Here is a 41,372-nt window from a genome sequence, read left to right on the forward strand (position 1 = left end):
GGGTCGCGGGGTTAGGCTGGGGCAAGGGCTTGGTCGGTGTTCTTCTCTGGAGAAAGACCCACAGAGCCCGCCCCCCCCCCCCTCCCCTCTTTCGCCCCTTCCCCCCCCGCCCCCCCTTCCCTCCCCCCCCCGGGCGGGTGGACGATGTCGTGCGGCCGACGCGGGGCCGGAACAACGTCGAAGACGCAGGCCACCGTCGCCATGCGCTTGCGGTTGGGCTTCTCGCCCGGGGCCAGGCGGCCACGTCGCCCGGCCGCCGCACTCTTGGCCGCGGCCCGGCGGGTGGCCTCGCGCAGGGCCTCGGGGCGCATCACCACGCCCTTGCCGTCGACCTGGATGATCAGCGGCATCTCACGGGTGCACGGGGTAGGAATCTTCGCCGTGTAGTAGGCGGCAATATCGACCGCGGAGGCGACTACCAGTTCTTTGAGGCGGCGCTTGCCCAGCACCTTCCCGCACCGTCGCTCGATCGCAGCGGTGGCCTGGTCGAACGAGCCTCTGACGGCTTCCAGGACCGCGAGCCGGGCCAGTCCTCGTGAGTGGCGGCCGGCGGGCAGCGACAACGCTTCGTCCGCCGGATGCACGTTGGCAACACCCCGGTTGCGATAGGCGATCCGGGTCACGCGGACCGGCCCGAACACGCAGGTCAGCAGGCGACGGTGGCCCCGCTCCCGCCAGGGTCGAGGCTGTCCTTCCGGACCGAGTACCAACGGCCGCCCTCCGTCCGTTCGCAGCGTGGCCTCCTCCTTCCTCGCTCGCTGATCGAGGTGGTTCTGCATCAGCTGCCGCAGCAGTTCGCGTCCCAACTGTTCGAGCTGCACTTCCAGTTCGTCGTGAGACATGTTTCCCGCCGGGCCGTCGGCCAGCGTCGAGATGAGGCTGAGGCGTTCGAAGGCATCACGGGAGGCGGCGTACGGATCAGGCTCGGGTAAGGCGTCGTACGGTTCCATCGAGGGCTCTTCTTCGGGAGTGATTCGTTCTGGTTGGCACCTACGAATCCAGAAGAAGAGCCCCTTGGTCACTGGGAGTTGGTCCGGTCGCGTCCCGGACCTTGTCGGGCGAGGGTGAACTGTCCCGGCGCGTCCTCGTCCAGCCAGCCCCGCTCTACCAGTCGCTTCAGTTTTCCCCGGGTCCCCTCGATCTTCCCGGTTGTCGTCGGCAGACCGATCCACGGCACGATCTGCTTGGCCTGCACCGGTCCCGGCGCATCAGAGATGACCTCCCCGATGTCCCGGTACACATCCGGCAACACCGCCACGACCAGGCCCTCACGCCACGGCGGCACCATCATCACCCCCAACGCCATGAGGCGCCGATGTCTCGCTCGCCTCCGGAGTGTCCGGCTCAGCATCGGTCTCCGCGGCCGACAGCTCCGCCAGCACCTGCGCGACGGTCTCCCGCGTGATCTCCAGTCGCGACAGATCCTCCCGGGCCTTCTCCAGCCGGAGGGCCAACTCCGCCGCCTCGGCCTGGAGTTCCTCAACCCTCTGCCGAGCTGCGACCTCTCTCGCCTTCAGTTCCTGCGGCAAAGACACCATGGCGCCCCACCTCCACTCCACCACGGTAGAAGCAAGCCGCCGCCCCCGACATTGCAGATGAGCGTCTTCCCAGCTCGACCCGCCCAGAGGGCAACTACACCCGATCGATCGTTCGGATGGGGTAACCAAGACAATGGGCAAGCTGCAATCAGTGACTCCCCGAGATCGAAGCAGGGTGCTGAGCCTATGGCCGAAACGCCGTCCACGATGCAGATGCTCTCCTTTGCGGCTTGGCGGGACGGTGCTCCGCATGTGGGGCACGCTACCGAACGGCACTACGTCACCCTGGCGGAGCTGCTGGTCCGGCTGGGGAGTTACGGGCTCGCGCTCACCTGGCGAGCCCGGGTCTTCGACGATCACCCACACCCGAGCTTTGCTGAGCTGGTCAGGGCTTCAGCTGGCGACGGAATCCCCACGCTTGAGCTGTTGGCCATGGACGCGCCCTACCTGCAGGCGATCGACGGGGACTTCGAAGGGTATGCGGGCAGCGAGCTCATACTGACCCTGAGGGAGTTCGACAGTTCAAGCTGGGATGTCCGCACAGCAGACGAGTGGGTGCTCAGTGAGATCCGACGACACTACCCGGACGCCAAGCCAATGACTTCGGACGAATGGGATGCAACGAACTGAGCTCTGAGTAGGGAGCCTTCACTTCAGAGGATCCGCACCCAACTCCGTATGACCTCCCGCACCGTCAAGCTCTTGGCCGACGCAGCCACCCCGGAGGACCTGTTCCACGGGCAGTGGCAGGGCCGGCCATCCAAACTCGACGCCTTCAAGCCCTACCTGGATGACCGCTGGAACCACGGCTGCACGAACGCCTGGACGGTGTGGGAGGAGATCGTGCCGCTTGGCTATCAGGGCAGCTACCAGCGGGTTCGCGCCTATTTCCGGGAGAAGCGGCTCTCGCCGGGCCCCGTCACGGCTCGGCCACCGTCACCCCGGGTCGTCGCCGGATGGATCCTCCGTCGGCCGGAAACCCTCACCGAGACGGAGCACCTTCGGCTCAAGGCCGTCCTGGTCCACTGCCCTGAAATGAACGCCCTCACAGGCCACGTCCGCTCCTTCGGTCAGATGCTCACCGAGCGCCAGGGCGAACGGCTGCCGCAGTGGCTCGATACCGTCCGGCGAGACAACCTTCCCGGCCTCCACACACTCGCCGCAGGCATCGACCGTGACCACGATGCAGTCATCGCCGGCCTCACCCTGCCCTGGAGCTCTGGGGTCGTCGAAGGCCACGTCAACCGGATCAAGATGCTCAAACGCCAGATGTTCGGCCGGGCCGGCTTTCATCTCCTCCGCAAGCGCGTCCTGCTCTACTCGTGAAGCACAGGTCAGACCACATCATCAAGGAGCCCGAAGCCTTCCGGGAACCCTTCCAGGAACTCCCGCCGAGCGGGGTCAGACTCGGCTTCGGCCATCGTCCCGAGCAAATGGGTCAATTCGCTCCGCTGGTCGCTCGACAGCTTGCTGACCAGGTGGGCGACACCCTCCCGACCGCGTCGTCTGGATCCATCTGCTCGTCTTCACTGCCCTCGATGAACCACAGGACATCGACCAAAGCCTCGGCCAGGGCGTGGGACAGAGACGAGTACACGGGCATCAAGGCGGACTCCCAGCAGGTCACGGCAGCAGAGTCCGGCCATCCCACCACACACCACTGACATCACACTCAGTCAGCTCTTCACGGAAAGTGGGCCAGAGCCGGTTCTCGTGAACAAAGCCAACCCGCCAAGCCCAACAGGCGGCACGCAGGCCGATGTCCCCCTTAAGAGGTCTTCTCATCCGGTGCCGAAGGGACAGGAGCTCAGCTCGGTGGGTTCAGATAGTCAGGGGCAGCGAGTGCCGTCAACGGGCGGCGTAGGGCGGTTCAGCCGCCAGACCACGCCGATCCCGCTGCCCGAGGGAGCTGCGGGCGGCGTTACCTGTTCACGCCGGACTTCGGTGAAGCCCAACCGGCGCGGTATGCCGGCGCTGGAGGTGTTGGCCAGGTCGTGCGCGATTTCCAGGTACTCCACGTCCGACAGGGCAAACATCTCGGTGACCATGGCCGCTGCCGCTCTCGTGGCGATGCCCTGGCCGGTGGCGGCAGGGTGCAGCCAGTACCCCATGCGCCGGCCCTGAGGTTCGGCCCCGCGGTAGGTCTGGCACATGCCCATGAGAGTGCCGCCCTTGGCGATGGCGTAGTTGTACACGTCACCGCTAGCCCACTTCGACGCGGACTTCGCGAGGAAGTCCCGGGTGCTCTCCTCGCTGTGCCGGGCGACCCACGGCTCCCAGGGACGCAGATGGTCCACAGACTCCTCGATCAACGTGAATGCCCGAGCGAAGTCACTCTGCCCCCGCCAGCCCCGCAGGACGAAGTCTCCACACTCGATGATCCGCCTCGGCCGCTCCACGACAGCCATGATTGTCCGCACAACAGCCCCCCGCAACGGGATACACAAGAACCGGCAACGGGATACAGAAGAACCGGTGGGCCGTCTACCCGGCAACACGGCGGCAGCAGAGCGGCAGCGACGGCACCGAAGACCAGGAAATGTCCGGCCCTGCGCTCGCAGCGGCGGTACAGGCGGCGGCACCCGGCCAGCCACGCCACCATGCGCTCCACCGTCCAAAAGTGACGGCCCAGCCGCTGGGAGAGCTCCATGCCCCTGCGGGCAATGCGCGGGCCGATGTTCCCCGAACACAGCCACCGTCGCACACGGTCGCAGTCATAGCCCTTACCGGCACGCAGCCTGACCAGTCGGCGCCGACACGGCCCGCGGCGCGCCAGCAAGAAAATCACAGGCCGCAAGCACCACATCGGAGTGGACACCCTCGGCCTGCTGCTGGCCGTCTGGGTCACCGCTGCGAGCGTCTCCGACAACACCGGTGGCATCCACGTCCTGTCACCAGGCACGACCACACCGTGGCCCGCTGCACCGTCGAACGCCTCATGCGAGAGCTCGGGATCACCGGCGCGGTCCGCGGCAAGCGGGTGATCACCACGATCCCCGACGCGAGCGCGGAACGGGCCCCGGATCTCGTAGACCGCGACTTCGTCGCCCCGGCGCCGAACCGCTGCTGGGTCGCCGACTTCACCCAGGTCGCCACGTTCGCCGGCGTCGTCTACGTCGCCTTCGTCGTGGACACCTTCTCCCGCCGTATCGTCGGCTGGTCAGCGGCCACTTCGAAGGAGACAAGGCTCGTCCTGGACGCCCTGGAGATGGCCCTGTGGCAGCGCGACCGGGACCAACACCCCTACCAGCCTGGCGAGTTGATACATCATTCCGATGCCGGTTCGCAGTACACCTCGTTCGCGCTCGCCGAGCACCTCGACCGGGCAGGAATCGCCGCGTCGATCGGATCGGTCGGTGACGCGTACGACAACGCCCTGATGGAGTCCACGATCGGCCTGTTCAAGCAATGCCGCGGAGTTAACGACTGCCCGGCCAAGTCAAGTTGATCCAATGAGCACGGGACCTCTGCTACAGCAGTGACGCCGACCAAGGTCTTCATTCCGAGCGGAGGTCCCGTTGGCGGGCCAGTGTGCCACTTCGACGTTCTCGCGTGCCGTCACTGTCGCTTCTGGTGTCTTTGCCCCAGGCCACTTGGGCGAGTTGACGCAGTACCTTCCTTTCGAACTCGTCGATGATGTGCTGGAGCAGACCCGTACGGTGCAACGGCGGCTGCGCCGCCTTCCCTCGCGGGTCGGGGTGTACTTCGTGCTGGCGCTGACGCTGTTTCCCGAGGTGGGATACCTGCGGGTCTGGGGGAAACTCGTCGCCGGACTACGGGCGTTGGGGCTGTGGAGGCCGTCGGAGAAGGCACTACGAGAGGTGCGGCGCCGACTGGGCCCCGCACCGTTCAAAATGCTCTTCGAGACGATCGCCGGCCCTCTGGCCCGGCCGACCACGCCGGGCGTGCGTTACCGGCGCTGGCGTACGGTGGCCTTCGACGGATGCAGCTCGCTCGAGACCCCGGACATGCCCCGTACTCGCCTGGCACTGGGAAAGACCCGGCGGCATCGGGGAGTTGAGGGATACCCCCATGTCCGGCTGATGGCTCTGTGCGAGACAGGAACCCGTGGCCTGCTGGGCGCAGTGTTCGGCCCCACGAGCACGGGCGAGCCCGGTTACGCACGCCGACTGCTCTCGCTCCTGGACGAGTCCATGCTGCTGCTGGCCGATCGCGCCTTCTCCGGCGATGAGTTCCTGAACGCCGTCGCCGACACGGGCGCTGAGCTGCTGATTCGCGCGACCTACCGACGTCGGCCAGCTGTACTGGCGACGTTGCCGGACGGGTCGTACCTCACCCGCCTGCAAGACCGGACCTTCCGCATCATCGAAGCCGACGTCACTGCCACATGCTCCGATGGCCGCCGCGTCAGCGACCGATACCGCCTGGTGACGACCCTGCTGGACCACCGCACCGACCCTGCGGACCGCCTGGTTGGCCTCTACCACGAACGCTGGGAGACGGAAGTGGCCTTCCTCGCTCTGAAGGACACCCTGTTCGCCGGCAGTGTCCTGCGCTCCACCGACCCCGCCGGGCTGGAGCAGGAACTATGGGCCCTCCTCACCGTCTACCAGAGCCTGCGACGGGCGATGACGGACGCCGTCGAGTCCCGTCCCGGAACCGATCCCGATCGGGCAAGCTTCACCGTCGCCCTCCACACCGCCGCCGAACAGGTGATCGCGGCGGAAAACATCACCGGCCCCTTCAACGGGTCGGGGGCGATTACCGGGGCCGTCCTGGCCCGCCTGCTTCCCGTACGCCGGAGCCGGACCAGTGCCCGCGTGGTCAAGTGCCCGATGTCGCAGTACTCCACGAAACCGTCCGAGACGCGTCCGAAGACCAGCCGGCGGATCGTCCAGTTCACTGTCGACGTCCGTTCCGCTTGCCCCGCACCATCGGCCTCCCAGGAAACAACTTCTGACGACAGCGCCCTCGGCTTCCGCGAGCGCACCCTCCGGCTCCTGCGCACCGAGCCGGATCGGGCCTGGCGCACCGTGGAGATCAGCCGAGCACTGGGAATCACAGCGACCGCGAAGTACCGCAGCCTGTGCACGCAGATCAACCGGTGGGCCGAGCAGTCCATGCTGATCAAGGAGAGCAAGGGAAGATACCGACTCGCCCCGGAATGGCTGGCCTCCACAGAGGCACGCAGATCAACTTGACTTGGCCGGGCAGTCGTTAACTCCGCGGCATTGCCTGTTCAAGACCGAGTTGATCAAACCCCGCCGCCCCTGGAAGACACTCTCCGAGGTCGAGCTGGCCAACGCCGAGTGGGTCGACTGGTACTGCCACCGCCGACTGCACGGTGAGATCGGGCACATCCCACCCGTCGAATACGAGACCAATCACTACCGCGCAACCACGAAACCCCAGGTCACAGTCACGACCTAGAGTCTCGATCAAACCCGGAACGGTTCATCGCGGCTCCTTGCCGCTAACGACGGGGTGGACATGTCGTCCGCGAGAGTCGGCTTGAGCCTGGCTCGGCTGCTGCTGGGCAACTTCGATCCAGCCGTGCACGGGCTGCCTTCGGAACCGAGGGTGCGGCTCTGGCGGTTGGCGGCTCGATCTCGACCCGGGGCAGCGTTGACGTTGCCGTGCACCCGAGCCAGTAGAGATGGCCGACTGGGGCTGGTCAGGCCGGCTTCACTGCGCGGAGGGCCCGGATCTCGATGTCGAGCAGCTTGGCGTGGTCGGGCATCGGCACCTCCTGCTCGTTGTCAGTGGAGAAGGTCAGCGTGACGACGATGTTGTCGCGGGCGGCCACGACCGTGAAAGTGGAGCTTGAGCCGTCACGGGTCTCGGCAGCGAAGCCGCCGTCATTAGCCAGCTCCTGCGGCTGGGAGACCTTGGAGCCCTTTTGCTGCTCGGCGCGGTTCTTGTCGGTTCTGACCTGCTGGTGCGCACGCCGGGAGCCGTTCGCGTCGGCGTCGGTCTGGTACCTGTCGTACTGCAGAGTGACGCTTCCAAAGTTGCCGATGCCACCGAGCACCGCGTACTGCCAGCGGCACACGCTGCTGTTCTGCTGGCCCCTAAGATCGGCGTGGGCGTCTTGGGGCGTGGCCAAAGGATTGATCGACAAGCTCGTCGCCGTGTCCTTGTTCAACGTGCTGCATGCTCCCGGCACGTGGGCAACGTCGTTACCGCGGGTCCAAGGGTGGTCGATCCCGGTCAGCAGGGTGAGGGCGATCAACGTCACCGCTATGGCGTTGCGCAGCGGCAACAGGGTCCGGCCGTAGTGAACCGGCGCGGGCGAGCCACGCCTCAGAGTCCACTGCCGTACGGTCTCCACGTCATCGTCGAAGCCGACCGGGCGGAAGGGCCGCAGCCGTTTCGGCGCGGGCAAGACGACGCGCCGCGTGACCGCTGTGTCCGCGCGGTGCGCGGCGACCATTGTTCCGAAGAGCGTCGTCCGGCATTCGATAGCCAGGATCGATGGCCATGGGACGCGTGTGTTGCGCCATCCGCGTATCCGCAGCCCGTCGGCTTCCAGGACGGTTTCCCCGAGCAGGCAGGTGGCCATTCCCGCCACGGCTGCGGCTAGCAGGCAGCCGCCGGTGAACCCCAGCGACAACAGGTCGTACCGCCACGCCCCCCACAGCGCCGCTGCCCCGGCCGCCGCGGCCGGCACCATCGCGGCCGCCTGTCGGCGGGCAGCCGGGAGGCGGACCGGGTCGGGGGCGGACGAAGCGGCGACCGGTGGGCGCGGGCCGGGGCGGCGCAGTGCGATGACCATGCGGCCACGGGCCCCGTAGACCCACCGGCACGGTGTCTGCTGTCCGGGCTGGGCGAGTTGCACCGCGTCGAAGAGGAACTGGTACAGCTCATCAAGGGTGATCTCGCCGTCCCCGTCGAGGTCGGCGGCACCACTGTCCAGGCCCCGGATCAGCTCGCCGGTGAAGACCGACGGCTTCGGATCCGCTTCGGCGACCTCGCCTGCCTCGAAGGCGTACTCACGGGCTGTGGAGGCAGTGATAAGGGTCAGTCCGCGGCCGCCGAAAAACTCCTGCACATGCACCCGCTGCTCGCCCATCGGCACCATCCGGTGCGCGAAGGCACCGCTGTAACAGCAGTCGAGGATCAGCACGATACGCCTGGCACGGCAGCTACCCAACACGTTCTTCAGAACAGTCGCGGACAGCGCGGTGCCGGCGAGGTCGTCGAGGTCGGTGTCCGATCCTGCGAGGAAGAGCTCGTCGCCCTCCTTGATGCCATGCCCGGTGTAGTAGAGCAGCAGGACGTCGTCCCGGTCCCTCCCGCCGAAGAATTCCTCGGCGCTGGAGCGCAGGTCCTTCGCGGTTGGGTTGTCGGCGCTGGTGATGGCGAACTGGCCGATCTCCGGATCGGCCAGCACCCGCGACAGCTCGCCGACGTCGTGCGCCGGTGAGCGCAGCCGGTCCAGCCGGGAGTCGGTAAAAGTGTGGCTGCCCAAGACGAGCGCGAAGCGGGCCATGCCCGTTACTCCGTGGTCCGGCGCTGGATGAAGGACTCCGCCAGCTCGCGGGTCAACTCGGGCGACATGCCCTCGATCTCCACGCTGTCCTCCCCGAGCCGCACCACGACCTTGCGGTGCCGGTCCCGCTGGGCCCACAGCCGCACCACGTCCACGACCGTACGCAGCCCGCGTGGCGCCCCCAGTACCGTCACTGCCAACGCGCCAAGTTCGAGGCCAAGTCCCTTCGACCCAGCGGGTCCCGCGCCCGTGTGCACCTCACGCACCGCGACCCCGGGGACCTCCTCCAGTACCCGCCGCAGGGACAGCGCGGCATCATCGACATCTTCCGGATCACCGGCGCCCACCAGCTCCACCTGCACCAGCAACACCCATCCCTCGTCCAGCACGCGACTCCCCCATTCGCGTCAACGGACCGACAATGAAGGCCCGACTCAATCTTCCCGACAGTACGCCCGAACCCCAACCCCTCGGTGATACCCATTACAAGACAGGTCACTTACCGAACCACCCGTGCCTTCGACCAAGTCGAGCTCTCGACCTGGCTACCTCCAGCAGTGAAGCGCTCCGGGATCGGTGGAGGCTGGTATGCCCCGGTTCTTATGGAGTCGGGTTGCTGGACAATGGACGATCCAGCAGCCTTCGGAGGCCGTGACGCCCCACAGCTATCCGCCCGAGTTCCGCCGTAAGGTCCTCGATCTGGTCGCATCCAGGAGGAAGGTGGCCGAGGTCGCCCGGCTCCTGGGTATCAGCGACCAGACGATCTATGTCTGACGTCGCCAACATCTCATCGATACGGGTCAGTTGCCCGGCACGACCAGCAGCGACCAGTCCGAGCTGGGGGCGGCCCGCAAGCGCATCGCCGAGCTGGCGGCCGAGCTGGCCATCCACCGGCAGCGCAGGCACTCCGCGCTGGGCATGCTCAGCCCGGTGGAGTACGAACTCCGCACCCCGCCAGTAGCCTGAACCCAAGCAACTCGACTCCGCCCGACTCGGGACAGTCCAGAGCCTCCATCAGACCCGGAGCGCTTCAATCTGCATGGCAGCTCCTACTCGATTGCGGTGCTTGAATGGACCGTCGTTCTCGGTCTGGCAAGGAGAAGCGCTGTGCCCCTGGTGTCTGTCGTGATGCCCGTGTACAACTCGGCAGCCACCCTCGGCGCAGCCGTCCGATCGGTGCTCACGCAGACCCACAGCGACCTGGAGCTGCTGGTCACCGACGACCAGTCCTCCGATGGCTCCATGGACCTGCTCCGCGAGTTCGCCGAGCAGGACGAGCGCGTCCTACCGGAGCCGGCACCCGAACGGGGCGGTGCGGGCCGGGCCCGCAACCTCGCGATCGAGCGGGCCCGCGGGGACTACATCGCCTTTCTCGACAGCGACGACATGTGGCTTCCGGAGAAGACCGAGAGGCAGCTCGCCTTCGCTGCGGAGGCCACTGCGCCTTTGACGTTCACCTCGTACTTCAAGATGGACGCCGACTACGACGGCGAGAGCACCGACTGGGTCCCGAACGGGCGGGTGGTCCGAGCGCGGGAACACGTCGACTACCGCGCGATGCTGGTCCAAGACCACATCGGTGCTCTCACCGCCATGTATGACCGCAATGTCCTGGGCGCGAGGCTGATGCCGGAGATGCGTAAGCGCCAGGACTACGCCCTCTGGCTGTCGATCATGCGGGACGGCGCTGACGCCCGGGGCCTGGCTGAGCCGCTTGCGGTGTACAGGGCCCACCAGCCGGGATCGCTGTCCTCCAACAAGCTGTCGCTCGTGCAATACAACTGGGCCCTGTACCGCGAGCACGAGCATCTGTCGGTCCCGCGGGCGACGCGGGCGCTGGCCGGCGCTGTGTGGCAGTCGCTGCGCAACTCGCGCATCTAGCTCCGTGCACGGGCCCGGGGAGCCCGGTGCGCGACCGTTTCCGGGGGTGCCCGACAGGGCCCCGCCCCGTGGCCGTGCCGGGTGCTCGGGGGCTGGACCCGGGGGCGGGACTCGGTGGGTCACCGGTGCCGTCGGCCGGCTACGCGACCGAGGCGGCGCCGGCCGGCGCGCGCAGGAACAACTGGAGGAGCAGCCGTCGGTCGGCGACCGGGACGGTCTCCTGACCGCTGTGGAGCGCTTCCCGACCGTGCAGGAAGCGGCGCTGGTTCACGATGAGGTAGTCCCCGGGCTGGAGCATGAAGGAGACCTGACCCCGGACGAGCTCCTCGGCGAGCTCCCTGGCGGCGTCGGCGTGCGCCTGGCCGAGCTGGGACCTCTCCAGCATCTTGGCGGTGAACCGGACGAACCCCTCGCCCGGGTCGGAGCCGTCCAAGATCGGAAACGGCTTGTACTCCTCGCCCACGCCGAACAGTTCGAAAAAGGTCCCGTAGTGGTAGGCCGACTCGGCCAGCAGGGCGCGACTGTCCTCCGACAGCCGCGCCACCGCAGCGTGGGCGTCGGAGAGGATGCTGGGGCCGCCGCCGAGCGGGGCGGGGCGAACGCACAGGAGCGTGGTGTAGTCCGGGGGCAGGGTCCCGTTCACCAGGTCCATGTGGAACGCGTTGTACCCGATGCCGCTGGACTTGCCGGGGTCCTTGTCGACCTTGACCCCGATGTCCTTCCAGAGGGGCCACCGCGTGAAGGGCGAGAAGGGGACCGCCACCTCGGCCGCGAAGCCCGTCACCAGCCGCAGGCACCGGTCCTCGTCGGTCCCCAGCGCCTTGGCGAGGTTCCCCAGGCGCAGCACGGCGTATCCGCCGCCCTCCCCGGTCAGCGCGTGGCGCAGGGTCGCGGCGGTTTCCTCGAACCGCGGGGTGGCCGTCAGCTCGGTCCGGTACTCCTCCGTGGTGGACTGTGCCAGGAACGAACCGTCCAGTTCCCGGGGCGGGAGAGCACGGTCGATCAGAGCGGCTTCGAGTTCGCTCGGGATGTCGATGAACACGCGGAGCTTCCTTCTCTCTTGGGGCTCTCGGGGTGTCGTTCGGGTGCTGCTGCTGTCGTCCGGGGAGGACCTCGGCTCTACCGCGGACTTCCCTCACCAAGGCGTCGACCAGTAACAGGCCGCGGCCACCGGGATCGTGGGCGGCGGGCAGGAAAGAAGTCCCTTCTTGGGTGGGCGCACTGGGCGCGCGGGAGCGCGACGGCGCGTCGCTTTGTGTGCGGGAGGTGTCCGGGTGTGTGTCGAACGCTTCCGGGGATGAACGAGTACAGCCCAACTGCCTTTCGCGGAACAGGCGTTGGATGTTGTCCCGGGGTTGTCCCAGGCGCGCACTCGCTACCCTCGGGGTAGCTGTCGATGATGGGGTTGATTCCGTGGACGAACCGATCCGGCATCCCCTCACGTACGCGCGGTTCCTGCGCGGCTGGTCTCAAAGTGAACTGGTGGCCCGGATGCACAGGGCCGCGCGGATGCGCCCGGAGGGGCTGCGGTGCGGCGCGGACAAGGCTGCCGTCAGCCGGTGGGAGCACGGCCGGAAGAAACCCGATGCCGAATCGCAGCTCCTCATCGCTGACGCGTTCGACGTGCCGGTCTCCGACCTTGAGCGCTATCCGTGGCCTCACTGGCTGCCCGGCCGCGAGGAGCCGGCGCCGCTCGGGTCGGCGTATACCGTCCACGCCCTTCGAGATGCACAGAGAGCCGTGATGGACCGCGAACGCCGAACCTTCCTGACCTACAGTGCGCTCGCCCTGGCGGGGCTCGCCTCGCAGTGGGCCGCGCTGGAACCCGACCGCCTCACAGCTGCCGCCGACGGCACTCATGTTGATGAGGAGTTGACGAGCTGGCTGGAGGAGACCGGCACGAAGCTATCGGCACTGCCGACGGAGAAGCGCCAGTACATGATCGAGCTGGCCGAAGCGCACCTGGACACGGTCACCGACCTGCTGGAGGGCGGCCGCTTCAGCGAACCGACGGGACACCGGCTGCATCTGCTGGCATCGTCGCTGGCGAGTACGTGCGGCTGGTACCGGTTCGACCAGGGCCAGCACTACGCCGCCGGGAAACTGTGGAACGCGGCTCTGTCCAATGCACACACCGCCCGGGACCGGGATCAAGGGGCGGGGGTCTTGTCGGACTTCGCGTATCAGGCGATCTGGCTCGGGAAGCCGGAGTCGGCCGTCGAGCCGCTGAGCCAGGCCCTCATCCACACCCGGCATCCCATGGCGCGGTCCGCGCTCCATCTGCGCCGGGCCCGCGCACACGCGGCGATGGGAAACGCCGGCGCATGCCACCAGGATCTGAGGGCGGCCGAGGCGACGCTGCTGACGGATACGCGGGACCCGGCGCCGTCCTGGTGCCGGTGGATGAGCAAGGCCGTTATGCGGTCTGTCAACCTGTCTCAACCCGGAAGTGTCTCAACACCGCACTGCTGCCTGGTCGCATGACGGAGCACCGCGGGCGTAGCGCAGATGTCATGGGACGACAAGGATGGCGGCACCAACGCCTTCCGCCCGCCAGCCAAGCAGGACAGCATCACCGAGGAGGAGGACGTGATAACGGGTGCGGCGTTACGTTTCATCAATGAACTGTTCCGGTGTTTAGCGGGTCAATCGGCACAGCTGGGCGTAGACGAACTGGCAATACTCATCCAAACGATCGTCGCGGGGCGGGGCATCGAGAAGCTCGACAGCACGCTGGCTCTGGAGCTTCTCTAGCCCTTCAGCGATGAGAAAGAGGCGGACGTTGGCAGTGGGCGCTGAACGATATATCGAGGGGGCGGGCCGAGCCCGGCACCCCCTTGGTCATGCTGGTCCGGCCTCGGACTCGTAGGACCGTATGTTCAGCCTCCGCAGAGTCCGCGCCGCCTCCAGGCGGGAGTCGTTGTCCAGGGTGGTGTCGGCGGCGAGGGCGGCCAGTCGGGCTGCACCGGCCTCCCTGTCCACCCCGGCCAGAGCCTTGGCCGCCTCCAACCGGGATCCGTAGACCACGGTGGTGTCGGCGGCGAGGTCGGCCAGTCGGGCTGCACCGGCCTCCCTGTCCACCCCGGCCAGAGCCTTGGCCGCCTCCAACCGGAAACCGTCGCCCACGGGGGCGCCGATGCGGAAACGCCTGCTGCCCACGGGCACGGGAGAACCTCCGCGCAAGACCACGAGGTCGGCCAGTCGGGCTGCAGCGGCCTCCCTGTCCACCCCGGCCAGAGCCTTGGCCGCCTCCAAGCGGAGTAAGCCGCTCAGGATGGTGTCGGCGGCGAGGTCGGCCAGTCGGGCTGCAGCGGCCTCCCTGTCCACCTCCGCCAGAGCCTTGGCCGCCTCCAACCGGGGCAAGCCGCTCAGGGTGATGTCGGCGGCGAGGTCGGCCAGTCGGGCTGCAGCGGCCTCCCCCCTGTGCACCTCCGCCAGAGCCTTGGCCGCCTCCACCTTGGAAGCTCCACCCAGGATTCGCACGAGGGCGGCCAGTCGGGCTGCACCGGCCTCCCTGTCCGCCCTGGCCAGAGCCTTGGCCGCCTCCACCCGGGATCGTTGGCTCAGGGTGGTGTCGGCGGTGAGGTCGGCCAGTCGGGCCGCGCTGGCGTCTGGGTCAACGATTTTTGGAGTCTTGGCGAATACTTTCGCCATCAGCCAACGGATACCTTTTGGGTCACGCCCGTCCTGGATATGGATGTCGTATCCGTCCGTCAGGTACTCGGGGTAGTCCTCAGCGATTGAAGCCAACACCAAGTCCTTGCCGTTGTCCGGCCACCGGCGCGCGGGAAAAGTGGCGAGTTTCGTCTTTCGCTCTTCGAAGGCGTCCGGCGCCATGGCGCGCAACAGGTCGTCCAAGTAGTCCGGGCCGAACCGACCGCGGCCCTCCCGCATTACGATGACGTGGACGAGCGGCTGGTTGAGTCGGATTGTTTGGATGGGCCGACGCCCGTTGGGGACCTGTGGAGCACCATCCAACGGGTAATCGCAACGCGGGCAGTGCACGCCCTCGACATAGTGCTTGCGGCAGAAATAGCCACCGCACCCGCTACACCGGCCGCCGCGCGGGTTGGCCACCGTCACCGTCGTCTCGGTCATGAACTGCCCGGCGCTGATCCATGACCCGCTGCATTCCGATGCCTCGCATGAACAGAACACGGAGTCCAGCCGACGGTCGGCAAGGAGGTCGGGCGTCAGTTGTTCCTGCTGGCCGTTGCGCATGCCAAGGTAGATCAGCTCTGCTGCCGTTCGGTGGAGATCCGGTGAGTCCGGGTAGACGCTGAGTGCGGTCAGCAGGCAGTCCAGCGCGGCAGGATGGTGGCCCTTCAGCGCCAATGCCCGTGCATTGTCAATGAGTTTGCTGGTCCAGGGTGTCATCGTTCTCTCTCAGGAGCCGCTGTGGATGAACGGCGCCCACAGGTCGGGGCGGTCTGGACGTTCGGCACGCAGTTCTCGGGTGAGGCGGTGCAGGGCGACCGGGGCGGCGTCGGCCGACGGGGAGTCTGGAAGGAGCCGGTAGAAGCGGTGGGCCACGGTGGCGGCGGTCGAGTCCACGACCGGCCAGAGCGTGCCGATGACGTGGCGGTAGCCAGCCAGCTGGAACGCGGATGCGAGGTGGATGGCCTCGTCGGGGTGGTACGGGGCGCCCCAGGCGGTCGAACAGGCCGACAGGTAGGCCAGTTCCGCTGAGGCCAGGTGCAGGCCGCTGATCCAGGACACCGGCAATGTTGCATCGTGCAACACCAGGCCACTGGCGGACGGCTCAGTGGGCTCGTCGGTGGCGTGGCAGGCGAAGTGGGCCCAGGTCGCGTCCGGCAGGGCCGCCAGCACATTCGCCACGGTGGCCTCATCGTCGCTGAGCAGCGACGTGCCGGGTGGGCAGATGCGCGCGTCGAGGGCCTCGGCGGCGGTGTGGGGCAGTGTGTCTCCCACGGCGACGGTCAGCTGGTGGCGAGAAGGCGGCGTGGGCCGTTGGCGGCTGTGGCGCAAGGCACGGATGGTAGGCACGTACGAGGAGATGACGCGGTCGGCCACCGCTGGGCCGTCGGCCAATCCAGCCGCGTGCAGCGGAAGTTGGCTCAGTGCTCCGGTCGGCACCCACCACAGCCGGGGCCAGGAGTCATTCGGTGTCGCGGTGTGTCCCAGCGCGTCCAATACCGGCGCGGCCACCTCCTCCCACAGCCAGGCGAGAATGTCGGCCACCACTCCGCGTCTGGCCAAGGATCCTGCGAACGTGTCCGGGTCGGCGTCGGCGAGCCTCCTGAGGTGGCGGTCGAGATCACGTGACCGTAGCCCCAGTCCGATTGAGCTGATGCCGTTGGCTCGCACCAAAATCGCGTCACTTCGCCACCGAGCGATGTTGACGATCACGACTGCGCCGTCTGCTGCGGCCTGCTGGAGGTCGGGCAGCCGAGGGGCTGCCAGGAAGTCGCCGAATCCGTCCTGCTGTCGGATGCGGTCCAGCAGGTGGTCCCATCGGGCAGCCGCCTCACGGCGTTGGGTGACGTCCGGCGCATTGAGTTGGGCGCGGAGTTCGTGGAACGCGGCGGCCAGCTCGGGCGCAGCAGAAGTCAGCTCGGTCAGGTCGGTGCGGGTGTCCAGGTCGGCCGACAGCAGGATGCCTCGGCCCAGTTCGGCGACCTCCAGTGCGCCGCCGGCGTCCGCCACTTCGAGCTGCGCTGCAATGGCCTCGCTGATCAATCCCGCATGCCCGCTCCCCCGCCGTTCCTGGTCCACCCGGCTCAGATCGCGAGGCATGACACTCCGCAGCGCGAGCACCGCCGTGCGGAACAGACGAGCCGCCGCGTGGGTTTCGCCCGCATGCATCAGCACGGTCGCCACCGCATGCGCGGTTCTCACCTGGTCCAGGGGCGGTGCCGCGCTGAGGTCGGCCGTATATTCGACCAACCGTGCGACCGCATCGGGATCAGGGGGCTCAGAGTCGGAGGTGTACCGCACGTCGTATACGTGGGCGAGATTGTTGAGATACCCCACCCGGGCGGGGTGATCGGCCGTCGTTGCCGCCACGGCCCGCTCGCAACAGTCGATGGCGGCCGACAGGTCGGTCGGCTCGTCGTACTGCTCGAAGCGGGCGCAGTAGCTCGTCCCGAGGGCCGACAGGTACAGGTTCCGTTTCGGGTCGTCCTCGGACGCGATCGCCAGCGCCCGTCTCCCGTGCTCAACTGCCCGGTCGATGTCGATCTGCTCCGGGTCCAAGGTGCACTCGAACAGCTCACGGTAGCCGGATCCCAGAACAGACAGGCGGCCCGCGAGGGCAGGGTCCTGATCGCGCGTGGCAGCCACGGCCTGCTCACCCAGATCTACGCTGGTTCGAAGGTCGCCGCTCCGCCTGCTCCGGTCGCTTCCCCATCCGTGGTCATACCGAGCCCGGTACGCCAATCCGAGGTTGAACAGGCGAAGTGCCCGGTCCGGATGGTCTTGTGGAGTAGCGGCCACCGCCTGCGTGCCGTACTCGATGGCGGCTTGGACGTCAGCCGAATCACCGGCGCGATCGAAACGGAGCAGGTAGCTGTTGGCAAGACTGGAAAGCCGCAAGGGCAGTTCGGGATCGTCGTGCGCAGTGCTCGCCACCGCAAGCGTGCACTGCTCGATGCCGGTGCCGAGGTCGGCGACATCTCCGAAACGCCGATACCGCGTCTGGTACGCAATGCCGAGGTTGTGCACGTAGTTTGTGCGTCGGTCAGGATCGTCAGCTGCTGCGGTGATCGCGCGTTCGCAGTACTCGATGGCTACCCGCAGGTCATCGGGCATGTCGGTGTACGCGAATCGCTTTTCGTATGCCCCACCGAGAGTCGACAGCGTGAGGGGGTCGGATTCGTCGATCGCCAGGGCCTGTTCGCCGTATTCAATCGCTGTCGCCAGATCCGCCAGCGCCTTCTCGTGGTTGAACAGCCGGAGGTATGCGTTGGAGAGATCGCCCAGGTATTGGGCGCGCTGTGCACGGTCGGGGGCACCGGCCAGTGCATCTTCGGCACTAGCAATCCCGCCTCGCAGATCGCCCAGCACCGCGGTGCGGTCATACCGCACCAAGTATGCGTGCGAGAGCACTGCCAGGTAGTCCGATCGGCGCGGATCGTCGGCGGCAACGGCGGCGGCCGCCTGTTCGGCGCGGTCGACGGCGGCGTCGATGTGGGCCACTTCGAAGCTACGCTCGAACAGCTTTCGGTACGCCCTGGCCATTAAGGACATCAGGTGCGCAAAACGCGGATCGGTGGGTACATGGGCGCCGGCTAACTCGCCATGGGCGATGGTGGCGCGCAGGTCGGCCGTGTCCTTGGTGTTCTCGAAGCGCGCCCAGCGCAGCTGACTGAGGTCGATCATGGACATGATGCGAATCGGATCATCGTCCGGCGCGAGTGCCAGGGCTTGTTCGTACTGCTCGATGGCGGCGTCCAGATCCGACGGCCTCCCGGTGAGATCGAACCGTTCGGAATAGCTCCAGCCAAGGCCCGCGAGGCATCGGGTCCGATCCCAGTCGCGCATGGGCAATGCCACGAGGATGCGGGTGAATGCCTCCATGCCAGCGGTGATCGTGTTCGGGTCGCTCGTGGCTGATCCGTCGCGCACGAGATCCGCAGCCGCCAGAATCCGCGCCTTGACGTCGGCCCGCGAGTACGCGTGAGGGGTTATGTTCGGATCCTCTGCTTTCATGCACGCCCTTCCGGGGTGATCGCCGGGACCCGCCCACGATACGGCGACCGCGTGATAAGTAGTGTCGCAATCCGGAAGCAGGCGAGTCGGGAGGTCGGCGGGTGCACGACGACGAACGAGCAGTATTGGCACACCTGTGCGACCAACTCCCCGAGTTGCGCCGGGAGATGGCACGGTTCCCCGCCGCCGTGCGACAGCTGCTGGCCGACATCGAGACGGAAGCACGAGCCGGTCGGCCGATTCGAGGCTTGCTGAGCGAGCTGTCGATCGACCCCGATGAGAACACCCGGCAGCACTCGCCACTTCCGGGTGTCGGGCCGGGGCGAGCGAGCGAGGAGCGGTTCGGTTGCCCGGAGGACCTGTGTGACCGTGCGGCGACGACCGTGCCGGCCGGTGCGCTGCCGCGCTGCTGGTTGACCGGGCGGTACATGACGCGCCGGAGCAGCTGAGTGAGCGTCTTCTTTGGGGAGTTGGCCAAGCAGCTGGCGAGCCGGTGGCTGTCGTTGCTGGCCCTGCCCGGCGTCTTGTTCCTTACCGCCGCATGGATTGGGTCGCGACTCGGCCAGACCCATGCGCTGGACCTTCAGCGGCTCGCCTCCGCATCAACTGCCTCCGACCTCGCTCATCGGCCAGTCACCGTGCAGGTGCTGGCGCTGATCGGGGTGGCACTGGCGTCGGCTGTGGTCGGGGTGATCGTTCAGGCGCTGGTCGTGCCGGTTCGGGCGTTGTGCCTTGGGCAGTGGCCGGTCGGTCTCGGCCGAATGCTGGCCTCCCGGCGCCGGAATCGGTGGCACGAGCTGGTTCGGCAGCGCACGGATTTAGAAAGGGCACGTCCGGTACTGGAGCGAGGTACGGAAGAACAGCAGCGGATAGACCGGATTGCCGGCCGGATCAATGCGATCGCGATGGCCGAGCCGGGGCGGCCGACCTGGATGGGCGATCGCGTTCACGCGCTGGCCGAGATCACGGTCAATCGGTACGGGCTGGATCTCGCGTTCGGCTGGCCGCGGCTATGGCTCGTGTTGGACGACACCGTGCGCACCGAGATTTCGATCGCGCAGAGCGCATTCGCCACCGCGATGTTCACGGCGACGTGGTCGGTCCCCTATCTGGCACTGGGCGTGGTGTGGTGGCCAGCCGCGGCGATCGGAGTTGGGATCGCAGCGGTGGGCTGGGCCCGCGCCCGCCGCGGGATCGCCACGCTGACCGATCTGACCGAAGCGACGCTGGACCTGTACGGCCGCACTCTGGCTATCGCCCTCGGCGTCGCGGACGAAAGCACCTCCGGTCCTCTGACCCCGGACGAGGGCCAGACCATCACCGACATCATCCGCAAGGGTCGCTAGCCCTCACCCCAGTCGTCGTCGGGTTCGCGCGGCTCGCGCAGTGGCCGTCTCGTCCAGCCCGCGCGTTGAGGTTCACATACGCACTCGCCCGGACCGTGTGCTCTGCCTCGGCAAAGGCCCGCTCATCTCGCTCAGGGGTATTCCTGTGGTGAGCGCTTATGCCCTTCGCGCAACACATTAGTCACACTGGCGAGCACGGTGCTAACAGGCAGGTGATGCGTCCGCTCAGGGCGAGGGACGGCTCGGGGCCGACAGCACAGCGACGTTCTCCCCGGAGCGCCGCAGCCGTTCGACGAGACGGGCGCTGTGCGCCTCCAGTTCGGCGTTGCGCAAGGTCAGGACCTGGATCTGGTTGGCGTAGGCGGCCAGAGTGTCCTTCAGCTCGCGGACCTCGGAAGCGTGTTCTCGGCGAAGCTCGTGCTCGGCCCTCTTCAGCTGGGATACCTCCGCCCGCAGTTCCTCCGGTTCCGGACGCCGGGTCTGCGGCGCCTCCAGAATCTCCTTCACCGCCTGCGCCACCGGCGAGCGGTAGTAGGAAGCGCGGGAGACCCCGGCCTCGGTGCACACATTGACGATCGTGATCTTGCCGTCGGTGGTCTCGGACAAGCCGTGCATCAGCCGTTCGAAGGCGTCCATCAGCGCCCGGTCAATGTCCGCCAGCGGGCGACCGCCGTGGCGCAGACGGTCGAAGGTCTGCCGGATCCTCAGGTCCGTTTCCTCGTTCACGCGGTGTGCCGGCCTTCCTCGGGCTGTTCTGCCTGCAGACCTGCGAGCAGGTCGTCGAGTTCCGCGGTGTAGTCAGTCAGGGCGATGACCTGAAGCCGGGGTAGCGCCTCACGGTCCTTCTTCCGCATGTCCAGGGCGGACAGAGCCTGGTCCCGTGCTGTCCGTAGCCGGGGGACATGGATCGTGGATCGCCGGGCGTTGGGGCAGGCCAGGCACATGTTGTGCAGCGGCAAGGGCCGCCCTGCCGCCTTGGCCCGCTTGCGGCAGACCGCCGTCGACGCCTGGTAGAAGCAGTCGTTGAGGACGCCGGGATGCAGGGTCTTGGTCAGGTGCTCCAGCATGGTGCGGAGCCGGGCGGGAGAGGTAACGACGCCCGGCAGGTCGCCCAGTTCGCGGCGGATACGCTCGAATTCGGCGGAGATACGCTCGGCGGCCCCTCCGATCGACGCGCCACCGTCGTTCCAGTCCCGGTAGATGTCTTCGAGGTAGTCCATGCGCGCCACCGCTTCGTTCGCCGCGACCTCCTCGGCGAAGCCGGACTCTGAAGTCCCCGCATATCCTTCGAACATGACCGTTCGGGCATGTTGGTACTGACGCGCGCCGGCAACCACGCCGAACGGCTGATGGGCGATATGCCAGGCCAGCGACCGGCGGAATTGCCGGGTGTCGAAGGCCCACGGGACTCCTGCGGCGTCGGCGTCATCAGCGTCACCGCCGTCGGTGTCCGTTGGAACGGACTCCCCGGTCTCGCGACCTGCGTCGTCAGGATCTTCGGCGGCTTCGTAGGCGCTGATGTCGTTGGGGATGAACAGGCTCTCGCTCGTACTGAAGAGCTCGTTGACGTGATCGCGGAACCGCCTCAGCCGGTGAGGGACGGAGCCGAACAGCTGATAACCGGTGTTCTCCGTGCGCCAGTAGCCGAAGAGGTGGTCCGGGTCATCGTGGAGCTGCAGGAGCACCTCGACGGCCTGGTGGACAACGTCGAGGACGACCCACTCGGCCTCCTCCCCGCTCAGCTTGCGGCCCTTGTAGACCCGGCCGCGGATCTTGTACCGGATCCGGCCGTCGTCTCCGGTCTCGGTGAAGGCGCACTCGCGGCTCAAGAGGCGAACCTCGTCGTCGCGAAGACCTGACAGGTAGGCAATCACGATCCAGCAGGCGGTCCGCAGATGGTCGATCTCCCGGTTGACGCTCGTGGGATCAAACCGAGGCCGCCACGGTCGACCGGACTCGGGCCAGACCGATACCGGCGCGTCGAGGCCGCCGGCCTCGAAACCGAGTTCAACCGCGGCTTGTTCAATGAGCTGGTTGATCCGGGCGTAGCCCCCGGTCATCAGCTCGATCAGGGTGATGTTGGGTGCCTGGATCACGCCGTTCACCAGGGGCGCTTCCGGTTTGGTCTGCGCGGATTCCAGGGGGAGAGACGGGATGCCGCGGCCAGCGGCCCGGCGGCGGGCGGCAAATGCAGAGAAGGCGGCCTCCTTTGCTCCCGGCGTGGCGTAGGGCTTCCGGCTCGCAGCCTGCCGCAGGGCCTCGACCTCTGCTTGTGCCGCACGAATGTCGCGGCTGGCGGTGGTGATGTAGAAGATGGCCGCGCGCAGGAACGGCGCCATGATGTGCTCGGGTATGCGGTCCGTGCTGTTCTCGTCCGAGCGCGGCGGCTTCCCTGCGACAGACGCGGAGGTGCGGCCAGGCCAGGGGTGGATCTTCAGCTCGTCGTAGTGGAGGAAGGGGCTGTGCGCAGCGAGCTGCTTGATGGTGGTGACGAGCGATGCGGTGGTGGAGACGGAGCCTGTCTTCCACTGGTCCAGAAGAATCACCAGGTGTTCACGGGTGACATCGTGGAGCCGGTCGATCCCCAGGACGCGTAGGTCGTCCAGGATGGTTCGCACGTGGGCGAGTTCCTGCGCAGCCCACGTGATCTTCATGGGCTTTACGGTCGAGGCACTCATGTAGCTGGACGGAATGCCCCTGCGGAAGCGCGAGTACATGTACTCCTTGGCCGTGCGCATGCCGATGGGGTCGGCGAACGTGGCGAAGTGGCACAGAGCGTTCCCGCGCGCGGTGCGTGGGACGAAGGGGCGCATGTCCCAGGTCATGTCGCCGACGCGCGGTCCGCGGCCGGGGCCAGCTCTGGTGAGGTGTTTCGGAAGGACGTAGGCGTCGTCCGAGACGAGTGCCGCCGGGCGCGCTCGGAGCTTGGGTGCGGTGGTCATGTGGTCAGCTCCAGGAACTGCGCGGGCAGGGACAGGCGCGGGCCGGCGGCTTCGGCAATGGCCTTGGCGGTGGCGATCTGCGTATTGCTGAACTTGGGGCGCACGCCGTCGACGATGCGTTCCCACGCCAGCCCGTAGCGGGCCTTCCACTCGGCCACCGAGTACTCGGATCGCTGTTCTTCGAGGAAGTCGAGGAAGGACAGGAGGCTCGGCAGATGCCGGGTGGTGAACACGGCGTTGGGGCACTCCAGGCAGCCCCAGATCGCGACGGGGCATCCGGCGCCCTTCTTCCGCGCCCAGGGGGAGGCGTAGTAGTCCCGGCAGGACGCCAGCCAGACGTCGTTGTCCGTGCCCAGGGCCGCGCGTACCTCCTGCGGTTCGAGTTCCTGCTCGCCTTCGTCGAGGCGGCTGCCGTCGTCATCGAGTACGACCGGCGGCGCCAGGGCGACGTCGAGGGCTTCACGCAGGCCGTTCTCCACCGCCTGCTCGTGGACCTCGCGGTGGGCCTCGATGTCGGCGTAGTGCTTGGCGGCCACCTGCTTGGTGTGCCCGGAGACAAAATCGTCGAGAACGCCCCCGGCACGCAGGTAGTTGCGAGACTTGTGGCTCTTGCGTAGCCGGCGCGTGTCCATCAACACCGGACCACCGCCGCGGTCCTTCATCTGATCGATCTGGTGCCGGACCAGCCAGGGCAGCGCGTCGCGCGCCGTGTGGGTGACGCCACTGAGGTACACGTCGCGGACACCGGCATCCACCGAGAGCACCCACAGAGCGTCGGTGCCGGCGAACTCGCGTGCCCTCTGGCTCAGTCGCAGAGCCAGGCGGAGAAGTCCGCCCGGGTAGTGCAGGGCGCCGCCGTTGCTGACCCGCATCGTCTTGTGGGTGCGCTGGTGGGCCCGCTTCTTGACGTACGCGATGCTGACGAACCCGCGCGACGGATTGACCAGGCAGTCCGCGCGCAAGGTCTTGGCGCACTCCGGCTCCAGCCCGGTCTGGCAGATCAGAAGGGAGAGGAACGGCACCATGTCCGCCTTGGTCAGGAACAGGTGAGAGTTGACCGCCCGGATTCCGCCCAGTGCACGCAGCGGCCGGTGCTGTCTGACGACGGCGTTGGTCAGCGGGCCGTGCCGGGCGACATGCCACAGGACATTCTCCAGCCGGCCCCAACCTCCGACGTTCGGATCCTGGCCCTGCTCGGCGAGCCGCTCCCCGCGCAGGATCCGATCCCGGATCTTGCGGACGTCGTCGAGCGCGGCCGCCTCGATGCGTTCGAAGACGGGCACGGGGTAGGCGTCGAGCGGCTTGCTGGCGGGCGGCTCGGTCGTCGTCGCGGTGTATCCGATCCGCCCGTGCATCTCCGCGCTGAACGAGTCGGGGGCGGCCTCGTAGGCGAGGCGGAGCACCCGGGCGACCGTCGAGAGCATGGCGTACGGCTGTCCGCTTCCCGCAGGAAAGACCCGGGCCAGGTGCTCCTCGAAGGCATCGAGCAGTTCCGGTTCCAGATCATCGAGACCGAATTCTGCGGCCTGTTCCGGTTCGGCAGCCGCGACGAAGTCGACGAACAGCCGGATCGCCCTGGTCCTCTCGCGGAAGGCGTTCCTCCCCCGAACCGGTCCGTCGTCGCCTCCGAGCTGGCTCAACGCAGCGGCGAGGGGACGCATCAGACGTGGGCAGGGCTCCCGGGAGAAGTCGTAGTGGACCTCCTCCGCGCCGAACCGGAGCGAGAAGACGACCGGCCCGATGCTGGGCACTGGGGCTGAGGGAGCTGGGATGTCGACCGCAGCGGGGAAGCGAACTCGGCGCGGGCTCACGCAGCTGCCCCCGCGACCTTGACGGCCTCCAAGGCCGCGACCTGCGCGTCCCACTCCTCCAGGGCAGACAGGACGATCTCCTGAAACTCGTCCAGCAGATCCAGGTAGATGTAGACCGTCGACTCGTGCCTGTGGCCGAGCAGCAACTGCAGCTTGCGCATGGGGCTGCCGAACAGAAGCCGCTCCAGTTCCTTCCGGGTGAAGTGCCGGTCCTCCCGCTGCCCCAGAGCGCGGATGGTCTGGCGCAGCATGAGACCAAGCATCTGAACTGCGAAAACATGACGCAAGGTATGGGGCGAGACCGTCAAATCGATCCCGAAGGAAGCACACCGCTCGTTGGCGCGACGGAACGCGGACTGCCACGTCGACGGCTTGAGGGGCTGCCCGTCTTCGCCGAGCCACAGAGCCAGGGGTTCCTCCGGCCGGCCAGCTCCATCCACGCGGAACAGTCTCTGCCGGGGCTGCGGGCCGATCTTCGAGTACGACCAGGCGCGGGCTGCGCCGGCCACGGTCAAGGCATGGCGGCCCGCTCGACGTACCGGTACGAAGTCGTCGACCCTCTCGTACCGGCCGCGGGCCCGAGCACGCGCGACCACGGCATCGCGCTCGATGGCGAGGTAGTGATGCCAGGACCGCAGCGTGCGCACGTTCGCGTAGACCGTCCGCGCCTTGTGCCGCTTAGTCACCGCCGCCGACAGATGGACGTCGCCGAGGACCCGGTGGACGTTCAGCGGCGGCACCTCGGTGACCAGCAGGCTTGCCCCTTCTCCCAGCCGCATCCCGGTGTAGACGAGCGAGTCGGCGAACAGCGCGTTGCGCTCGCCGTTTCGTCCACGCCACGTCGGGTCCGGCCGGCCATCGGGCAGTTCCCCGAGCAACCCGACGTTGCGCCACAGCAGATAGTCGACGAACTGCACGATGTGGAGCGGCTCTTCCTCGTCGTCCACCTCGTACTCGGCGTTGACCCTCACGCGCTTCGGGCCTTGCGGGGTCATCACCGTCTTGTCGATGTACCGGAACGGTTCCTGTGTCAGAAGGCCCTCGTGCAGCGACCACTGCACCCACTTGTCGAGGGCGGCGATCGATCGCCTCCACGTAGAGGGCGAGATCGTGTCCGGGCCATCCGTGCGCAGTCGGACCCTCTTGTAGGCCCGCAGATCCTGCTGATCGGTCTCCCAGATCGACTTCCCGCCCCGAGACTCGTGCAAGAACCGGCAGTACAGCATGAGGTCCCGCATGTAGTTCTCGTGGCCGTTGTCCGATCGCACGCCCCAGCTGTCGAGCTCGCGGCCGAACCTGTTCAAGCCGAGGTCGTACGAGCCGTCGGCGCCGAGGACGAAGAACTTGCTGTCGCTGACGCCCGCACGCTTCAGCACTGCGGACGGGTCGAACCCCCATTCCCCAATTGCCCGAGCCGGCGAGGACCGGTGCAGCAAAACGACGGCCTCCGGAGCCGTACCGAAGGTTCCTCCAACCTCCTGATGGTTGAGCGTGGTTGATTGATCTGAGTGCGCCACAGGCCCCCCTGAGACAGCAGTTACGACGGCGTAACCGCAGGATCTATGAGACAGCGTGAAGCGCCAACATAACCGCAGATCTGGCCGTGGACTCCGGTCAGTGCATGCTCGATCTCGGCCGGACGGAGGAGGCACGGGCTCGGATCGAAGAGGGGCTGTCGCTGCTGCCGCGCTCGCGGGACAAGACGCGGGGGGTGTTCCGCACGTACGAGGCGCGGTCCCTGCTTCAGGCCCGGGAAGTCGAACAGGCCCTCGTGGTCTCCAACGAGTCGCTGGACGTGGCACAACGGATCGGTGCTGACCGATGCGTGAAGCTGGTGCGGGATCTGGGACCGTCGTTTCGGCCGTACAAGTCGGTCGACGGGGTGCCCGAGTTCCTGGAACGTCTGCGTTCGTGCTGAGCACGCTGGGGTGTCGGCCGCGGCGTGTGAGCCGGGGAGATTCCACACGGCCCGGGGGGTGAGAGGTATCCCTGCGGAGAGCGCGCATGCCCTTCGCGCGACACATTAGTCACACTGCCGAAGACGGTGCGAACCGGCAGGTGAGGGGTCGGGTCCACTCAGGGCGAGGGACGGCCCGGGGCCGACAGGACCGCGACGTTCTCCCCGGACTGCCGCAGCCGTTCGAGGAGACGGGCGCTGTGCGCCTCCAGTTCGGCGTTGTGCAAGGTCAGGACCTGGATCTGGTTGGCGTAGGCGGCCAGAGTGGCCTTCAGTTCTCGGCTCGCCCCGTCCCGGACTCGTCTCGCCCCAGCCTCAGCCGGTGGACCAGGCGCGCAGTAGCGCGGCGATCTCTTGAACTGGGGCGCCCTTGTGCTTGGCACGCATGACCAGCGCGAGGGCTTCCTCCGGCTCGTAGCGCAGGGGCTGACCGTTGGTGTCGAGGAACGTCTCGGCGACCAGCCAGGCGAAGAACTCGTTCTTCGCCTCCAGCGGCTCATGGAGCGCAATCGTCTCCATCATGGCCGCGGCCTTGAGCCAGTCACTCCCTTCTCTGAACTACCTGTGCTGTCTCAGTACATTGGTGACGCAGAACCACTTCGTTGCTGGGGAATTCCCCCTAGCCTCGGGCCATGGATTGGTTTATGGCGGCGGTGGTGGGAGCGTCCGGGGGCGCCGCCATGGAAGCCGTCGACGTCATCAAGGCCATCAAGTGGCATCGCCAGATGCCATGGAACGTCCGTTCGGACACCATCGATCCGCCTCAGCGCAGAGCTGACATGCGGCCCGGCGAGGAGCACTTGCCCGCACCCGGCTGGAAGGCGTACTGGTTCGCCGGGCTGCTGCGGCTGTTCGTCAGCGGAGCTCTGACCGGCGCCGTGGCAGCCACCTACCCGCAGATCACGAGTCCATTGGTGGCGTTCCTCATCGGACTGGGCGCACTGTCGGCTGTCCAGCAGGCCACTGCACTGGTGCCGCTGATGGTCAAGAGCGCGGGGCGCGCTGCTCTGGGCGGCGTAGTCGGCGAGGCGCAGCAACAATCGCAGGCACTCCAACAAAACGGGCAGCAGCCTAGCCCTGGTCAATCGATTGGTGCTCTGCCTGGGGCCGAGACGGGAAGTCCTTCAGCCGGGAATCCACAGTCGGAGCCAGGTGTTATCGCACGACAAGATCTGGCGGGCGGAGGTGACGCGGCGTGACAGTTTCTGCCGAGTCCTTCATGGGCCGTGTCCTAGCCGTGTTTTCACGTCGCTCTCCTGGCTTCCGGCCTCCCTTGAAGACGTCTGGCCTCATGCTGCTGCCGGATAGTCCGGCTATGTCTCCTCCTGCTTCAGTTCCGGACGCCGTTCGCCCTCTCGAGACGCCCCAGCCTGGTCCAAGCCATGAGGGCGCGGCGGGACTGAGCCTGGCTGCCGCCACGGCTCCCTGGAAGTTCGTGTCTCCACAGATGCGGCTCCGGCGTCGCGGCGACCTGCTAAAAGTCGCGAATTTCCTGGAGACTGCCACCGAATCCCTCGACCTCGACCATGCCCGCGCCCGTGCCCTCGACCTCGACCGTGCGCTCGCCAGCGCCGCCCTCGACCGTCTCAGCGACATAGCCCGCGACCTCGACCGTCTCAGCGACCTCGCCCGCGACCTGGCCTTCGCCCTCGACCGCGCCCGCGCCCTCGACCGTGCCCTCGGCTTCGGCCGTGCCCTCGACCTCAGCCGCATCCTCGACCTCGACCTCGTCCTCGACCTCAGCCGCGCCCTCGACGGCCGCGAGCTCTCTATCGGCCGTGCCCTAGATCTCGCCCTCGACCCCGCCCACGGCCACGATCTCGACCGCGCCCGCGACCTCGCTCTCGGCCTCTCTGTCGCTCTCGACCGCGCCCTCGGGCACGATTTCGGCCGCGTCGTCGACAGTGACCTCGACCGGGCCCGCGCCCGCGCCCTCGACCTCGACAGTGACCGCGCCCTCGACCTCGACCTCGACCTCGACAGCGCCCTCGACAGTGACCTGGCCTTCGCCCTCGCCCTCGCCCGCGCCCTCGCCCTCGCCCTTGACCTCGGCCGTGGCCCCGCCAGCGACCTTGCCCGTGACTTCATCGAGGCTCACGGCAACCTGACCGATGCGGCAAGTAACTTTTGTGGCGTCGACCTCTCCACTGTGGATCTTGTCGAGATCAACCTCGCGGGGATCCGCTGGGATACCGACACACAATGGCCCACCCATGAGTGGCTGGCTCGTGTCCAGAGAGCATCCGTGGAGGATCCTCCTGGATCCGGGGTCTTCATTGTTCTTCCTGAAGAAGACCACGACTTCACTGATCTGGGTTCTCTGGCACCAATCTCATGAGATGCCACAACTAGCAAAAGGCCCCTCAGCCGCCGGGACGGGCGGCTGAGGGGCCTCATGGGTTCGAGTCAGACGTCGCTCAGCGCGATGTCGTAGAACTCCTCGACCGCGAGGGTTCGCAGAAAGGAGCCGGCGAGGCGGCGAGTGACCGCTCCGGGGCCCTCGTTGAGCTCGGCCCAGGTGGTCTCCGTGGCCTGTTCGTAGGTGTCCCGGTCGTAGAGGTTCTTCATTCCGGCAAACGCACGATGGTTCCGCGGAACGCTGGTGTAGGGACTGCGTCCGCGGAGCCTGGTGATGCCCAGGGCGAGGGCCCAGTTGCCCATGTAGCCGGCGTCTGCCGCGGCCTGGCGCACGAGGGCGAGGAAGCGGCGGGTGTTGCCCACCACGGCGTGGTCGTAGAGGAAGTGGTCTTCGGTCTCTTCATTGATCCGCTCAGACAAGCGGCTGGAGAAGAGCCGGAGGCCGCCGTTTTCAAAGATCCGCAGTTCGAGCGCGTTTTCGTCGTGGTACTTGCCTGGGTCCGGGGTGAAGATGCGGCCCTCGCCGAGGTTGGAGGTGGCTCGGGCTGCTCCTCCGGTCCGCCGGTAGCCACTGCCCGCGTCGATGTGGCGTGGCGCAACACCGCGTCGTCGAGGATCTCCGCACTCGCCGGGTCGTCGTCGCTCAGCAGCTGACGGGTGCGGGCGATCAGTGCGCGCACCGGCAGGTGGCAGTGGCCGCTTGCTCCGGCCTGGTCGAGTTCGTGCAGCAGGGCGGCCTGGAGCCGGGCATCGCTGTGTTTGGGGATGCCGACGGAAGGATTCTCCTCACCTCAACGAGCGACACAACCGGCAGGCCGAGGCCGTACGACCGGCACAACAGAAGCAGCGTCCGGGCAACCACGGGCCGAGTACGCCTCCGGCCGTCGGGCTCGCCGGTAACCTGCTGCCATGTCCGCCAAGCACCACCGCACCCCCGCGCCGGCCCCGTCCGCCCCCGACGCGGCAGCGCGGGAACTGGAACAACTCGCGGCCACGTACCCAAAGGACCGCGAGGAGATCCTGCTGGAGGCCGCGGACGCCTGGTGCCAGGCAGGCGAGCACGACCGCGCGCTACGGCTGTACGAACGGCTCCTCGCCGACGAGTCCACCCACCCGCACCTGGTGGCCGCCTACCGCATCGGTGCCCTCTTCGACGCCGGACGCGAAGCCGAGGCCCGTCAGGCCGCCCGCGAACTGCGCGGCCAACATCCACACGACACCCTGGCCTGGCACTACGTAGGCGAGAGCTTCGAGGCCGCCGACGACCCCCACACCGCCGCCGACTGGTTCACCGCCGGCATCACCCACACCCTCGGCCCCACCACCGACCTGACCGCCGACCTCGTCGAGACAGGGCCGCCCGGCCTCGACATGCTGCTCACCAGCCGCCACCGGGTACGCCGCCTGACCGGCGACGTGCACGACGACTGGGACGCCATCGCCGACCAGGTCCACGCCCAAGGACCCGCCCTGCTGCGCGGCACCCGCTCCCTGGACGAACTCCACAACCCACAACGCCTCTCCCCCGACGAGGACACCGACCTCGACCCTCTGCTCACCGAGCACGCCCGGCTCACCGAGCAGGTCCAGCAGCGCCGCGCCGCCCTCCACACACCCGAGATGACCTGCGCGCTGTTCTGGCCACAGCAAGAGTTCACCCAACTCCTCGAACGCTGGCCCACGTTCGCCGACGACTACGGCACCGACCACACCCACCACCTGCGCCAGGTCGAACAACTCCTGCGCACCTACTCCGACTCCGGCATGCCCCGCCTGGGCACCGCCCGCGGCACGGTCGACGACTTCGCCGCCTACGCCCGCGACGAGAACCAGGACCCTGCCGCCCCGGGCCTGCGCGCCTCCTACGCCGCCGACCTGGCCGCGCGCGGGCAGGCCCGCCCCTGGCCGCCGCCCCGCAACGGCCCCTGCTGGTGCGGCGCAGACCGCAAGTACAAGAAGTGCCACGGCAACCCCGCCCTTACCTGAGCGGAGCACAACCCCGACGATCTTGTGCTGTTCGGAAACTCATCGCTGCTGCTCGGAGTGGGTCTGGCGCGCCGTCACGGCCTGCTGGAACCCTGTCCGGGTGATCGTCTCGCTTGTGTTCAAGGTGGCACGGAAGCTGCTCGCGGTCCCGGCGGTACTGCTGCGCCGGGACGCGGCCAAAGACGCCGAGCTGCTGGTGCTGCGGCATGAGAACGCGGTGCTGCGCAGGCAGCTCACCGCGCCCGTGGGGTACGAGCCAGCGGACCGGCTGTGGTTCACGGCACTGTCCTCGCTGATCCCCCGGCACCGGTGGTCGCAGGTGTTTCCAGTGACGCCCGGGACTCTGCTCGCGTGGCACCGCAGGCTGATCGCCCGGAAGTGGGACTACAGCAGGCGCAGGAGCGGGCCCGGCAGGCCGCCGACCGCGAGAGCGCTGAAGACGCTGGTGCTGCGGCTGGCCAAAGAGAATCCACGCTGGGCCTGCCGTCGAATCTAGGGCGAACTGGTCCGCCTCGGGCATCCGATCGGCACGACGACGGTTTGGGAGATCCTCACCGCGGCGGGCATAGATCCGGCCCCGCGCCGTGGGGGCCCGACGTGGCGCGAGTTCCTGACCGCGCAAGCCGAGGGTGTCATCGCCGGCGACTTCGTGCACATCGACCTGGCCGACCTACGCCGGGTGTACGCGCTGGTCTTCCTCGAGCACGGCACACGCCGACTGCACGTCGCCGGCGTGACCGCCCACCCGACGGGATCCTGGACGGTGCAACAAGCAAGAAACCTCGCCGCCGAGTTGGGCGTACGAGTCGACTCACTACACTTCCTGCTCCGTGACCGGGACGCGAAGTACACCGCATCCTTCGATGCGGTCTTCGAGGCTGAGGACGTGGAGGTCATCAAGACGCCACCCCGTGCTCCGCGAGCGAACGCCCACTGCGAACGGGTCATCGGAACCCTGCGGCGCGAGGTCCTCGACCACCTCCTTATGTGGAACGAGACCCACGCCCGGCAAGTCCTCAACGCCTACACCCGGCTACAACCGCCATCGCCCGCACCAGGCCCGGAAACAGCTCCCTCCCCTCGCCCAGGACCACCCGGTGCCCATACCCGACCCGACCGCTCACCGGCCCTCCGCACCCGAGTACTCAGCGGCGTCATCAACGAGTACAGATACGCGGCCTGACCAGCAGCGACGAGTTTACGAACGGCACAGGCTGCGCTTGTTGGATCGCGACGCTGCGTGACCTACTCGGACACCAGAGGGCGGTATGTAACTTTTTGTCCGGTTCGCTGTTGTGTGTGGACGAGGCGCAGTGATCGGTTGCTTGGGGTTAGCCGATACCGGGTGCCGAGCGACGGAACTCAGTGGCGGGAACCGGCTCGGATGACGGCTGCCACTCCCGCCTGATCAGCCCGTAGACCCACGAGTCAGAGACCTCGCCGTTGACGACGCAGTCTTCCCGCAACGTCCCTTCACGCACGAAGCCGAGCTTCTCCAGCACGCGGGCAGAAGCCACGTTGCGCGTATCGGTCTCAGCTTGGACGCGATTTAGGTCCAGCGTGTCGAATGCCCACCGCAGCAGAGCGCACGCGGCCTCGGTCGCGTAGCCGTGGCCCCACGCTGCATCGTCGAAGCAGTAGCCAAGCGACGCGCTGCGGTAGTCCGGATTCCACCTGTTCAGGCTGCACCAGCCGATGAACGCCCCGTCGGAGACACGATCTACGGCCAGCCGCGCCCCGGTGCCCTCCTGTGCCATCTGCCGGCAAGCCGTGATGAACTTCTCGGCGCGCACGCGTTCGCTCCACGGTGGCGCGTCCCAGTAGCGCAGCACGTAGGCGCTGCTGTGCAGTGCGAAGAGGTCGTTCGCATCCGCGTCTTCGAAGGCACGCAGTCGAAGGCGAGCGGTGTGCAACGAGGGGGTGGGCAGCGACGTCGTCATGTTCCCTCCCCTGATCGGTGGCCGATCAATCAGACATCCGATGCGGGGCACTCGCAACGGGTTTTCTCGGCGGGCTGGCAGAACGACGTGTCCGCTCATCGGCGCGACCGAGCGCCCCCAGAGGGCGGCACCTGAGGTGATGCCCGGTTTGGCCTTTCGGTTGGGCTGAGCAGGCTGGTTGTTGCGGCCCGCCGGAGGGGCTGCGGCCGTGGCAGGGTGAACAACCCCTGCTCGGTCTCGGCCAGGATCCCCCGCTCGGCGAGCCGCTTGAGCTTCAGACGGACGTTGTTGATGTTGCTGGGAGCGATCTCCACGTCCATCACCTCACACACCGCCCGCGCCCGCAGCGGGGCATCGGCCGCGGCGAACACTGCCATGATCTGCTGGTAGGCCGGATGGTCCGGCAGCTTCGCGGCCGGCGGCACGGGCAGGGGCGGATCGGGCAGCTCCAGCAGCGTCTTGCGAGTGATCCGGATCTCCTCGGCGGCGGTGTCGAACCCGTCCAGCAGTGCGGTCAGCTCCGCGATCCTCTCCCGGGCCCCTTCGGCCTGCGCGGCGATCTCCCGCTCCTCCATCCGCGCCAGCAGCGCCCCCAACATCAGCTCCCCGCCGGTCATGCTCCGCGCCAGGCGGGCGTGGAGGTGCCGGTCAGCATCTTCGACATCCGGTCGCTTATCGCCCAGTACACCCGGGACTCGGCCGAGGCGGGCCGGTACTCGTAGTCGCGCACCAGCCTGCGGTGGAGCATCAAGATCCCGTTCGGCTGCTCCACAATCCACCGCTGTGCTGGGGCACGAACCCCATCTCGGCCCGGGTTGCGCTCGACGACTTCGACGTCGATGCCCACCTGCTTCCCGTGGTCCACGACGGTCTTCTTGAACCCCTGGTCCACCAGGGCCTTCTTCACAGTGCCGGCGCCTGCCGCGACCTTGTCGAGCAGGGCGGTGCCGAACGCGTTGTCGTGGGCGCTGGCGGCCAGCACGGTGACGGCGATGACCAGGCCGAGGACGTCGACCGCCAGCCCGCGCTTGCGTCCGGGCACCTTCTTGGCCGCGTCCTTCCCGGTCGTGGTCGCAGGGACGTTCACCGCGGCGTGGACGCTCTGCGTGTCGATCACGACCAGGCTCGGATCCTCCGGCCGCCCGGCCTTCTCCCGGACCTGCCAGCGCAGCAGGTCGTTGATCTTCACGTCCGTGCCGTCGTCGCGCCAGGCCGCGAAGTAGTAGTAGACGGCCGACTTCGGCGGCAGGTCATGGGGGAGGTAGTCCCACTGGCAGCCCGTCCTGCCCTGGTACAGGATCGCGTTGACGATCTCCCGCATCTCGTATCGGCCCTGATGTCTCGTCGGGGACGGATGGTCGGCCTTCCATGCCGAGATCACCGGCTCGATCAGCGCCCACCGCTCATCGGATAAGTCGCTCTTGTAGGGCTTGCGGTCACTCACCCAGACAGCCCAACAGGACCAAGCAGGCCGACCGGCCCGAACCGCCCAAACCCACACGATCAGGCGACCACGAGACCGTCATACCAGCTCAAAATGCCCTCTCAGATCCCGTGGCCGAATTTCAGGGCAAACGGCCACTCAGTGGCCGATCGGCCACCGATCCGAGACGGGCTGGTCAGAACCGATCACAGCGGCGGCGCGCCTGCTGGCCTCTCTGACGTGCCGGGATCGGGGCCGGGCTGGATGGGGAGGCTGACGACCGCCTGGAGTCCGCCGCTGGGGCTTTGCCCGAGGTGAAGCGTGCCGTGGTGGAGGTGGGCCTGCTGCTCGACGAGGGCGAGGCCGAGCCCGGAGCCCGGGGCGTGGGTGCGTGGGCCGCGGGCGAAGCGTTCCTTCGCAGCTTGGCGCTGGTCGGGCGGGATGCCGGGACCGTCGTCGTTGACGGTGATCCGGGCCACATCGTCGTGGTGGAAGAGCTGGATGTCGACGTGTCCGTCGGTGTGGCCGTGGAGAGCGGCGTTGTCCAGGAGGTTGTCGATGGCGAGCCGGAGTCCGGCCGGCCATCCCTGGATGGTCACCGGAGCGGCGGGTGCAAGGTGGTAGGTGACGGCGGGGTGACGGTGGGCGGCATGGTGGACAGCTTCGGTCAACAGGGCGGTCAGGTCGACGGCAGTGCGCTCGGGAAGGGCGCGGGCGTCGCCGCGGGCCAGTGCCTGGAGGCCGGTGAGGAGCGTGGTGAGACGCTGGTGCTCGGTCTGCATCGCTTTCAGGGCCCCGGTGCGTTGGTGGTCGGGTAGGTCCGGGTTGCGTTGGAGGGTCTCCAGGGTCATGCCGAGCGTGGTGAGGGGGGTGCGCAGTTCGTGTCCGGCGTCTGCGGTGAAGCGGCGTGTGGCTTCCATGCTGGTGCGTAGCTGGTCGAGCATGACGTTCAACGCGTGGGAGAGGTCGGCTACTTCTTGGGACCGGTCGACAGCGGGAAGGGCGGGCCCGGTGACGTCGGCGCTGACGGCCAGGGCACCGGTGCGCAGCCGCTGCAGGGGGTGGAGGAGGAGCCGGGTGATCAGCCAGGTACCCGCGGCGGTGATTACGGCTGCGAGGAGGGTGTCCGTGGCGACGATGGCGATGTTGTCGCTGCGGCGGCGTTCAAGGGCGTCGATGTCCTGGAGGACTTCGAGCCGATCGCCTGGGGTGTTCAAGGGCCGGGTGAGGGAGCGCCAGGTTTGTCCGTCGCCCTGGATGGTGGTGTAGCCGTCCCGCTCGGGCACCGGCAAAGGGAGGGGCGGGGTCTCGCCGCGCTGCGCGGTGACCTGTCCGTCCGAGATGAGACGGACCAGACTCTGACTGCCGGTCAGCAGGCCCCCATAGTCGTCCTGGCCCTGGTCTCCTTCGTCGCCGCCTTGGTGGTCGCCTTGGCCGAGGAGTTTGTCGGCGTCTTGCTGTACTTTCTCGGCGCGGGCCTCAAGCTGCCGGTCGACGTCGGTGCGGTCGCGGTGGTCGATCCGGGCGACGATGACCAGCCCGGCGAGCGCAACCACCACCGTCACCAGCAGCGCTACCGCGATGGTGATCTGGGAGCGCAAGCTGCGCGGTACGAGCTTCACGATCCGGCCCGCAGGGCGAATCCGATCCCGCGCACCGTCTGCAGGATGCGCGGGCTGCCGTCGGCTTCGAGCTTCTTGCGCAGGTAGCCGATGAAGACGTCCACCACGTTGGTGTCCACGTCCCAGGTATAGCCCCACACCTGCTCCAGCAACTGGGCGCGCGAGAGGACCTGCCCGGGCCGGTACGCGAGCGCGAGCAGCAGGTCGAACTCGCGGGCGGTCAGCTGCAGATCCCGCCCCGCCCGCGAGGCGATGCGACGGGCCGGCTCGATCGCTACGTCGCCGATGACCAGTGGCCGCTCTGCGGTCGACTCGTGCAGGCGGACCATGGCGTGCAGGCGGGCAGCGAGCTCGCCGATGGAGAACGGCTTGACCACGTAGTCGTCCGCGCCGGCCGCGAGCCCGGCAACCCGGTCGTCGACCTCGTCACGCGCGGACAGCATGCACACCGGCAGGGTTCGGCCATCGGCCCGTAGTCGACGGACCACGTCGACGCCGGACAGGCCAGGCATGGTCACGTCCAGCACGATTACCGACGGAAGTCGCGTGGCGACCGCTTGCAGCGCCATCGTGCCGTCCTCGGCGAGCCGCACCGTAAAGCCCTCCAGTTCCAGACCGAGGTCCAGGGCTTCGCGTACGCCCGGGTCGTCATCCACGACCAACACCTCGGGATTGCGACCCGCTCCTGTCATCCGCTGAACCTCAGCCCTTCCCTCGGCGCCCCGCCGTCAGGGGCTGTCCAAGGTCAAGAATCGGCCGCAAAGGACAAGGAAGTCTAAGAGGGCGGTAAGTGACTCGATGCCCTTTTCGGGGTTGCGTTGGGTGAGGCGAGCTGGTCGTGGAAGCATGGCGTGCCAATGGCTGGCCACAGGTGAACAAGCCGGGCTCGGTTTCGGTGCAGACGCCTCCGACGCTCTTCGGCAGTAGCCAGAGCAACCAGGGCTCTGCATAGGCCTCGGGTTGGCGGGGACGGTTTTCCTGTCTGCGGCGACTGCCAGGTACTTGGGGTAGAGGGGTGTCCGGGCGGGGCCGGTTCGGATTTGTCCGGGGAGTCGTCGCCGTCGAGATCCTCGGTGGTGGTGGTCGCGAGGGTGATGCGGACGTGGTCGTGCTCTTGTGTAGAAGATAGTCAATTTGTGCTGTCCCTATGGAACGATCACCGGCATGGAGATCCTTCGGTACGTGTTCCTTGTCTTCCACCTCTTCGGGTTCGCCGCGATCATGGGTGGCTTCTTCTTCCAGCTGAGAGGGAAGGACCCGGTGACCGGCAGTTACATGCCGATCAGCGCGGTCGTTCAGCTGGTCACCGGTGCGGGACTCATATGGACCCGGACGTCCCTGGACCTGCCGGTGGACAACGCGAAGATGGGAGTGAAGCTGGCCCTGGACGTCCTGGTGGCGGTAACAGCGCTCGTGGGCATGCGCAACAAGCAGCAGTGGGCGTTCTATGCCGTGGGGACGTTCACGGCGGCCGCAGCCATCGTGGCCGTTGCATGGAAGTAGTTCCCCAGTGGGCCCTGGCGCGTATTCGGACGCCATGTCACACACCGTACTTTGAGAGGGCGGTATGCGATCTGGTGTCCGTGATGCTGTCGCCTGAACGTGTGGCTCTGGGGGAATCGGGCTGATTGTGGGGCGGGGGTCCTGCTGGACTCCTGGCGTGAGTGAGCGGCAGCCATACAAGTGCGACTTATCCGACGAGCGCTGGGCTCTGGTCGAGCCCGTGATCTCGGCCTGGAAGGCCCAACACCCCTCGGTGAGCGGGCATTCGGGCCGGTACGAGATGCGGGAGATCGTCAACGCTCTGCTCTATCAGTCACGGACCGGCTGCCAGTGGGACTACCTGCCGCACGACCTCCCGCCGCCGGGCGCGGTGAAGTACTACTTCTGCACCTGGCGCGACGACGGCACGGACAAGCTCATCCATGACCTGCTGCGGTGGAAGGTGCGGGAGCGCCGGGGGCGATTAGAGGACCCGTCGTTGGTGGTGCTGGACACCCAGAGCCTCCACGCGGCTTCCGGAGTTCCTGCATCCACGACGGGCCGGGATGCGAACAAGAGGGCGCCGGGCCGCAAACGGGCCATGGCTGTAGACGTGTTGGGCCTGGTGATCGCGGCGGCGGTGGTGCCGGCCTGCACGCACGACAACGCCGCGGGTATCGCCCTGCTGGACAAGGCCGCCGCCGACAACGCGAGTGTCGTCAAGGCGCTGGTGGATCAGGGGTTCAAGAACGCCGTCGTGGACCACCGTCAGAAACTGGGCATCGAGGTCGAGGTCTCACGCGCAACCCTGGTGACGTGGGGTTCGTTCCGCAGGCCAAGCGGTGGGTGGTGGAGCAGACAAACGGGATCCTGATGTTCTTCCGCAGGCTGGTGCGGGACTACGAACACCTCACCTCCTCGACCGAGTCGCGAATCTACTGGGCCATAAGCGACGTGATGGCCCGTCGGCTGACCGGCACGGCCGCACCGACCTGGCGCGGCGCATGACCAACCCCGACCTCACCCTCGGTGCCGTCCTGGTCCTGCTTGAGACCCGCGAACAGCAGATCACCGCCGAACAGGAAACTGTCCGCGCGCAGATCGCGGAGCTGTCCGCGCAACTCACCGAACTCGAGCAGGAGGCCGCGAGCGTCACGACGACCCGTCAGACACTCCTCGCCCTGCCCGATCCCGAACCGGCGCCGCCGACCACCCTGGCTCCCATCCCGCCGGATGCCCCGGCCTATGAGCAGATCCTGGCCGTACTCACCCGCGCGGACGGACCGCTACGCGTGCGAAGCATCTGCGAAGAAGTCGGCGTGGAGCTGACGAACAGCAACATCAACAACATGCGGCACAAGGTCAAACGCCTCGTCGCCCGCGGCGCCGTCGCGGAGCCCGAACAAGGCCAGTTCACCCTCCCGACGCGCTGAACGCCGCCCCCACCAGCGAGAACCCCGCCACCCACGCCCGCATCCTTGAAACGGACATCGTCTCACTTACCGCCCTCTAAGAGCCACGCGGCCCGCTTCCACAGCTTTCCCCCTCCCCATCCCAGTATCAGTGCAGGTCACCGGCCCTTCCCAGGGTTCGGGGTGCCTTGGAATGCGGGCGGCTTCTTAGAGCTGCCACAAAAAGCACGGCCAGCGTGAACACCGCACACCCCGCGCACCGCGGCCGACAGTGACCCACGCCGAAGGAATTCCGTGATGACCCTCTCCACCGCTCCACTCCGCGGCCATCGCAAGCCGCCCGCCACACGCCGCGGGCGAGGCTTCACCCTGGCCGACCCCCTGGGCGCCCTTGCGATCCTGTCCGTGGTCGCCGTCGTCGCCTTGTGGGTGATGAACCAGGGCGGCCCGCTCAGCCTCACCACCCTCGACCGGGCCATGGGCTCCCTCGGCCTGCTCACGGGACTACTGGCCTCCGACCTGATGATCCTCCAAGTCGTTCTCCTGGCGCGGATCCCCTGGGTCGAGTGCTCCTGGGGTCACGACCTGCTCACCCGTCGCCATCGCTGGATCGGTTTCGCCTCGTTCTGGCTGATGATCGCCCACGTCGCACTGTTCGCCGTCGAACGAGCGGTGCGCGAACCCGAGGCGATGCTGGACGCGCTGATACGAGTGTTCATCACCGACTCATGGATGCTCTTCGCCACCGTCGGCACCATCCTGCTGATCATGGTGGTGGTCACCTCGATCCGCGCTGCCCGCCGCAAGCTGCGCTACGAGTCCTGGCACCTGCTGCACCTGTACTCCTACGCCGGGATCGCCGCGACGTTCCCGCACACGTTCGTCCACGGCGCCGACTTCCACGAGACCTGGACCCGCATCTACTGGTGGACCCTGTACGGCTTCGCGTTCGCCGTCACCCTCCTGTACCGCATAGCCCTGCCCGCCTGGTGCTCCCTCCACCACCGTCTGCGCGTCGAGTCCGTGAACACCGAGGCGCCCGGGACGGTATCGATCACGCTCAAGGGCCACCGCCTGGACAAGATGAAGACCGCCTCCGGACAGTTCTTCATCTGGCGCTTCCTCGACGGCCCCGGCTGGTCCCGCGGCAACCCCTACACCCTCTCCGCCGCCCCCACAGCCGACCAGCTGCGCATCACCATCAAGGCCGCCGGCGACGGCAGCGAACGCGCCGCCCGTCTCACCCCCGGCACCCGCGCCCTGATCGAAGGCCCCTACGGCACCCTCACCGCCCGCCAACGCACCCAACCCCGCATGCTCCTCATCGCCGCCGGCATCGGCATCACCCCGATGCGCGCCCTGCTCGAGGACACCGCCTACGCGCCCGGCGAGGCCACCCTCATCCATCGCTACAGCGAGGACCAGCACGCCGTGTTCGCCGACGAGCTGCGGGCGATTGCCGCCGACCGCGGTGTCGAGCTGATCCTCCTGCCGGGACCACGTCGCGCCGACACCTCCTGGCAGGCCGCAGGACCGGCCCACCTCCATGACGACGCCCAAGTCCTCAAGAACCTCGTCCCTGACATCGCGCGCTGCGACATCTACGTCTGCGGCCCGCCCACCTGGATCATCGCCGTACGCGAAGCCGCCCGAGGCGCAGGCGCCCACCGCGACAACATCCACACCGAAGAGTTCGCCTGGTAACCGCGCACACCACCAGCGCCCCATCCGACCAACAGGAGACCGACATGCGACGCAACACCATCTGGATCACCGCCACCCTCGCCGTGGCCGCCCTCCTCTTCGCCTTCCAGTTCAACCTCTCCGGAACCACCGGCAAATCCGGAGACGACGGCAATCACACGGCACCCGGTTCCACAGCCCCCGCCAGCCCCGGCCAGGACCAGGCCAAGCCCGGCGACGACACCCCAGGCGACGGCGAACACGTCGGCAAGCCCGGCGAGAACAAGTAGCAAGGCACCACATCCAAGTGGATCTGCACGCCCGCGTTCTGCGCAGGGCGTGCAGATTCACGCCTTTCCACACGCGGGATGAACCCATCCGAGGATTCGGGTACGACGGTGAGACCGCCAGGCTGGTGCATGAAGCAGCCCGGCGATGCCACGCGACACGCATTGACAGCGAAGCTAGTCCGTGCAGGTCAGAGCCTCCTGCCGGACTAACTTCAATGTCAACGGACAGTCGGCGTATCGTCTGTCCGGGTGGGTGGTTGGGGGGCGGATGTCAACAACGGTGCGACGCATTGCAGTTGCCGTGCTCTGCTTCCTGGCGCCGGCGCTGGCATCGCTCGCCGTCAACGCCGCCACCGAAGACGACCGGTGGCCGATGGGGCTGGACGTCCTGCGGCGCCATCCCTGGACATCGATGGTGGCCCTCAGCCTGGTGGGGATCCTCGCCGCAGCTGTAGACGCCTGGCGTCAAGCCCGGCCGGGGGGGGGGGGGGGGGGGGGGGGGGGGGGGGGGGGGGGGAGGGAGGTCGCGGAGGAGGAGGAAAGAGGATGGGGGGGCGAACCCGCAACGCGCAAGAAA

Annotated in this window: 38 protein-coding genes and 6 pseudogenes; 24 read left to right on the forward strand and 20 right to left on the reverse strand. The window is 67.6% G+C overall.

The annotated features are described in order from the left end of the window. Nucleotides 1-121: 121 nt before the first annotated feature. The 3 genes and pseudogenes from ACZ4WS_RS45115 to ACZ4WS_RS45125 all read right to left on the reverse strand — a co-directional run. Nucleotides 122-950: pseudogene (locus ACZ4WS_RS45115) on the reverse strand (ISKra4 family transposase); the annotation flags it as partial. A 68-nt stretch (nt 951-1,018) separates the two neighbouring features. After that, complete coding sequence (locus tag ACZ4WS_RS45120) at nt 1,019-1,291, reverse strand: hypothetical protein (protein WP_467989630.1); 273 nt, start codon at nt 1,289-1,291, stop codon at nt 1,019-1,021. Continuing rightward, nucleotides 1,269-1,538 (reverse strand): hypothetical protein, encoded by a 270-nt coding sequence (locus ACZ4WS_RS45125; protein ID WP_467989632.1) that lies wholly within the window; start codon nt 1,536-1,538, stop codon nt 1,269-1,271. Before ACZ4WS_RS45125 ends, ACZ4WS_RS45120 begins: the two co-directional genes overlap by 23 nt. 186 nt (nt 1,539-1,724) lie before the next feature. On the opposite strand from ACZ4WS_RS45125, the gene ACZ4WS_RS45130 reads away from it, so the two are divergent. From ACZ4WS_RS45130 to ACZ4WS_RS45140, 3 genes and pseudogenes are all read left to right on the forward strand, one after another. Next, nucleotides 1,725-2,168 (forward strand): hypothetical protein, encoded by a 444-nt coding sequence (locus tag ACZ4WS_RS45130; protein WP_467989634.1) that lies wholly within the window; start codon nt 1,725-1,727, stop codon nt 2,166-2,168. A 30-nt stretch (nt 2,169-2,198) separates the two neighbouring features. Beyond that, nucleotides 2,199-2,864, forward strand: a pseudogene (locus tag ACZ4WS_RS45135) (ISL3 family transposase); the annotation flags it as partial. 212 nt (nt 2,865-3,076) lie between these two features. Next, nucleotides 3,077-3,202 carry a hypothetical protein gene (locus ACZ4WS_RS45140; RefSeq protein WP_467989636.1) on the forward strand — a complete coding sequence of 42 codons (126 nt, stop codon included), beginning with the start codon at nt 3,077-3,079 and terminating at the stop codon, nt 3,200-3,202. Between the two features lie 165 nt (nt 3,203-3,367). Here ACZ4WS_RS45140 and ACZ4WS_RS45145 read toward each other — a convergent pair whose 3' ends face one another. Beyond that, the gene (locus ACZ4WS_RS45145) at nt 3,368-3,946 is read right to left on the reverse strand and encodes a GNAT family N-acetyltransferase (protein WP_467989638.1); all 579 of its coding nucleotides are present in this window, start codon (nt 3,944-3,946) and stop codon (nt 3,368-3,370) included. Nucleotides 3,947-4,309: 363 nt separating this feature from the next. On the opposite strand from ACZ4WS_RS45145, the pseudogene ACZ4WS_RS45150 reads away from it, so the two are divergent. The 4 genes and pseudogenes from ACZ4WS_RS45150 to ACZ4WS_RS45165 all read left to right on the forward strand — a co-directional run. Next, nucleotides 4,310-4,405 (forward strand): annotated as a pseudogene (locus ACZ4WS_RS45150) (IS5 family transposase); the annotation flags it as partial. A 44-nt stretch (nt 4,406-4,449) separates the two neighbouring features. Continuing rightward, nucleotides 4,450-4,944: pseudogene (locus tag ACZ4WS_RS45155) on the forward strand (IS3 family transposase); the annotation flags it as partial. A gap of 112 nt (nt 4,945-5,056) precedes the next feature. After that, the gene (locus ACZ4WS_RS45160; protein WP_467989640.1) at nt 5,057-6,700 is read left to right on the forward strand and encodes an IS4 family transposase; all 1,644 of its coding nucleotides are present in this window, start codon (nt 5,057-5,059) and stop codon (nt 6,698-6,700) included. A 1-nt stretch (nt 6,701) separates the two neighbouring features. Further along, entirely contained in the window at nt 6,702-6,929 is a 228-nt protein-coding gene (locus tag ACZ4WS_RS45165) for an IS3 family transposase (RefSeq protein WP_467989642.1), read from the forward strand. Nucleotides 6,930-7,173: 244 nt separating this feature from the next. On the opposite strand, the gene ACZ4WS_RS45170 is transcribed toward ACZ4WS_RS45165, so the two are convergent. Both ACZ4WS_RS45170 and ACZ4WS_RS45175 read right to left on the reverse strand, forming a co-directional pair. After that, the gene (locus ACZ4WS_RS45170) at nt 7,174-8,991 is read right to left on the reverse strand and encodes a caspase family protein (RefSeq protein ID WP_467989644.1); all 1,818 of its coding nucleotides are present in this window, start codon (nt 8,989-8,991) and stop codon (nt 7,174-7,176) included. A gap of 5 nt (nt 8,992-8,996) precedes the next feature. Further along, a complete protein-coding gene (locus ACZ4WS_RS45175) occupies nt 8,997-9,380 on the reverse strand; it encodes a hypothetical protein (RefSeq protein ID WP_467989646.1) in 384 nt (127 codons plus the stop codon). A 262-nt stretch (nt 9,381-9,642) separates the two neighbouring features. Between ACZ4WS_RS45175 and ACZ4WS_RS45180 the strand changes: the two genes are divergently transcribed. From ACZ4WS_RS45180 to ACZ4WS_RS45190, 3 genes are all read left to right on the forward strand, one after another. After that, nucleotides 9,643-9,765 (forward strand): helix-turn-helix domain-containing protein, encoded by a 123-nt coding sequence (locus ACZ4WS_RS45180; protein ID WP_467989648.1) that lies wholly within the window; start codon nt 9,643-9,645, stop codon nt 9,763-9,765. 30 nt (nt 9,766-9,795) lie between these two features. Next, entirely contained in the window at nt 9,796-9,957 is a 162-nt protein-coding gene (locus ACZ4WS_RS45185; RefSeq protein ID WP_467989649.1) for a hypothetical protein, read from the forward strand. A gap of 141 nt (nt 9,958-10,098) precedes the next feature. Further along, entirely contained in the window at nt 10,099-10,872 is a 774-nt protein-coding gene (locus ACZ4WS_RS45190) for a glycosyltransferase family 2 protein (protein WP_467989651.1), read from the forward strand. 139 nt (nt 10,873-11,011) lie between these two features. Here the strand turns inward: ACZ4WS_RS45190 and ACZ4WS_RS45195 are convergent, their stop codons facing one another. After that, nucleotides 11,012-11,914: a TauD/TfdA family dioxygenase gene (locus tag ACZ4WS_RS45195; protein ID WP_467989652.1), complete on the reverse strand. Its 903-nt coding sequence runs from the start codon at nt 11,912-11,914 to the stop codon at nt 11,012-11,014. A gap of 371 nt (nt 11,915-12,285) precedes the next feature. Here ACZ4WS_RS45195 and ACZ4WS_RS45200 point away from each other — a divergent pair, with 371 nt between their 5' ends. Then, nucleotides 12,286-13,356, forward strand: coding sequence for a helix-turn-helix transcriptional regulator (locus ACZ4WS_RS45200; protein ID WP_467989654.1), 1,071 nt, complete (start codon nt 12,286-12,288; stop codon nt 13,354-13,356). A gap of 24 nt (nt 13,357-13,380) precedes the next feature. Continuing rightward, complete coding sequence (locus ACZ4WS_RS45205) at nt 13,381-13,626, forward strand: hypothetical protein (protein WP_467989656.1); 246 nt, start codon at nt 13,381-13,383, stop codon at nt 13,624-13,626. An 87-nt stretch (nt 13,627-13,713) separates the two neighbouring features. Here the strand turns inward: ACZ4WS_RS45205 and ACZ4WS_RS45210 are convergent, their stop codons facing one another. Further along, nucleotides 13,714-15,249, reverse strand: a complete 1,536-nt coding sequence (locus ACZ4WS_RS45210) for a hypothetical protein (RefSeq protein ID WP_467989658.1) — start codon at nt 15,247-15,249, stop codon at nt 13,714-13,716. 9 nt (nt 15,250-15,258) lie between these two features. Next, on the reverse strand, nt 15,259-18,543 hold the full coding sequence (locus ACZ4WS_RS45215; protein WP_467989659.1) for a CHAT domain-containing protein: 3,285 nt from the start codon (nt 18,541-18,543) through the stop codon (nt 15,259-15,261). A 101-nt stretch (nt 18,544-18,644) separates the two neighbouring features. Here ACZ4WS_RS45215 and ACZ4WS_RS45220 point away from each other — a divergent pair, with 101 nt between their 5' ends. Next, nucleotides 18,645-18,992 carry a hypothetical protein gene (locus ACZ4WS_RS45220; RefSeq protein WP_467989661.1) on the forward strand — a complete coding sequence of 116 codons (348 nt, stop codon included), beginning with the start codon at nt 18,645-18,647 and terminating at the stop codon, nt 18,990-18,992. After that, nucleotides 18,993-19,889 carry a hypothetical protein gene (locus ACZ4WS_RS45225; protein WP_467989663.1) on the forward strand — a complete coding sequence of 299 codons (897 nt, stop codon included), beginning with the start codon at nt 18,993-18,995 and terminating at the stop codon, nt 19,887-19,889. A 225-nt stretch (nt 19,890-20,114) separates the two neighbouring features. Here ACZ4WS_RS45225 and ACZ4WS_RS45230 read toward each other — a convergent pair whose 3' ends face one another. From ACZ4WS_RS45230 to ACZ4WS_RS45245, 4 genes are all read right to left on the reverse strand, one after another. Next, on the reverse strand, nt 20,115-20,615 hold the full coding sequence (locus ACZ4WS_RS45230) for a hypothetical protein (RefSeq protein ID WP_467989665.1): 501 nt from the start codon (nt 20,613-20,615) through the stop codon (nt 20,115-20,117). Beyond that, the gene (locus ACZ4WS_RS45235) at nt 20,612-22,714 is read right to left on the reverse strand and encodes a hypothetical protein (RefSeq protein WP_467989667.1); all 2,103 of its coding nucleotides are present in this window, start codon (nt 22,712-22,714) and stop codon (nt 20,612-20,614) included. Before ACZ4WS_RS45235 ends, ACZ4WS_RS45230 begins: the two co-directional genes overlap by 4 nt. A gap of 113 nt (nt 22,715-22,827) precedes the next feature. Next, a complete protein-coding gene (locus ACZ4WS_RS45240; protein ID WP_467989669.1) occupies nt 22,828-24,582 on the reverse strand; it encodes a hypothetical protein in 1,755 nt (584 codons plus the stop codon). Nucleotides 24,583-24,638: 56 nt separating this feature from the next. Next, nucleotides 24,639-26,018 (reverse strand): tyrosine-type recombinase/integrase, encoded by a 1,380-nt coding sequence (locus tag ACZ4WS_RS45245; protein WP_467989670.1) that lies wholly within the window; start codon nt 26,016-26,018, stop codon nt 24,639-24,641. Nucleotides 26,019-26,263: 245 nt separating this feature from the next. On the opposite strand from ACZ4WS_RS45245, the gene ACZ4WS_RS45250 reads away from it, so the two are divergent. Then, nucleotides 26,264-26,560, forward strand: coding sequence for a hypothetical protein (locus ACZ4WS_RS45250; protein ID WP_467989673.1), 297 nt, complete (start codon nt 26,264-26,266; stop codon nt 26,558-26,560). A 354-nt stretch (nt 26,561-26,914) separates the two neighbouring features. On the opposite strand, the gene ACZ4WS_RS45255 is transcribed toward ACZ4WS_RS45250, so the two are convergent. Continuing rightward, entirely contained in the window at nt 26,915-27,121 is a 207-nt protein-coding gene (locus ACZ4WS_RS45255; RefSeq protein WP_467989675.1) for a hypothetical protein, read from the reverse strand. Nucleotides 27,122-27,231: 110 nt separating this feature from the next. Here ACZ4WS_RS45255 and ACZ4WS_RS45260 point away from each other — a divergent pair, with 110 nt between their 5' ends. Both ACZ4WS_RS45260 and ACZ4WS_RS45265 read left to right on the forward strand, forming a co-directional pair. Beyond that, nucleotides 27,232-27,798, forward strand: coding sequence for a hypothetical protein (locus tag ACZ4WS_RS45260; RefSeq protein ID WP_467989677.1), 567 nt, complete (start codon nt 27,232-27,234; stop codon nt 27,796-27,798). A 236-nt stretch (nt 27,799-28,034) separates the two neighbouring features. Then, nucleotides 28,035-28,937, forward strand: a complete 903-nt coding sequence (locus ACZ4WS_RS45265) for a hypothetical protein (protein ID WP_467989679.1) — start codon at nt 28,035-28,037, stop codon at nt 28,935-28,937. Nucleotides 28,938-29,005: 68 nt separating this feature from the next. Here the strand turns inward: ACZ4WS_RS45265 and ACZ4WS_RS45270 are convergent, their stop codons facing one another. Continuing rightward, a complete protein-coding gene (locus ACZ4WS_RS45270; RefSeq protein WP_467989681.1) occupies nt 29,006-29,377 on the reverse strand; it encodes a hypothetical protein in 372 nt (123 codons plus the stop codon). A 489-nt stretch (nt 29,378-29,866) separates the two neighbouring features. Here ACZ4WS_RS45270 and ACZ4WS_RS45275 point away from each other — a divergent pair, with 489 nt between their 5' ends. Both ACZ4WS_RS45275 and ACZ4WS_RS45280 read left to right on the forward strand, forming a co-directional pair. Continuing rightward, nucleotides 29,867-30,943: a tetratricopeptide repeat protein gene (locus tag ACZ4WS_RS45275; RefSeq protein WP_467989682.1), complete on the forward strand. Its 1,077-nt coding sequence runs from the start codon at nt 29,867-29,869 to the stop codon at nt 30,941-30,943. Between the two features lie 100 nt (nt 30,944-31,043). Then, nucleotides 31,044-32,126: pseudogene (locus tag ACZ4WS_RS45280) on the forward strand (integrase core domain-containing protein). Between the two features lie 148 nt (nt 32,127-32,274). Here ACZ4WS_RS45280 and ACZ4WS_RS45285 read toward each other — a convergent pair. From ACZ4WS_RS45285 to ACZ4WS_RS45305, 5 genes are all read right to left on the reverse strand, one after another. Further along, entirely contained in the window at nt 32,275-32,883 is a 609-nt protein-coding gene (locus ACZ4WS_RS45285; protein WP_467989684.1) for a GNAT family N-acetyltransferase, read from the reverse strand. A gap of 95 nt (nt 32,884-32,978) precedes the next feature. Next, nucleotides 32,979-33,500 carry a hypothetical protein gene (locus tag ACZ4WS_RS45290; RefSeq protein ID WP_467989686.1) on the reverse strand — a complete coding sequence of 174 codons (522 nt, stop codon included), beginning with the start codon at nt 33,498-33,500 and terminating at the stop codon, nt 32,979-32,981. Further along, nucleotides 33,497-34,327 carry an IS5 family transposase gene (locus ACZ4WS_RS45295; protein ID WP_467989688.1) on the reverse strand — a complete coding sequence of 277 codons (831 nt, stop codon included), beginning with the start codon at nt 34,325-34,327 and terminating at the stop codon, nt 33,497-33,499. Before ACZ4WS_RS45295 ends, ACZ4WS_RS45290 begins: the two co-directional genes overlap by 4 nt. Nucleotides 34,328-34,512: 185 nt before the next feature. Then, a complete protein-coding gene (locus tag ACZ4WS_RS45300; RefSeq protein ID WP_467989689.1) occupies nt 34,513-35,928 on the reverse strand; it encodes a sensor histidine kinase in 1,416 nt (471 codons plus the stop codon). Next, nucleotides 35,925-36,620 carry a response regulator transcription factor gene (locus ACZ4WS_RS45305; RefSeq protein ID WP_467989691.1) on the reverse strand — a complete coding sequence of 232 codons (696 nt, stop codon included), beginning with the start codon at nt 36,618-36,620 and terminating at the stop codon, nt 35,925-35,927. Before ACZ4WS_RS45305 ends, ACZ4WS_RS45300 begins: the two co-directional genes overlap by 4 nt. Nucleotides 36,621-37,092: 472 nt before the next feature. Here ACZ4WS_RS45305 and ACZ4WS_RS45310 point away from each other — a divergent pair, with 472 nt between their 5' ends. The 5 genes and pseudogenes from ACZ4WS_RS45310 (at nt 37,093) to ACZ4WS_RS45330 (ending at nt 40,795) form a co-directional block, all read left to right on the forward strand. After that, nucleotides 37,093-37,431, forward strand: a complete 339-nt coding sequence (locus tag ACZ4WS_RS45310; protein WP_467989692.1) for a hypothetical protein — start codon at nt 37,093-37,095, stop codon at nt 37,429-37,431. 157 nt (nt 37,432-37,588) lie between these two features. After that, nucleotides 37,589-38,418, forward strand: a pseudogene (locus tag ACZ4WS_RS45315) (IS5 family transposase). After that, on the forward strand, nt 38,415-38,843 hold the full coding sequence (locus ACZ4WS_RS45320) for a hypothetical protein (protein WP_467989694.1): 429 nt from the start codon (nt 38,415-38,417) through the stop codon (nt 38,841-38,843). Before ACZ4WS_RS45315 ends, ACZ4WS_RS45320 begins: the two are co-directional and overlap by 4 nt. Before the next feature lie 276 nt (nt 38,844-39,119). Then, nucleotides 39,120-40,526 (forward strand): ferredoxin reductase family protein, encoded by a 1,407-nt coding sequence (locus ACZ4WS_RS45325; protein WP_467989695.1) that lies wholly within the window; start codon nt 39,120-39,122, stop codon nt 40,524-40,526. 44 nt (nt 40,527-40,570) lie between these two features. After that, nucleotides 40,571-40,795 (forward strand): hypothetical protein, encoded by a 225-nt coding sequence (locus ACZ4WS_RS45330; protein ID WP_467989697.1) that lies wholly within the window; start codon nt 40,571-40,573, stop codon nt 40,793-40,795. Nucleotides 40,796-41,372: the final 577 nt, after the last annotated feature.

Source organism: Streptomyces sp. NPDC029292, from assembly GCF_055569295.1.

Coding starts and splice junctions, on each gene's coding strand:
- ACZ4WS_RS45120 (WP_467989630.1), bottom strand. CDS start 1,291: ATGATGGTGCCGCCGTGGCGTGAGGGCCTGGTCGTGGCGGTGTTGCCG.
- ACZ4WS_RS45125 (WP_467989632.1), bottom strand. CDS start 1,538: ATGGTGTCTTTGCCGCAGGAACTGAAGGCGAGAGAGGTCGCAGCTCGG.
- ACZ4WS_RS45130 (WP_467989634.1), top strand. CDS start 1,725: ATGGCCGAAACGCCGTCCACGATGCAGATGCTCTCCTTTGCGGCTTGG.
- ACZ4WS_RS45140 (WP_467989636.1), top strand. CDS start 3,077: ATGAACCACAGGACATCGACCAAAGCCTCGGCCAGGGCGTGGGACAGA.
- ACZ4WS_RS45145 (WP_467989638.1), bottom strand. CDS start 3,946: ATGGCTGTCGTGGAGCGGCCGAGGCGGATCATCGAGTGTGGAGACTTC.
- ACZ4WS_RS45170 (WP_467989644.1), bottom strand. CDS start 8,991: ATGGCCCGCTTCGCGCTCGTCTTGGGCAGCCACACTTTTACCGACTCC.
- ACZ4WS_RS45205 (WP_467989656.1), top strand. CDS start 13,381: ATGTCATGGGACGACAAGGATGGCGGCACCAACGCCTTCCGCCCGCCA.
- ACZ4WS_RS45210 (WP_467989658.1), bottom strand. CDS start 15,249: ATGACACCCTGGACCAGCAAACTCATTGACAATGCACGGGCATTGGCG.
- ACZ4WS_RS45215 (WP_467989659.1), bottom strand. CDS start 18,543: ATGAAAGCAGAGGATCCGAACATAACCCCTCACGCGTACTCGCGGGCC.
- ACZ4WS_RS45235 (WP_467989667.1), bottom strand. CDS start 22,714: ATGACCTGGGACATGCGCCCCTTCGTCCCACGCACCGCGCGCGGGAAC.
- ACZ4WS_RS45250 (WP_467989673.1), top strand. CDS start 26,264: ATGCTCGATCTCGGCCGGACGGAGGAGGCACGGGCTCGGATCGAAGAG.
- ACZ4WS_RS45255 (WP_467989675.1), bottom strand. CDS start 27,121: ATGATGGAGACGATTGCGCTCCATGAGCCGCTGGAGGCGAAGAACGAG.
- ACZ4WS_RS45260 (WP_467989677.1), top strand. CDS start 27,232: ATGGATTGGTTTATGGCGGCGGTGGTGGGAGCGTCCGGGGGCGCCGCC.
- ACZ4WS_RS45275 (WP_467989682.1), top strand. CDS start 29,867: ATGTCCGCCAAGCACCACCGCACCCCCGCGCCGGCCCCGTCCGCCCCC.
- ACZ4WS_RS45285 (WP_467989684.1), bottom strand. CDS start 32,883: ATGACGACGTCGCTGCCCACCCCCTCGTTGCACACCGCTCGCCTTCGA.
- ACZ4WS_RS45290 (WP_467989686.1), bottom strand. CDS start 33,500: ATGACCGGCGGGGAGCTGATGTTGGGGGCGCTGCTGGCGCGGATGGAG.
- ACZ4WS_RS45305 (WP_467989691.1), bottom strand. CDS start 36,620: ATGACAGGAGCGGGTCGCAATCCCGAGGTGTTGGTCGTGGATGACGAC.
- ACZ4WS_RS45310 (WP_467989692.1), top strand. CDS start 37,093: ATGGAGATCCTTCGGTACGTGTTCCTTGTCTTCCACCTCTTCGGGTTC.
- ACZ4WS_RS45320 (WP_467989694.1), top strand. CDS start 38,415: ATGACCAACCCCGACCTCACCCTCGGTGCCGTCCTGGTCCTGCTTGAG.
- ACZ4WS_RS45325 (WP_467989695.1), top strand. CDS start 39,120: ATGACCCTCTCCACCGCTCCACTCCGCGGCCATCGCAAGCCGCCCGCC.
- ACZ4WS_RS45330 (WP_467989697.1), top strand. CDS start 40,571: ATGCGACGCAACACCATCTGGATCACCGCCACCCTCGCCGTGGCCGCC.